The following is a 46,101-nucleotide window of genomic DNA, read 5'->3' as shown; positions in this document are numbered from 1 at the left end:
TCTATGGCGGCATGGGCCCAGCGGCAGATCGGATAGGGTTTCACATATTGATGTTCCATCTGCCAAAACGTGCCGAGGTCCTGCCAATAGGGTGCGGCGCGGTCCTCCTCGATGGTGATGGCAGGGGCGCCGGTAAAGCCGCGCTCGGCCAGAATTGCCGCCGACATTCCCACCAGCGCGCCCCAGCCCGAGCCGTCATGCAGCATGGTTGGGTTGGCGATCTCGCGCATCATCTGGCTGCGGGGGCCGTGATATTCGGCAATGCCAAGGCCTTGGCGCAACTGGTCGGATGAATGGCCCCGCAAGCGGGCCGCCATCGCCGCGACGCCCAGTGCGTTCCACGCCCCCGAGGTGTGATAGTCACTGACGGTGGCGTGCAACGTGATACCCGCGCGGCCCGCGATTTCGTAGCCGGTGATGACGGCCGCCAAGGCATCGGGTCCGGACAGGTCAGGGCAGTGCTCGGCCAATGCGCACAGCGCGGGTATTGCCACGACACCGATATGCCCCTTGGTCGGGTTGTAGCCGTCGTGCCCGTCGAGATTGTCGGTCTGCGTCGCCGCCGCATAGGCCGCCCCCGCCAAGCTGACCTGGCGCCCGTCGAACAGCATCCGCGCCGAGAAGCGCGGATCGGTCGAGGCGTAGAGCAGCGCCGCGGTGTCCCGCGCGATCACCCCGGCCTCCATCGGTCCCGAGGCGATGAGAATGCCCATCGTGTCCAGCATCATCAGCGCGGCCGCGTCGAGGGCGCTGGCGGGCATGTCCTCGGGCCTGCGGTTCAGGGCAAAGTCGGCGACGCGGGGGAAGGTGTCGGTCATGCGGTCCTCGCTTTCCGCGCTCACCCGCGCAGGCGGGCGCCTTGGGGGTCAAATGGCGGCTCTTCCAGGACCCTCGCCTTGTGGGGCTTTCCGAGAATGAAAACCTCGACCTCGTCACCCGGCTGGGCGACCTGCGGGTTGCGGAAGCCCAGCGCCAGCGACTTGCCGACCGAATAGCCATAGGTGCCCGAGGTCACCCGACCGACCGGCGTGCCGTCGGGGGTAAAGATCGGCTCGCCTCCGCTGGCATCCGCGTCGTGGATGGCCTCGACCTCGAAGATCGACAGCACCTCGCGCGGGGCATTGTCGCGGACGGACAGGTAGGCGTCCTTGTGCAGGAAATCCTTGTCGAGCTTGATGAGCCCCGTCAGCCCGACCTCTTGCGGCCAGTATTCCTGACTGTATTCGCGGCCCCACGATCCATAGCCTTTCTCGATCCGCAGCGAGCCCAGCGCGCGGCTGCCCACGGGTCCTCCGTTGAACTTCCGCGCGGCTTCCAACAGCCCGGCATAGAGCCGGGTCTGGTCCTCTTCGGCGCAGTGCAGCTCCCACCCCAGATCGCCGGTGAAGCTGACGCGGATGGCCAGGCAGGTGACGCCGGCAACCTCGATCGTGGCCGAGCGCATGAAGCGGAACGCCGCGTTCGACAGGTCGGCGTTGGTCAGCCGTTGCAAGGCCTCGCGCGATTTCGGGCCAGCGACGTTGAAGCCTGCGATGCGGTTGGTGGCGACTTCGAAGGTGGTGCCCTCGGGCAGGTCCACCATGTTGAAGAACCGCTGGTGATAGCGTTCGGCCATGCCCGAGCCGATCATCATGTATTCGTCCTCGGCGGTCTTGGTGATGGTGAAATCCCCCGCCACGCCACCGCGCACCGAGATCAGCGGGGTCAGGCACGAACGTCCCACCTCGGTCGGCACCCGGTTGGCCACCAGCCGGTCGAGCCAGTCATGCGCGCCCGGCCCCTTGATGACGTAATTGGCAAAGTTCGAGATGTCGATCACGCCCACGTTTTCACGCAGCATCCGGGCCTCCTGGTCCACCGGTTCGAACCAGTTTTGGCGGGTGAAGCCGGTGGTCTCGACCGTTCCGGGCCGGTCGGCGAACCACAGCGGGTGTTCCCAGCCGCAATTCAGGCCGAAGACCGCGCCCATCTGCTTCTGCATCTCATAGGCAGGGCGCACACGAGCGGGGCGGCCGGCACTGCGTTCTTCGTTCGGGAAGTGGATGGCAAAGCGGTGGGAATATTGGTCGGCGACCCGCGCCTTGGTGAATTTCTTGTCGGCCCAGTCGCCGAACCGCGCCAGATCCCAGGCGAACATGTCGTATTGCGGCTCGCCCTCGATCATCCATTGCGCGGCCAACAGCCCCAGCCCGCCCGATTGCGAGAATCCGGGGATAATACCGGTGCAGCAGAAATAGTTGCGCAGCTCGGGAACCGGCCCCCAGATGGCGTTGGAATCCGGCGACCAGATCATCGGGCCGTTGATCACCCGTTTCACGCCTGCGGTCGCGGCCACCGGCACACGCTCGGTCGCGCGGATCACGTTCTCCATGATCCGGTCCAAATCGTCGGGAAACAGGTCATGGGCGAAATCCAGCGGCGTGCCGTCCTCGGCCCAGAAACGCATGTCTTTCTCATAGGCGCCGATCAGCAACCCGTTGCCTTCCTGCCGGAAGTAATATTCGCCGTCGCGGTCGGCGATCGAGGGCAGCCGGCGGCCGAGAGCTGCCACCTCGTCAATCGCTTCGGTCACGAAATACTGGTGTTCGGTCGGTTGCAGCGGCAGCTCCAGCCCGGCCAGCGACGCCACCTCGCGCCCCCACAACCCGGCTGCGTTGACCACCCATTGCGTGTGGATGTCGCCCTTTTCCGTGCGCACAATCCACGAGCCGTCAGGCTGCTGTTCAGTCCCTATTACAGGGCAAAACCGCTGAATCTCGGCCCCCAGCGCGCGCGCTCCGGCGGCATAGGCATGGGTTACGCCCGAGGGGTCCACGTTGCCGCCGTCGGGTTCGTACATGATGCAACGGATGTCGTCGAACTGCGCTAGTGGGTGCAGCTCCATCGCCTGTTCGCGGCTGATTTCATAGAAGTTCAGGCCGTAAAACCGCGCCTTGGCCTCTTGCAAACGCAGTTGGTGCTCGCGCGCTTCGGTCTGGGCCAGATACAGCGATCCCGGCTGGAACACGCCGCAGCCCTGCCCGGTTTCCTTTTCCAGCTGCTTGTACAGGTTCATCGTGTAGTGCTGGATGCGGGTGACGTTGTTGTTGTCGTGCAGCCCGTGGATGTTGGCCGCCGCGTGCCACGTTGAACCGCTGGTCAGCTCGTCCCGTTCCAGCAGGATCACGTCGGTCCAGCCCAGCTTGGCAAGATGGTAGAGGATCGAACAACCGACAAGGCCCCCTCCGATCACGACGGCCTGTGCATGGGTTCTCATTGGGCTTCTCTCCTGACTGGCGGGGGCGCGTCACCCCTCTGCTTCAGAAGTCAGCCACAGTGTGCGGACACCGTATGCTCTGTTCCCGACCCCAAATGTCGGGAACAGGGCAAGTTGGACGGAATCCCGGTTTGGGATCGTCTAGTAAGGCGCCTCGACGTCGTTCATCGAAACATAGACGGTTTTCATTTCCGAATAGTGGTTGATCGCCAGCTTCGAGTTCTCGCGCCCGACGCCCGACATTTTCGACCCACCGAACGGCGCCTCGACCGGGGCCAGGTTGTAGGTGTTGATATAGCAGGTGCCTGCCTCGAAACCGGCCACCACGCGATGAGCGCGGGTCAGGTCGTTGGTGAACACGCCGGCGGCCAGGCCGAACTCGGTGGCGTTGGCGCGGGCCATCACCTCGTCTTCGGTTTCGAAATCCAGCACCGACATGACGGGGCCGAAGATTTCCTCGCGGGCGATGGTCATGTCGTCGGTCACGTCGGCAAAGACCGTTGGCTGAAGGTAGAAGCCCGGGCGATCCAGCCGCGCGCCGCCATGGACCAGCCGTGCGCCCTCGGCCTTGCCCTTCTCGATATAGCCCAGAACGATGTTCATCTGGTTCTCGCTGACCATCGGGCCGAAATTCACGGCCTCATCCATCGGGTCGCCGATCTTCACCTTGGCCAGACGTTCGGTCAGTCGGGTCAGAAAGGCCTCTTTGATGCCTTTCTGCACGAAGACCCGGGTGCCGTTGGAACAGACCTGGCCCGAGGAATAGAAATTGCCCAGGATCGCACCCGAGACGGCGTTTTCGATATCGGCGTCGTCGAACACGATCAGGGGCGACTTGCCGCCCAGTTCCATCGTGACGTGTTTCATGCCCTCGGCGGCGGCGGCATAGACCTTGCGGCCCGTGGGCACCGATCCGGTCAGCGACACCTTGGCCACGCGCGGGTCGGTGACCAGCGCGGCGCCCACATCGCCATAGCCCTGAACCACGTTGTAGATGCCCTTGGGCGCGCCGGCCTCGATCAGGATCTCGGCCACTTTCAGCGCTGACAGGGGCGTTGTTTCCGAGGGTTTGAACACCATCGCATTGCCACATGCCAGCGCCGGGGCACCCTTCCAGCAGGCGATCTGGGTGGGGTAGTTCCACGCGCCGATGCCGACGCAGACGCCCAGCGCCTCGCGGATGGTATAGACGAAATCACCGCTGCCCAGCGGGATATGCTCGCCGGTCAGCGACCCGGCCAGTCCGCCGAAATATTCCAGCGCGTCCGCGCCCGAGGTCGCATCGGCCACCAGCGTTTCCTGCAACGGCTTGCCGGTGTCATGGGTTTCGAGGATCGACAACTCGCGGTTGCGCTCGCGCATGATTTCGGCGGCGCGGCGCAGGATGCGGCCGCGCTCGGTCCCGGTCATCGCCGCCCAGGTCTTTTGAGCGCGTTTTGCACTGTTTAGAGCCTGTTCAATGATCTGCGGCGTCGCCGAATGCAGGCGGGCGATGACCTCGCCCGTAGCCGGATAGATCACGTCGATCGGGGTGCCTGCGGTGTCTTCGACATATTCGCCATCGATGAAATGGCTGGCCGAGGGCTGAAATTTCATGGCGGATCCTTTTGTTGCGGGGCCGCCGGTCAGGCCAGCGGCAAATGGGTTCCAACCGCAGTTAAGGGTTGTTGATTGGTCAGTCAATAAAACACTGGCATCGGCCAGTTTCCGCCGCTGAATCCGCAAGAAAACTTGAAAAATTTGGTTAATGTTCCATTTATGTTCCACATGATCGGAGGATTGCACGATGCAACGGTCCCGGCAGATTACGGCCCGGATGGAGCCCACAAACGACTATCACCTACTGCCGGTCACGGATCGGCAGATGCGCTATGCCCGCGCGATCGCCCATCAGGCCGCGCTGGAGATTCCCGTCGAAGCGCAGCGTGACCGAAGGTCAATGTCCGATTGGATTTCAGCACACAAACCAAGGGACACGTCGCCCTTTGCAAACTATCCCACCGGCAAGCAGGTGGCATTTGCCGAACGTATTTCGCGCAGCAAGCGCCGCCCGATCCCGGATGAGTGCTTTCGCGACAAACGTGCCATGTCACAGTGGATCGACCGCAACAAGTAAGCGTCAGTGGTTTCGCCGGGCGCGATGGGTGCTGCCGTACAGGCCCACGGCGGCGGCCACGAACAGGCCCAGCAGGATATATCCGGTGATGGCCTCGGCCACGGCCAGGGCCCGGCAGACGCCGATGGGCCGCAGGTCGCCGAACCCGACCGTAGTGAAGGTGACATACGAGAAATACAGCACATCGCTGGGGCGGCGCGCGCCCTCGACACACAGGTCGTGATACCCATATGACCCATAGACGGCTGCAAACAGGAACGGCACCGCCTGAATGAACGAGATCCCCATCAGCAGCAGCTGCCGCTTGGGGTTGCGGACCCGAGTCATGTAGTACCAGGTCTGCCACACCAGCAAAAACGCCAGCCCGATCGTCGTGGCGGTCCCGATCGTGGTGCCCGCGGTCGCCTCGTTCAGATGCGACAGCAGATACCAGGCCATCGTGCTGACAAGAATCAGCCCCAGCGCGGCCAGCAATGTGGGCTTCCAGTCCTCGAAGGTGGTTGGGTCGGCGGGCATCTGTCATCCTCGGCGGTTCGGCTTCGGCCATCCTTCACCGAAGCGTCCGCCATCACAAGCGCTTTCGCGACTCGCTATTGACCGCCCAGATGCTCTTCGCCTCGCGCCCGCGCCAGCGCGATTTGTTTCTGCCGTTCGCGGAACCGCGCCTTGTCGGCCTCGGACGTCTCGTGGATGCATTGGTGGCAAGACACGCCATGCTCGTATTCAGGGCGCTCCATGTCCTGGGGCAGGATCGGGCGGCGGCAGCCATGACACAGCTGGTGCGGCCCCTCGACCAGCCCGTGCCCCACCGACACGCGGTTGTCGAACACGAAGCATTCACCCTTCCAGGTGCTGTCTTCGGGCGGTACCTCCTCGAGATAGCGCAGGATGCCGCCCTTCAGGTGGTAGACATCCTCGACCCCCTGCCCAAGCAGATAGTTGGTGGATTTCTCGCAGCGAATGCCGCCGGTGCAGAACATGGCGACGCGCTTGTTGTGGAACCTGTGCTTGTTCTGCTCCCACCAAGCGGGAAAATCGCGGAAACTGTCCGTTTTAGGGTCGATTGCGCCTTCGAATGTGCCGATCGACACCTCATAGTCGTTGCGCGTGTCGATAACCACCACATCATCCGAACGGATCAGATCGTTCCAGTCCTGCGGCTCGACATAATGGCCAGTGCGGGCGCGCGGATCGACATCCGGCTGGCCCATGGTCACGATCTCTTTCTTCAGGCGCACCTTCATCTTGCCAAACGGCGGCTGGCTGGCGGTGGCCTCTTTCCATTCCAGGTTGGCACAGCCCGGCAGCGCCCGGATATGCGCCAGCACCGCGTCGATCCCGGCGCGGGGGCCGGCGATGGTGCCGTTGATGCCTTCATGCGCCAGAAGCAGCGTGCCCTTGACCGACTGCGCGCGGCACAGCTCCAACAGCGGCGCGCGCAGGGCGTCCGGGTCGGCAAAACGGGTGAAGTGATACAGTGCGGCGATCGTGTACATGGCCGCGATCTAATGCGCGGCCCCCCGCAACGCAAGAGACCGCATTGACGACCACCGCCCGCCCCCCTACCGATAGCACACGCAAAGGAGGCTGCCATGACCCATGCCCTGATCGTGATCGATGTCCAGAACGATTTCTGCCCCGGCGGCGCACTGGCGGTTCCCAACGGGGATGAGATCGTTGCCCCGATCAATGCCATGATGCCAGATTTCGACGCGGTGATCCTGACGCAAGACTGGCACCCGGCAGGTCATTCCTCGTTCGCGTCATCCCATCTGGGGAAGGCACCTTATGATCTGGTCGAAATGCCCTATGGCCCACAGGTCCTGTGGCCCGACCATTGCGTGCAGGGCACACCCGGCGCCGAATTCCACCCCGACCTGCGCACCGATGCCGACCTGATCCTGCGAAAGGGCTTCCGGAGCGCGATCGACAGCTATTCGGCCTTCTTCGAAAACGACCGGACCACGCCCACCGGGCTGGAAGGCTATCTGCGCACGCGTGGGATAGACCGGTTGACGCTGGTGGGCCTGGCGACCGATTTCTGCGTGCATTATTCGGCGGTGGATGCGGCCCGGCTGGGCTTTGACGTGACCGTCAGAACCGACGCCTGCCGGGCGATCGACCTAGACGGGTCGCTGGCTACGGCCGAGCAAGCCATGCAAACGGCAGGTGTGGCGCTGCTCTGATCAGGGCGTCGCCCCGGTGGCCGCCAGATATTTCAGCACGACGAAAAGGATGACTGCCAGCCCCAGCGCGAACCCGACCCGGCCCACGATCGAGCGGCGGGCGGTCTTCTTCGCGTCGGCACCGGCCCGGGCCGGCTTTGGTCTCTCTTGGACCGGCCTGCGGGGCAGCGGCTGCGCACGACGTACATGTTGCAGAAACGCCAGGATGTCGAACGTGCCGCAATACTGGCCCTGAACGCCCCGGTTCCGAATGTTGTCGAACAACCGGCGCAGGATGAGCGCGCGCGCCTCGGCATCTTCTGCCGGGTACAGATCGCGCTCGAGCCCGGTCCGTCTGGATTCCAGACTGAAACCGGCATCCACGAAAATCCTGCGGATTCTGGGCGAGGCCCGGCGCAGCGCATCCGCCGTGCGGATATCGCGAAACACGGCATAGACATGCCGCCCCGCCACCTGGGCACCGGCCTCAGGGTTTTCCGTCTCGGATTCTTCAGCAATCGTTACAATATCAAAATCGTACGTCAGACTCATTCACCACTTACAAACTTCTGGTCCCATCCCACCCCCCTCACTAGATCGCGAAAGGATCGGACTTTATGCCCGGATTGTGACCTGTCCTTGGCATTGTTAACAGATCCGGGACTCTTGCCAATCACCGCACCGATTGATCTAACAACGGAAATGGCAGGAGCTCCCCATGGTCGACATCGCGACCCGTGTCTACAATCACAAATGGAAGATCGACCCGATCGTGCGGTCATTGATCGACACGGATTTCTACAAACTGCTGATGTGCCAGTCAGTGTTTCGCAACAAGCCCCAAACGACGGTCGTGTTTTCCCTGATCAACCGGTCGAATCACGTTCCGCTGGCCAAGCTGATCGACGAGGGCGAGCTGCGCGAACAGCTCGATCATATCCGCTCGCTCAGCCTCAGCCGGGGTGAAAGCACTTGGCTGCGGGGCAACACCTTCTACGGCAAGCGCCAGATGTTCCGCCCCGATTTCATGGAATGGTTCGAGAATCTGCGCCTGCCGCCCTATCACCTCGAACGCCGCGGCGATCAGTACGAGCTGACCTTCGAGGGCAAATGGCACGAGGTCATGCTGTGGGAGATTCCGGCCCTGGCGGTGCTGATGGAGCTCCGCTCACGCGCGGTTCTGAACGACATGCGCCGGTTCGAGCTTCAGGTTCTCTATGCCCGCGCCATGACCCTCGTCTGGGAAAAGATCGAGAAACTGCGCGCGATCGAAGGCCTCAGCATCGCCGATTTCGGCACCCGACGGCGGCATTCCTTCCTGTGGCAGGACTGGTGCGTGCAGGCGATGATCGAGGGGCTGGGCCCGGCCTTCACGGGAACGTCGAACTGCCTGATCGCCATGCGGCGCGAGGTCGAGGCGATCGGCACCAATGCGCATGAACTGCCGATGGTCTATTCGGCGCTGGCCGAAACCGACGAAGAACTGGCCCGCGCGCCCTATGACGTGCTGAGCGACTGGCATGACGAACATGACGGCAACCTGCGGATCATCCTGCCCGACACCTATGGCACCAAGGGGTTTCTGGACCGCGCACCCGACTGGCTGGCCGGCTGGACCGGCATCCGCATTGACAGCGGCGATCCGGCCAAGGGCGCCGAGATCGCCATCGAGTGGTGGAAATCGCGCGGCGAGGATCCCAGCCAGAAGCGGATCATATTCTCGGACGGGCTCGATGTGGACAAGATCCGCGAATTGCACGGCCACTTCGCGGGCCGGGTGAAGGTCTCGTTCGGGTGGGGCACGTTGCTGACCAACGATTTCCGCGGTCTGGTGCCGGGGGATGCGCTGGCGCCGTTCTCGCTGGTGTGCAAGGCGGTCTCGGCCAATGGGCGGCCGACGGTGAAACTGTCGGACAACCCCGAAAAGGCGATGGGGCCGAAAGACGAGATCGAGCGCTACAAGCGCGTCTTTGGCGTAGGGGAACAAGAAGCGATCGAAGTGATCGTCTAGCCCGGCTCAGCCGTGATGGGCGGCCACGGTTTTCAACTGGGAAAAACCGTACAGCGCCTCGAACCCCTTTTCGCGGCCATGGCCCGATTTTCCGACCCCGCCGAACGGCAGCTCGACCCCGCCGCCCGCGCCGTAATTGTTGATGAACACCTGCCCCGCGCGCAGCCGTTTGGCCAGCCGCATCTGCCGCGCGCCGTCCCGCGTCCAGACCCCGGCCACCAGCCCATAGTCGGTGCCGTTGGCGATTTGAATGGCCTGTTCCTCGGTGTCGAAGGGGATCAAAACCTGGACGGGGCCAAAGATTTCCTTCTGCGCCAGCGGATGATCGGGCGGCACGTCCCCAAACAGCGTCGGGCGCACATAGGCCCCGCCCGGCGGCGCGTGATCCACGATTCGGCCCTGTGCTGCGATCTCAAGATCGCCCCCCTGCGCCAGAAAGCCGGTCACGATCTGCTTCTGCCGGTCCGAAATCAGCGGCCCAACGCGCAGATCCTCGGTCGCGGGGCCGACGGTCAGGTCGGCATAGGCGGCGGCCATGCGCGCCTTGACCTCGGCATAGACGCCGCGCTGAACCAGAACACGCGACCCGGCCGAGCAGGTCTGACCCGCGTTCTGGATGCCCGCATTCACCAGAAACGGCAACGCGGCCTCCAGATCGGCATCATCAAACACCAGTTGCGGAGATTTTCCCCCCAGTTCCAGGATCACCGGTACCACGTTGCGCCCGGCCGCCTGCTGCACCAGCGCGCCCGTCGCCACGGACCCGGTGAACGAGATATGATGCACACCCGGATGCGCCGACAGGGCCGCGCCCGCCTCGGCCCCGATGCCGGGAACCACGTTCAGCGCGCCGGCGGGTAGCCCCGCCTCGGTTGCCAGATGGGCAAAGGCCAGCGCGGTAAGACAGGCCTCTTCCGCCGGTTTCAGAACGCAGGCATTGCCCATGGCCAGCGCCGCCCCGACCGAGCGGCCGATGATTTGCATCGGGTAGTTCCAAGGCACGATATGGCCGGTCACCCCGTGCGGCTCACGCAGGGTATAGACGGTGTAGCCGTCGAGATAGGGGATGGTCTCGCCCATCACCTTGTCCGCCGCACCGCCGTAGAACTCGCAATAGCGCGCCAGCGCCAGAGCGTCGGCGCGCGCCTGGGTCAGCGGTTTTCCAACATCCAACGCTTCGAGCAGCGCAAGCTCCTCGATCCTGTCCTGCACCAACTGTCCAAGACGGGTCAGGATGCGGCCCCGCTCCAGCGCGGTCATCCGGCCCCAGTCGCCGTCCAGCGCGGCCTGCGCGGACTGCACGGCGGCATCGATCTGCGGCGCCCCACCGCGCGCAATTCGGCCGAGCGGCGTGCCGTCGGACGGGTTGGTCAGATCAAGCGTGTCGTCGCTCGCGACCCAATCGCCGCCGATCAGGCACAAGGTGGAATCAAACCAGATGGGATTTTGCATATCTGCCTCCAAAACAGGCTCTAACAAAGAGGTTTCATGCTGCGCCTTGCCCGAAATCGGGCAATTTCGGCACGGCTTGGATCAGGGTTTGCGTATAGGGGTGCTGCGGGTCCGAGAACACGCGCTCGGTCTCACCTTGCTCGACGATCCGACCCGACTGCATCACCATCACCCGGTCGGTAATGGTGCGCACCACGCTCAGGTCATGGCTGATGAACAGGTAGGTCAGGTCATAGGTCGCACACAGCTCGGCCAGCAGGTCGAGGATCCGTGCCCGGACCGAGACATCCAGCGCCGAGACGGCCTCGTCGAACAAGATCAGCTCGGGCCGGATAATCAGCGCGCGGGCGATGGCGATGCGCTGGCGCTGCCCGCCCGAGAATTCGTGGATGTATTTCCACGCATCGTCGGGCGACAGGCCCACGGCGGTCAGCATCTCGGCGATGCGATCCTGCCGTTCCGACCCGGTGGGCGGGGTTTCCAGCAGGTGAAAAGGTTCGGTGATCAGGCGGGCAACCCGGTGCCGGGGGTTGAAGCTGCCGAACGGGTCCTGGAACACCACCTGCATCTTGCGGCGCACGGCCAGGTTGGGTTTGTGCCCGGTGAACACCGGCTGGCCGTCCAGCAGAATTTGCCCGCCCTGCACCTCCTCGAGCCCTAAAATGGCCCGTGTTAGAGTCGATTTTCCGCAACCGGACCCGCCCACAAGCCCAAGGCGTTCGCCCCTATTCAGCGTGAAACTCACATTGTCCACGGCGCGATGATGGCCGGGCTTTTCGAACAGCCGCGCACGCGGCAGGCGATAGTCGCGCACCACCTCCGAGACCGAAAGCAGAGGCGCCGGGGCCGCCGGGGCGGGCAGTTCGACTTGGTGGTTCGAGGCCTCGAACAGCATCCGCGTGTAGGGATGCTGCATGTTGGTCAGCAGCTGACCCGTAGGCCCGGCCTCGACCACTTCGCCGTTGCGCATCACCACGATCCGGTCGGCCATGTCCGCCACCACCGCCAGATCATGGGTGATCATCAACAGGCCCATGCCGTATTCCGTGACCAGACCCTTGAGCAGATCGAGGATCTGCGCCTGCGTGGTCACGTCCAGCGCCGTCGTCGGCTCGTCCGCGATCAGCAGCCGGGGGCGCAGCGCGATGGCCATGGCGATCACCACCCGCTGCCGCTGCCCGCCCGACAACTCGTGCGGGTAGCGGTCCAGCGGGAACCTCTCGGGCGGCAGGCCGACGCGGGTCAAAACCTCGCGGGCACGGGCCTCGGCCTGATCGGGCGGCATCGCCTTGTGGATCAGGATGGTCTCCATCACCTGCGCCCCGATGGTCTGGACCGGGTTGAGCGCCGTCATCGGCTCCTGGAACACCATGCCGATCGCCGCCCCGCGCAGGGCGCACATCTCGGCCTCGGGCAGGCCCAGCAGGTCCTGCCCGTCCAGTCGCAGCGCCCCCGATGTCCGCGCCCCGTTGGGCAAAAGCTGCATCACCGCCAGCGCCGTCATAGACTTGCCCGAGCCGCTCTCGCCGGTGACGGCCACTATCTGTCCGGGATCGACGGACAGGCTTACGTCCTTGAGGATGCCAACGGCGTGGATCGACAGCGACAGGTTATGGATTTCCAGCAAGCTCATGCGCGCGCCACCCGGATGCGGGGGTCGAGCCAGTCGCGCAGCCCGTCACCCATCAGGTTCAGCCCCAGCACCGTGACGATGATCGCCAGCCCCGGAATCAGAGCCAGATGCGGGGCAAAACTGACCATTGTCTGCGCGTCGGCCAGCATCCGGCCCCAGCTGGGCGTGGGAGGCTGCGCGCCCAGACCGACATAGGACAGACCCGCCTCGGCCAGAATACCCAGAGAGAACTGGATGGTGCCCTGCACGATCAACAGGTTGGCGACGTTGGGCAGGATGTGCTCGGCCGAGATCCGCGCCGCGCCCTTGCCCGCGACACGGGCCGCCAGGATAAACTCGCGCTCCCACAGGGACAGGGCCGCGCCGCGGGTGATGCGGGCAAAGACGGGGATGTTGAAGATGCCGATCGCGATGATCGCGTTGATCGCGCCCGCGCCGAAGACGGCGGTGATCAGGATGGCGATGACCAGCGAGGGAAAGGCAAAGACCAGATCGTTGCCGCGCATGATCAGCTCGTCCAGCCAAGACCCCTTGCGCGCCGCCGCCGTCAGGCCCAGCGGCACGCCCAGCGCCATGCCGATGCCCACCGCCACCAGCGCCACCGCGATAGAGGTGCGCGCGCCCACCATGATCATCGAGAACAGATCGCGCCCGAAATGATCGGTGCCGAACCAGTGCTGCGCGTTGGGTTGTTGCAGCTTGTCAGGAATGTTCAGTGCGGCGTGGTCATAGGGCGTCCAGACAAAGGACACGAGCGCTGCGAGAACCACCAGAGACGACAGGCATGCGCCGAGGATCAGGTTGCGGCTCATGGGCGGCTCCTCAGCCGGGGATCGACGGCGGCATAGGCCAGATCGACCAGGAAATTGACGGTGATGACCGCGAAGACAAGCAGCATGACCACCGACTCGACCACGATCAGGTCGCGCGACGAGATCGCCTGAAACACCAGCCGCCCGAGACCGGGCAGGTAGAAGACCTGTTCGATGATGATCGCCCCGGCCAGCAGGAAGGAAAACTGCAGCCCGATGATCGTCAGCACCGGGATCAGCGCGTTGCGCACCCCGTGCCGCCACAGCGCCTGACGGCGGCTGAGGCCCTTGGCGCGGGCAGTGCGCATGAAATCCTCACCTAGTATGTCCAGCAGGGCCGAGCGCATCACCCGCGCCAGGATCGCCGCCTGCGGCAGTGCCAGCGCGATGGCCGGCAGGGTCAGCGAATGCAGGCCGGTCCAGATGCCGTTTTCCCACCCGGCAAAGCCGCCCGCGTTAAACAGGCGCAGATTGATCGCAAAGATCAGCACCAGCATCATCGCGAACCAGAAATTCGGCACCGCGATGCCCAGCTGGGTGGCGCCCATCACCGCGATGTCCCCGGGCCGGCCGCGCCGCGAGGCCGCATAGATGCCCGCCGGAAAGGCGATGGCCGTCGACAGCGTGAGCGCATAGAGCGCCAGCGGCAGAGACACCCACATCCGGTCCGCGATCATGGTCGAAACCGGTGTGCGGTAGGTGTAGGAGGTGCCGAAATCGCCGGTCAGCATCCCGCCGACCCAAGTGAAATAGCGCTCGATCTTGGGCACATCCAGGCCAAGCTCGGCGCGCAAGGCCGCCAGCGTGTCGGGCTGCGCGTTCACCCCCAGCATGAAGGATGCCGGATCGCCGGGTGCCACCTCGATCACCGCGAAGATAACCACCGAGGCGACCGCAAGGCTGAGAACCAGCGAAATCAGGCGTTTGAGCGCATAGCGAAGCATCAGTGCCACGTTAGGCGCGGTTTTGCCCTGGGTCCAGCGCCTAAGATGCTAGCAGATAGGCATAAACCGCCCAGCCCACGATCGCGGCATAGCCCAGCGGATAGATCCACTTGATAACGTAATTGTCGAGTTTGCGGGCGAGGTCGTCGCGCCCCGAAATTTTGATCTTTCGCAGCACCACGTTGAAGACAATGATCGCGCCCGTGACCAAAAACATCCACTGCAGGATGAAGTCGACGAAGGTGAGATACCCCAGTTTGGGCAGGTCGGCCGAGATCGCCCAGTTGAAGGCGATGAAAACCAGCAGGTTGGCCCCGGACATCTCGATCCGCTTGCGGTATTCATCCAGAAAGAACAAAGCCCAGCTGACGGTGATCAGAACCAGCATCGGCAGGAAGACCCGGATGATGTAATAGGTCAGGTGCCGCTTGCCCTCGAAGACCAGATCCACCTGGTCGCTGATCCGCCCCGATACGCCGATGACGTGGTTTTTCTCCATCCTGTCGTTGTCCAGGATCCACTCTTCTTCTCCCAACTGATCCCCCAGCCCCGAAAATTCGCGTAGCGGCACGAAGGACACGAATTCAGACGGCAGGATCGATTCCACCTTGAAGTGGAACTCCTGGGTGTCGAACGGGTATTTCAGAAAGTTGAAATGGGGTGCCTGCAACGTCAGGGACGATTTCTCGACATAGATGACCCGGCCGTCGCTATGGACCGCGGCCACGGATTCGTGGATCCAGCGGTTGGACTGCTGGTTCTGGACGACGAAGACGGGAATGACGGTTCCGATGGAGGTCGCGTAATCGGCAAGCTTCTTGGGATCGACCACCAGAACCTCTCGCCCTCTTTCTTCCGGATCGAAGGCCAGTGCCGGATCTTTCCATTCGCCACGAATGACCACCACGGCGCCATAGTTTTCGGCCTTCTGATCGACGCCGGTGATCTGGTCGATCTTGATTCCGATGCCCACCTGCAAGGGTTCGTCGGGGATTTCCACCTTTGTCGCAAAGCCTTCGGACAACAGATCCTGAGCGCTGGCCGGACCGGGCGAATGGAACAACCCGGCGAGCAGCAGGGCGAAGTTGAAGATCAAAAGACGCGAAAGGCGCAGAAAATACATGCGGACCAGCACTTTGGGGTGAATGCGGAGGCCCGGGCACCCGAGCCTCCTGCCTTTGCGGTCACTCGGACCAGGAAATCGCGGCAAGGTCGGTCGCCGCCGTCGGCGCGTTGACCCACAGACCCTTGACGCCGGCCTTGGCCACGCTCAGCGCCGCCAGCTGGAACAGGTAACCGTTCACGTAATCCTCGGCGATGATGCGCTGCGCCTGTTGCAGCAACTCGGTCCGCTTGGCCTCGTCGGTCGTGGCGTTGAGCGTTTCCATCAGCTTCTGGAACTCGGGATTGTCATACTGGAAATAGTAGTCCGGCCGGGCATAGATGCCGATATCCATCGGCTCGGTATGGCTGACGATGGTCAGGCCGTAATCCTTGCCCTTGAACGCGCTTTCCAGCCACTGCGCCCATTCGACGTTGATGATCTCGGCCTTGATGCCGACTTCGGCCAGCTGCGCGGCGATGATCTCGCCCCCGCGCCGAGCATAGGAAGGCGGCGGCAGGTGCAGGGTGGTCTCGAACCCGTCCGGGAACCCTGCCTCGGCCAGCAGGGCCTTGGACTGTTCTGGGTCATAAGCCGAGTTGCCGGTCAGGTCGACATAGGCCGGGTGGTGCGGCGCGAAATGGGTGCCGATCGGGGTGCCGTAGCCGAACATCGCGCCGTCGATGATGGCCTGCCGGTCGATGGCATGGGCCAGTGCCTTGCGCACGCGGACATCGTCGAACGGCGGCCGCTTGTTGTTGGTGGACAGGATCGTTTCGCCCTCGGTCGAGCCGACCAGCACCTGGAACCGCGGATCGGCCTCGAATTGCGGCAGGTTTTCGGGGGCCGGGAAGCCGGTGAACACGTCCACGTCCTCGGCCATCACGGCGGCAAAGGCGGCGGTCGGGTCCGAGATGAACTTGAAGGTCGCCTTTTCCAGCGCCGGCTGCTCGCCCCAGTAATCGGGGTTGCGCTGCAAGACGACGCGATCGCCCTGCACCCATTCGGCAAAGGTGTAGGGGCCGGTGCCGATCGGGTTGGTCTTGATGTTCTCGATGCTTTCCGGCGCCACGATCACCGCGTCGCCCCAGGCCAGGTTGAACAGGAAATTGCCGTTCGGTTCCGTCAGGGTGATCTTGACGGTCAGAGGGTCCACGGCCTCGACGGACTCGATCCCGGCGAACAGGGCCTTCTGCGCATTGGCGCTGTCCTCGGCGGTGGCGCGGTCGAGGCTGAACTTCACGTCCTCGGCATCCATCGTGGTGCCGTCGTGGAAGGTCACGCCGTCATGCAGCTTGAAGGTGTAGGTCTTGCCATCCTCGGAGATGTCCCAGCTTTCGGCCAGCGACGGCACGATCGAGCCATCCCCCATGAAGCGGGTCAGACCCTGGAACACGTTCGCATAGACCACCGAGTCGATGGCCTGCGCGGCGGCGCTGGTCGGGTCCAGATGCGGCGGCTCCAGCTGCATGGCGATGGTGATGTCCGACTGCGCCCAGCCCTGGGTCGCAAACAGGCTGGCGCCCACCGCCAAGGCGGACGCAAAGGCGCGATACCTTGATTTCGTCATGAAAATTCCCTCCCCTAAGCTTACGTCGCAGCCCGGTATTTCGCGGCCGCCTGCAATCACTGTTCCCCCAAACCTCAGGTCAATCAAGGAATTGTTGGCGCAACCGGTCTTTGAAAACGGAGACGCTCTCTGCTATGCCGCGCTGCAACATGACTTGTCCACAGGACCCAAGATGAGCGCGACAGCCCGCAAGAAAGCCCCGAACGCCGAGGATATCCGAGCAAGAAAGGGCGGCGAGCCACTGGTCAGCCTGACCGCTTACACGACACCGATGGCACGGCTGATGGATGCCCATTGCGATTTCGTCCTGGTGGGCGACAGCGTCGGCATGGTGCTGCATGGGCTGACCTCGACCCTTGGCGTGACGATGGAGATGATGATCCTGCACGGCCAGGCCGTCGCCCGCGGGCTGGAGAAGGCGATGATGGTCATCGACATGCCTTTTGCCAGCTACGAGGAAGGTCCCGCGCAGGCCTTCCGCAACGCGGCCCGGTTGATGGCCGAAACCGGGGCGGGCGCGGTCAAGCTGGAAGGCGGGGTCGAGATGGCCGAAACGATCCGCTTTCTGGTCAAGCGCGGCATCCCGGTGATGGCGCATATCGGGCTGACGCCGCAATCGATCAACACGCTGGGCGGCTACAAGGTGCAGGGCCGCGACGAACAGGCCGAGGCGGTGCTGGCCGACGCCCGCGCCGTGGCCGAGGCCGGGGCGTTTTCCGTCGTGCTCGAGAAGGTTCCGCAGGGACTTGCCGACCGGATCACCGCCGAGGTGCCCATTCCCACCATTGGCATCGGCGCCTCGGCGGGCTGTGACGGTCAGATCCTGGTGGTCGATGACATGCTGGGCTTCTTCACCGCATTCAAGCCGAAATTCGTCAAACGCTATGCTGATCTGGGCCCGCTGGCCGAGGCCGCCATCGCCGAATACGCCGCCGAGGTGCGTGCCCGCACCTTCCCGGCTGCCGAGCATGTGTTTGCCGATCAGGCTTCTGCCAAGGGGGGCAAGGCATGACCGCGCCCATCCTGCGCACCCTGCCGGACCTGCGCGCCATGACCCAGGCCTGGCGCCGGGCAGGCCAGACCATCGGCGTGGTGCCCACCATGGGCGCGCTGCATCAGGGGCACCTGTCGCTGGCACAGGCGGCGCGGGCCGATTGCGACCGGGTGATCGTGACGATCTTCGTCAACCCCAAACAGTTCAACAATCCCGAGGATCTGGCCAAGTACCCCCGCACCGAGCAGGACGACGCGGCCAAGCTGGCGCCGCTGGGGGTCGACGCGATCTATGTCCCCGACCCGGACCAGATCTATCCCGACGGATTCGCCACCACTGTGTCCGTCGCCGGCCTCACCGACGTGATGGAGGGCGAATTCCGCCCCGGACATTTCGACGGCGTGGCGACCGTCGTGGCGAAACTGTTCCTGCAGACGCAGGCGGACCGAGCCTATTTCGGCGAAAAGGACTATCAGCAGTTGATGGTCGTGCGCCGCATGGCCCGCGATCTGGACATCCCGATCGAAGTGATCGGTTGCCCCACCGTGCGCGAGCCCTCGGGGCTGGCGATGTCCTCACGCAACCTGCGTCTGTCGGACCAGGGGCTGGTGACCGGGGCGCGGATGCATGCGGTGATGCAGGACATGGCCGGGCAACTGGCGCAGGGCGCCGCGTTCGCGGATCTGGTGGGGCCGGCCCGCGACGCGCTGCTGGCGGCAGGCTTTTCCGAAGTGGAGTATATCGACCTGCGCTGCGCCGAAACGCTTACGCCGCTAACCGCCGCCACCCGCCCCGCGCGCCTGTTCGCCACCGCTTGGCTGGAGGGCGTGCGCCTAATCGACAATATCGACGTGCCGGTGGCCTGAAACTGGGGTCTGGAACGGCCCTGACCAATCGCCTAATGTCCCCTGAAAATGACGACAGGGGGAGCACGGGCATGACCTATATTCTGGCAATCGATCAGGGCACCACGTCCTCGCGCGCGATCCTGTTCGACGCGCAGATGCAGCGCGTGGGCACCGCACAGCAGGAATTCACCCAGTATTTCCCGCAGGAAGGCTGGGTCGAGCACGACCCCGAGGAAATCTGGGACAGCGTCCTGAACGTCTGCCGGCAGGTGATGGACGAGGTCGGTGCCTCGGCCGACCAAATCGCCGGGATCGGCATCACCAACCAGCGCGAAACCACCGTGGTCTGGGACAAGACGACCGGCAAGGCCATCCACAACGCCATCGTCTGGCAGGACCGCCGCACCGCCGAGATCTGCCGGCGGTTCCGCGACGCGGGCTGCGAGGATGACGTGACCGCCCAAACCGGCCTGCTGCTCGACCCGTATTTCTCGGGCACCAAGGTCAAGTGGATACTGGACACCGTACCCGGCGCGCGCGACCGGGCCGAGGCGGGCGAGCTGCTGTTCGGCACCATCGACAGTTTCCTGATCTGGCGCCTGACCGAGGGCCGCGTCCACGCCACCGACGCCACCAACGCCGCGCGCACCCTGTTGTTCGACATCCACAAGGGCAACTGGAGCGCCGAGATCTGCGATCTGCCGGACGTGCCGCTGTCGATGCTGCCCGAGGTGCGCGACTGCGCGGCCGATTTCGGCCAGACCAGCCTGTTCGGCGGGGCGATCCCGATTCTGGGCGTGGCCGGTGACCAGCAGGCCGCCACGATCGGGCAGGCCTGTTTCCAGCCGGGCATGATGAAATCCACTTATGGCACGGGCTGTTTTGCGCTGCTGAACACCGGCACGCAGACGGTGGAGTCGAAAAACCGCCTGCTGACCACCATCGCCTATCAGCTGGACGGTCAGCGGACCTATGCGCTGGAAGGCTCGATCTTCATCGCGGGCGCGGCGGTGCAGTGGCTGCGCGACGCGCTGCAGATCATCGACTCGGCCCCGCAAAGCGGCGAACTGGCCGCGCAGTCCGACCCCAACCAGCATGTCGTGCTGGTGCCCGCCTTCACCGGGCTGGGTGCGCCCTATTGGAAGCCCGACTGCCGCGGCGCCATGTTCGGTCTGACCCGCAACTCGGGTCGGGCCGAGATCGCACGGGCCACGCTGGAAAGCATCGCCTTCCAGACCCGCGACCTGTGGCACGCGATGCAGGGCGATTGGGGCGCCGACGCGGACGTGATCCTGCGGGTCGATGGCGGGATGAGCGCGTCCGACTGGGCGATGCAGGGTCTGTCGGACATCCTGGGCGCGCCGGTCGACCGGCCGGTGATGCAGGAAACCACGGCGCTGGGCGCGGCCTGGTTGGCGGGGATGAAGGCCGGGGTCTATCCCGATCAGGCCGGATTTGCCGACACCTGGGCGCTGGACCAACGGTTCGAACCGATCCTGCCCGAGGCTGACCGCGAAGCGGCCTATGCGCGCTGGAAACGGGCGGTGCAGGCCACCATGGCGTTCTGATCCACTCTGACCCGCGGCGCAGCCCGGGTCAGCCGTGATCCTTCAGCAGACGCTGTTTCTGGCGCGACCAGTCGCGCTTGGCCTGAGTTTCGCGCTTGTCGTGGATCTTCTTGCCCTTGGCGATGCCGATCTTCAGTTTGGCCCGGCCCTTGTGGTTGAAATACAGAACCAGCGGCACCAGCGTCATGCCCTTGCGCTGGGTGGCGGCCCACAGGTTCGACAGTTCCTTGCGGGAGACCAGCAACTTGCGCCGGCGGCGCTCGTCGTGCTTGAACGCCTTGGCCTGCTCGTAGGGCGCGATGTAGCTGTTGATCAACCACAGTTCGCCATCCTCGACAGCGGCATAGCTGTCGGCGATGTTCGCCCCGCCCGCGCGCAGAGACTTGACCTCGGACCCTTCCAGCACGATGCCGCACTCGATATCCTCTTCGATCGCGTAATCGAAGCGGGCCCGCCGGTTTTCGGCGATCACCTTGTAATTGGGGTCTGTCTTCTGCTTTTGCTTGGCCATGACGCCGTGATGTATGCGGCTTCGTCAGCCCTTGCAAGATGGGCGCGTCAGGATTTGGCCGAGATGATCAGGTCGGGGCCAAAGATCGTGTCAGCGTGGTTGTGCAGGTAGATCTTCAGCCACGGGGTGAACCGTTCTGGATGACGGCGCACTTCGGCCAGCAGATCGTGATAGTCGATCCAGCGGATCTCCATCACCTCGTCGGGATTGGGCTCGATCTTCAGCGGCCCGCGCACATGCGCCAAGAACACGTCCACGACCTCGTTCTCGACCATCCCGTTGCCGACATCCGCATGATATTCCAGCCGGTGCCGGTATTCAGGATACAGCCCGGTGATGCCCAACTCCTCACGCAGACGGCGCACGGCGCAGTCCGAGGAGTTTTCGTCCCAGTCAGGATGGGTGCAACAGGTATTCGCCCACAGGCCGGGCGTGTGATATTTGCCCAGCGCGCGACGCTGCATCAGAATCTCGGTGCCCCGCACGACGAAGACCGAGACCGCCTTGTGCTTGAGCCCCTTTTCGTGGGCTTCCAGCTTGTCCACGGGTGTCAGCTCGCCATGAACCCAAGCCGGGATCATGATTCCCATCTGTCCTCTCCTGATGTGACTGCGTCGCTCTGGCGGCATCGGCGACTGGGCGCGATGCGCTGGCGGGTCGGGCGCAGCGTTGTTGGTCTGCGACGAATCTGGCGATGATCGACGTTTCAATCAAGCGCACGAAAGGCCGCAGGGCTGCGGCCTTTTGTACTTGTTCCGGTTTTTTGGCAAGTGCGGCTTATTCGGCCGAAACGCTTTGCAGATAGGCAAAGACGTCTTCGCCACCCTTTTTCAACTTGAAGGTCATCTTCGACTTGGCCGAGGTTTCACCCAGGTAGTCTTTCAGGAACGCCTTGGGGTCCTGAACATAGCCGACGAAGCTTTCCTCGTCCCAGACCAGGCCTTTTTCACCGGCCGCAACCAGGCTGGCGCCGTATTTGAAGCCTTCCTCGGTGCCGGCGGTACGGCCCGCGATACCATACAGGTTCGGCCCGGTCTTGCCGCCCTTGACGATCGTCTCGCCCTCGGGTGTTGCGATCATGTGGCAGGACTTGCACTTGTTGAAGGTCTTGGCGCCGGCTTCGGCGTCGCCTTCGGCCAGGGCCGGCACGGCCAGCAGGCCGACGATGGCAGTCGCGATGATACGTTTCATTGGCGTTGCTCCGATATGAATTGGCTGCCCTTTAACCAGTATCAAACCCGCGCGAAGTCAATGCGCAATTTGACGCGCGGCGGTGACCTGACGCATTCGAAAGGGCTATTTTCAAGGCGTGTTTTGCAGGTCCGACCAGCACGGCAGAAGGTCGCCCGGCGCCGGTTTCGCATGGTAGACCGCGCGCGCTATGGCGCGGGTCAGGCACAGGGCAGCGGCGTGGCCCAGCAATGCCAGATCAACATCGGCTGAAGGGGTCCGCCCCGTGCTGACGCCGAACACCAAGTCACCGTCGCCCGGCGTGTGGGCGGGCAGGATGGCGCGGGCGATCCCGTCATGGGCGGCCACAGCCATGCGCTGGCACTGCGGTTTGGTCAGGGCCGCATCAGTGGCGACGATGGCGATGGTCGTGTTGGCCTTGTCGGGCGGGGGATGGCCCATTGCCCGGGCCTTGCGGCTGGGCGCGGGAACCCCCAGACCGGTGGCCCTGTCCGGCCCCAATCCGCCGAACTCGGCCCCGATCTCGAACGGGGCGGCCCAAAAATACCGGTCGCTCGGGGTAGTGACGCTGCCCAACGGGTTGGCCGCAACCAGCGCACCCACGGTCACGCCGCCCGGCAAAATCGCCGAGGCCGAGCCCAGCCCGCCCTTGCACATGGCCGTCAGCGCGCCGGTTCCGGCCCCGGCGCTGCCCAGATCGAACGTCTCCGCCGCGGCGTCAAATGCGGCCCGGCCCAAGGCGCGGTACGGGTTTTCACCCCACGCCTTGTCGCCACCGTTCAGAAGGTCGAACAGAATCGCACCGGGTACGATCGGCACCACGGCCGACCCTACCTGAAACCCACGACCTTGGGCATGCAGCCCGTCCATCACGCCCGAACAGGCATCCAGCCCGAAGGCCGAGCCACCCGAAAGCACGATCGCATCCACGCGATCGACGGTTTTGTCGGCCGCCAGCAGATCGGTCTCGCGCGTGCCGGGGGCGCCCCCCATCACATGCACCGAGGCCCGCAAGGGCTGATCCCCGGTCAGGACCGTGACACCTGATTTCAGGACCGCGTCCTGAGCGTTGCCCACCAGCAGGCCGGGTATGTCGGTGATCAGGTTTCTGGGTCCGGGGGTCATTTGGGTTTGTCCTTTACTGCGGGAAAGCGCGCCGGTGCGCGCTGCCTCCGGCGGGGATATTTTGGGCCAGATGAAGGGGCATCAGATGCAGCGGCCGCCGTCCACCTCCAGCGCGGCGCCGGTGATCATGCTGGCCTCGTCCGAGCACAGGAAACAGGCGGCGTTGCCCATGTCCTGCGGGGTCGAGAACCGGCCCAACGGGATGGTCGACAAGAACCTGGCGCGGATTTCGGGCGTGTCCTCGCCCATGAAGGATTTCAAAAGCGGCGTTTCCCCCGCCACCGGGCAGATCGCGTTCACGCGCACACCTGACGGGGCCAGCTCGACCGCCATGGTCTTGGTCGCGGTGATCATCCAGCCCTTGGAGGCGTTGTACCAGTTCAGGTTCGGGCGCGGCGACAATCCGGCGGTCGAGGCGACGTTCAGGATCGCCCCCGACCCTCGCGATTTCATATGCGGCACCAGCGACCGCGCGGTCAGAAAGACCGACTTCATGTTCACGCGATAGACGCGGTCGAAATCTTCTTCGCTGACCTCCTCCAGCGGCGTCGGCAGGTGGGTCACACCGGCATTGTTCACAAGGATGTCCAGATGGCCGTAGAGTCCCAGCGCCGCATCCGCCATCGCCTGGACCGAGTCGCCGTCGGAGACATCCACCTGGCGGTGATCGGCCAGTGGACCCAGCGTTGCCGCCATGTTGCGCGCGGCATCCCCGTTGATGTCGGCGATCATCACCCGTGCGCCCTCGGTCAGGAACTTCTGTACGATCCCGGCCCCGAACCCGGATGCGCCGCCGGTCACGATTGCGGTTTTTCCCTCCAGCCTCATGGCCTTGCCTCCCTGCCGCCTGTCGCGGTCAGACTAGCAACGGCAGGGAAAGATGCCAGATCAATCTTCCGCCACCTTGCCGCGCAGCGCCTTGACCTCGGACCGGGCCTTCTTTGCCGCCAGCCGGCGCTTGACCGAGCCATAGTTGGGTTTCGTCGCGATCCGTCGCTTGGGTTTGACCAGCGCCTTGCCGATCAACTCGGCCAGACGGGCGCGGGCGATCTCGCGGTTGCGGGCCTGGCTGCGGGTCTCGTCGCATTGGATGATGATCGCGCCATCCTTGGTCCAGCGCCGCCCGGCCAGCCGTTTCAGCCGCGCCTTGACCGGGTCGGGCAGCGAGGGCGAGCGCGCGGCCTCGAACCTCAGCTCGACCGCAGTCGAGACCTTGTTCACGTTCTGCCCACCGGGACCCGAGGCGCGGATGAAGCTCTCGGTCATTTCCCAATCGTACAGGGTGATATCATCGGTGATGCGCAGCATGGGCGTGACCTTACAGGCGTCACCCGAAAACAGAAAGGGCCGCCCCGGCGGGACGGCCCTTCGAAAGTTCAGGAGGTCGGGTCGGTTAGATCAATCGACCAGCCGGAGCGCGCGCTCCGCCAAGGGCTGCCCTAGCAGGCGGTCCCCCCGGTTGTTCCGACACCTCTCTCCAATCTCTTTCTCGACACTGGATCACCTCCTTTTCTATCTGTTGCGTTTGAAAAGGATGGTGACACAACTTGTGCCATTCTCAAAGCGTTTTTTTACGCGGGCTGTGCGGTCAGGCGCGCGACGATCACCTTGAAGGGGATCAGCGCGACCAGGGCCAGCGACAGCTTCACCAGCCAGTCGGCAAAGGCCAGCGTCACCCACAGGGGCGCCTCGGGGCCCGACAGCATGAAGGGCACGGGCTCCCACGCCCAGTTGATGGCCGCATCCGCTTCGGCACCGAAGAAGGTCACCGAGGCCGAGAAGGCGATGGTGAAGAAGATCGCGGTATCCAGCGCCGATCCGACCAGTGTGGACACCAACGGCGCGCGCCACCAGCGGCCTTCGCGCATGGCGTTGAACACGGTGACGTCGGTCAGCTGCGCGATCAGGAACGCGGTTCCCGAAGCCACGGCGATGCGCAACGGCACGGCGGCGTAGGTAAACCCGTCGCCCTGCAGCATGATCTGGCTGCCGATCAGCGAGCAGATCACGCCGGTGACGAAGCCGACAAACACGACCTTGCGGGCCGGACCCGCGCCATAGACGCGGTTCATGATGTCGGTGACCAGAAAGGCCAGCGGATAGGTGAAGGCACCCCAGGTCAGCAGCCCGTCAAAGATCAGGAACTGGACCAGGATGTTCGAGGCCACGACGATGGCGGCCATGGCAAGAATGCCGGGGATAAAGCTGCGTTGCATGTTCTGATGCCCGTTTTGACAAGGTAGCGGCGACTTGGCCCCGGGGGTTTCCCAAGGCAAGCCGCGCTTCTAGACCCGGGATCGGCCCATGTCAATCCGGCAGCAGATATTCGACCAGTTCGGTGCGCTGCAGGGCCAGAAAATTGTCGTCCGAGATCATCGTGGCCCGCAACCGCCCCTGCCCGTCGCGCCAGACGGACAGCCCCTCGAGGTTGTCGTGGGTTCCGGTTTCCGTCTGAAACAGGGTTTCTTCGGCCGTGGGTGTATCACCGTCGACCTGCCACCGACGCAGCCGCGACCGGAACCCGATCAGAGCCACCGCGCGTTCCAGCACGTAGAACCGCCCGTCCGGGCCGAAATCGGCGGCCACCGGCAGAAAGCGGCCCCGTTGCGGCAGGACGAAGGGGGTGGACCAGGCGCGCCCGTTCCAGCGATAGACCGGGATGTCGCCATTTGCCGTTCGGCTTTTCTCGGGCAGCGTGTACAGGCGGCCCTGCGCGTCGATGGCCAGACCTTCGAACGAACCGTTCCGCTCCAGCTCGTCGAACTCGGCGGGTCGCGGCAGAACGCGGCCGCGGGCCTTTGGCGTTGCGTAGTGGGCCACGCGATGCACACCTTCGAACGAGATGTAGAAGCTATCGTCGGGCGCCAGCGCCAGCCCCTCGGAATCGCCGACACCGCCGCGCAGCGCCCGCCCGCGGCTGGACTTCAGCGGTTCATGATACACGATGCGCACCCCGGCGATCCGATCGCCATCCCGGTCGAGGCGGGCCGATACCAGCATGGCCCGGTCGCTCAGCACCCAGGCCTGCTGCCCATCCTCCGAGACATGGATGGCAGAGAAACCGCCGAACCAGTCATGGCTGGCGCGCCATGCAAAGCTGCCCAGATATTCGGCCGATTTGACTTCGACCGCCCAGGCGGAACCGGCCAGAAACAGGCTGGCGATCAGTTGGACTGCAAGACGGCGGCGCATTGCTGGGGCAGATCCGCCAGAACATATTCACGCCGTTTCTTCGGTGGTGGCGCGTTGGGGTCGGGCGGCGGCGGGTTCAAGATGTTGCGCACCCACTGTTCGGCCTCAGCGCAGCCGTCGCCCTTGGGAGGCGGATCCTGATTGACGCAACCGCGCGAACCGCGCGGGCAGTTCAGCCGAACGTGGAAGTGATAATGATGCCCCCACCAGGGTCGAATCTTGCGCAGATAGGCACGGTTGCCGGTCTCGTCCTTGCACATCTGCACCTTGGCACCCGGAAACACGAAAATGCGGGCCACGCGTTTGTCCTTGGCCGCTTCGCGCAGGATGGCGTGGTGCTGGTTCGTCCAGTTGCCATTCACATAGGCGCCGTTCGCGCGGCGCAAGGAGATTGACGAGATATTCTCGCGCGCCTTGCGCGACAGGCGCATGTTGTCACCGGGCAGCATCCAAATGTCGATGTCGAGGCCCAGCTGGTGGCTGCGGTGGCCCGAGGTCATCGGCCCGCCCCGCGGCTGGCTGATATCCCCGATATACAGCCCGTTCCATCCCGGTTGCTTTGCCGCAAAACGGCTGAGGTCCTGCACGAAGTCGATGGATTGCGGATGGCCCCAGTTGCGGTTGCGCGACAGACGCATCGCCTGCCAGGTGGGTCCGGTCTCGGGCAGTTGCACAGATCCGGCCGCGCATCCGCGCGAATAACTGCCGAAAGCGGCCGGTTTTTGTTGCGAACTGTACTTCTGAGCCCCGAACAACTGCTTGGCCAGCGGTTGGGCCCCAGCCGCTCCGGCCAGCGCAATTCCTGCCAAAAATACCAAAAAACGTAATGAAATCATCTGCTCTGATCCCCTTCCGGTTTGACCCAGCGCATTAGGAACAATCCCAGAATAAACAACCCGACGATCGGAGACACCCCCAACCGCGCACTGCCGGTCGCGGTTGTTGCAATTCCGATCATCAATGGCGCCGCAAAAGCGGTGGCGCGGCCCGACAGACCATAAAGACCAAAGCTCTCGACCGGGGCGGCCGGGTCGGTGTGGCGCACCATCAACGACCGGCTGGCCGATTGCAGAATGCCACCCATCCCGCCGATCAGGATGCCGCAGCCAAAGAACACAATGTCCGGCAGGCCCGACCCTTGGGGCAGGGCGATGCCGAAGATCTGCGACCGGTCCATCGACACGATGGTGGTGCAAACCAGGATCAAGACCCAGATCGCAGTCAGGATCACCGGCTTGGGGCCGAATTTCCGGTCCAGCTTGCCGCCGATCCAGGCGAAGACCGCCGAAGCCAGCACGCTGATGATGCCGAAGACGCCGATCTTGATCAGGTCCCACTCCAGCACCAGCCGCGCATAGACGCCGCCGAAACTGTACAGCCCGTTCAGCGCATCCCGGTAGAACATCGATGACCCCAGATAGCTGGCCAGGCTGACCCGGTACCGCAGAGCGGCCACGGATTTTCCCAGCAGGCGCAGCGCTTCGGATACGCTGCCCTTTTTGTCGGCTGCCGGATCGTCGCGAACCCACAGGAAATACGGGACCATGAACAGGATGAACCACCCAGCGGTGAACGGCCCCACAAAGCGCGTGCCCTCGCGCGCGCCGGCGTCCAGCCCGAACAGCGGCTCCATCCCGATCAGCGTCTTGCCGTTGGGCTGCTCGACGAACAGCGCCAGCATGATCGCCAGGGAAATCAGCCCGCCGAAATAGCCGAAGGCAAAGCCCGAGCCCGAGATCTCGCCCACCTCGTTGTCATCACCCAGATCGGGCAATTGCGAGTTGATGAAGATCAGCGCGTATTCCGCCCCCACGAAGCCCAGACCGAAGGCCGACAGCATCAGCCACATGTTCGACCCGTCCGGCAGCGTGAACCACAGCGCCGCAGACCCCACGGCATACATCACGGAAAAGGCAAAGATCCATGGGATGCGCCGCCCCGAGACATCGGCCATGGCCCCCAACAGCGGCGCGCCGAAAGCGATAATCAGCCCGGTGATCGTCAGGCAGTTGGCCCAGACCGTCTGCGCCTGCGCGGCGGCTGCTTCGGCATCCATCCCTGCGGTTGCATAGTATTCAGCCGCAACGCCGGCGAAATAAGGGCCAAAGACAAAGGTCACCAACAGGGTGTGATACGGCTGGCTGGCCCAGTCGAAAAACCACCAGCCCCAGATGCGCCTGCGCTTGGAAATCTCTGCCATCTCTGCCCCTTGCCTGCTTTTGATTTCATAAGACGGGCCTTCGGGCCATTTCGCAAGCGTTCTGTGACTGCGGGCTTGCCTATTGCCGCCCGGGCACTTAGGTCTCAGCCCGTACGGAAAACGAGGTGCCCATGCTGTCGCTGATCCAAATCCTGCTGCTGATCCTGGACATCGTCTGGTTCATCATCCTGGCCCATGTGATCATGAGCTGGCTGATCAACTTCCAGGTCCTGAACCTGCATCAACAGCTGGTCGCCCAGATCTGGTACGGCCTGAACCGCCTGCTCGAGCCGATCTATGGCCCGATCCGCCGCATTCTGCCCAACATGGGCGGTCTGGACTTGACGCCGCTGGTGGTGCTGATCGGGGTCTATGCGCTGCGGATCATCCTCATCAACAACGCGGTCTATTTCTACTGACCTCTTGTTCCCCGATTCCGACTGTGTGATTGTCCGTTCAAGAGCAGTCAAATCTTGAAACAGGGCACCCCCGCACATGTTCGACGCCGCGCCTCTGCTGCGAGATGTCTTTGGATTCGATGAGTTCCGCCCCGGGCAGGAAGAGATCGTCGATGCCGTGACCGCCGGCGAGAACGTGCTGGCAATCATGCCCACCGGGGGCGGCAAATCCCTGTGTTATCAGCTACCTGCCCTGCTGCGCGACGGGGTCACCGTGGTGATCTCGCCGCTGATTGCGCTGATGCGCGACCAGGTGCGAGGGCTGCAAGAGGCCGGGGTCGAGGCTGGTGCGTTGACCTCAGGCAACACGCCCGAGGAAACCGACGCCGTGTGGGAGGCGCTCGAGGCCGGGCGGCTGAAGCTGCTCTACATGGCGCCCGAGCGGCTGGCGGCGGGCTCGGCGCTGGGGATGCTGCGGCGGATCAATGTCAGCCTGATCGCCGTGGACGAGGCCCATTGCGTCAGCCAGTGGGGTCATGATTTCCGCCCCGACTACCTGCGGATCGGAGAGCTGCGCCGCGCGCTGGACGTGCCGCTGGCCGCCTTCACCGCCACGGCGGACGCGGAAACGCAATACGAAATCGTCGAGAAACTGTTCGACGGCAAGCCCCCGCGCAAGTTCCTGCGTGGCTTCGACCGCCCGAACATCCACCTGGCCTTTGCCGCCAAGGACAGCCCGCGCAAGCAGATCCTGGATTTCGCCGACGCACGCCGGGGCCAGTCGGGCATCGTCTATTGCGGCACCCGCAACAAGACCGAAGTGCTGGCGCAGGCCCTGCGCGAACAAGGCCACAGCGCCTGCCACTATCACGGCGGGATGGAGGCCGAGGACCGCCGCATCGTCGAAACCCGCTTCGCGCGCGAGGACGGGCTGATCGTGGTGGCCACCGTGGCTTTCGGCATGGGCATCGACAAGCCCGACATCCGCTGGGTCGCCCATGCGGACCTCCCGAAATCGATCGAGGCCTATTACCAGGAAATCGGCCGCGCCGGCCGCGACGGCGGGCCGGCCGAGACCCTGACCCTGTTCGGCCCCGACGACATCCGCCTGCGCCGCAGCCAGATCGACGAGGGTCTGGCCCCACCTGAACGCCGCGCCGCCGACCATGCCCGTCTGAACGCGCTGCTGGGTCTGGCCGAGGCGCTGCACTGCCGCCGCCAGACTCTGCTGGGTTATTTCGGGGAACAGGCCGAGCCCTGCGGCAAATGCGACCTGTGCGACAGCCCGCCCGAGCTGTTCGACGGCACCACGCCCGTGCGCATGGCCCTTTCGGCAATCCTGCGCACCGAGGAATGGTTTGGTTCGGGCCACCTGATCGACATCCTCTTGGGCAACGACACCGACAAGATCCGCGCGCGGCGGCATGACGAATTGCCCACCTACGGCATCGGCAAGGTCTGGTCGCGCCCGCAATGGCAGGCGATCTTCCGACAGATGATGGGCCACGACCTGGTGCGCCCCGACCCCGAACGCCACGGCGCGCTGCGCATGACCGAGGCCGCCAAGCCGATCCTGAAGGGCGAGGCGCAGATCACCCTGCGCAAGGATACGCTGCGCAAGGCCACCCGGCGGCCCGCGGTCAAGATGATGGTTTCAGAGGAGGACGCGCCCCTGCTTTCGGCGCTCAAGGCCAAGCGCCGCGCGCTGGCCGAGGCCGCCCGCGTGCCCGCCTATGTCATCTTTCCCGACCGCACGCTGATCGAGATGGCGGAAAAACGCCCCATGACGCTGGACGAGATGGCCCGGATCGGCGGTGTTGGCGCGAAAAAGCTTGACCGCTATGGCGATACCTTCCTTGAGGTGATCGCGGGCGAGGTGCAGGCGCTGCATCCGGCGCGCCGCAAGCTGGCAGGGCGCGAACAGGGCGATATCTACGACCGACTGCTCGAGGTGCAGGCGCAGCTGGCCCGAGGCCCGGACGGGATCGACAAACCACTGAGCTGCTCTGCCGCGCAACTGGCCAAGGTGGCGCAGATGCGCCCTGGCGACGAACGCGCGCTGGAGCAGATTCTGGGCGACCGCCGCGCCGAACGTTTCGCCGCCGCATTTCTGGACGTGCTGCGCGCGGCGGGCTAGGTATCGACGGGCAGGCACGAACAAGGGGGCAGACATGCTGGTGGTGATCTCTCCGGCCAAGCGGCTGGACTGGGCAGAGCGGGACGTTGCACCGACCCAGCCCGATTTTCAGGACGACGCGATCCGGCTGGCGAAGACCGCGCGCAACCTGACGCTGGGGGATCTGAAAAAGCTGATGAGCCTCAGCGACGATCTGGCCCGGCTGAACCGCGACCGGTTCCGCGCCTTTGCCGACGCGCCGCCGTCCGAGGCCACCCGCCCAGCCGCACTGGCCTTTGCCGGCGACACCTATCAGGGGCTCGAGGCCGCCTCGCTGGACGCCGAGGAACTGGCCTGGGCGCAGGATCATCTGCGTATCCTGTCGGGGCTTTACGGCCTGCTGCGCCCGCTGGACGCCATTCAGCCCTATCGGCTGGAAATGGGCAGCCGGCTGAAGACCCGGCGCGGCAAGAACCTGTATGACTACTGGCGCGACCAGCTGAGCAAGGCGCTGAACGCGCAGGCCGAGGCACTGGGCACCGATACGCTGGTGAACTGCGCCAGCCAGGAATATTTCGGCGCGGTCGATCCCAAGGCCCTGAAGCTGCGGGCCATCACCCCGGTCTTCATGGAGGACAAGGGCGGCGTGCCCAAGATCGTCAGCTTTTTCGCCAAGAAGGCCCGCGGCTCAATGGCGCGGTACATCATTCAACACCGACTGACCGATCCGGAGAGCCTGCAGGATTTCGACACCGGCGGCTATGTGTATCGGTCTGATTTGTCGGAACCGGACAAACCGGTATTCGTGCGCCCCTATCAGGCCTGATACAGCAACGAGGCGTCATACGCCACCAGCTCGACCGTGTTGCCCTCGGGGTCCGTGGTAAACACGCCGCGCCAACCGATCCAGCCGAACCGTTCGACGCGATAGGGCTGGCCGATTTGATCATACCAGCGCATGACGGCCTCCTGTTCCGCAAGCGGAAGAGACAAGGCGATATGGTGCAGCGACGATTGCGCCCCAGTCATGGGTTTGTCGGCAGCAGTGGGGTGTAAACCCGACCGCGGCGCTGCCCCATGGTGAAACAGCGCCAGAACCTGTGTGTGCCCGTCGAACCCTTCCGCAATCCGAAAGAATGCGATCGCCCTATCATGACCGCCATGCAGGCGGGTCAGCCCGATGACGTTTTCCTAGAAGTCAACCATCGCCGCCATGTTGGCGCCGCGTATTGCAATTTCGCCCAAGGCGCGGGGGCGAAAACCTCGTTCCTGTGACATGGCGTCCGCCTAAACCGCACCGGCTGGCTCGACAATGACGGGTTGAGCACCCGTCGGGCAATGCGCCTGGATCATTTCGCAGATCAGCTTCTTCTGCAGGGGCTTTGTCAGGAAATGATCCAGACCCGCCGCAAGGATATTTTCTCTGTCGCCCATCATCGCATGGGCCGTCAGGGCCACGATCGGGACGTGCCGGCCCGTTCCGATCTCTTTGCGCCGTATTTCCTCGGTCGTCTGCTTGCCGTCCATCTTCGGCATCGAAATATCCATGAAAATCAGGTCGGGTTCGAATTCGTCATAGGCCGCGATCGCCTCGAGCCCGTTGGCCGCCAGCCGTAGCTCGATGTTCAGGCCCTTGGTCATTTTCGTCAGGATCAGCTGGTTTGTCCGGTTGTCCTCGGCGGCCAGAACCCGCATCAGACGTCGTTTCCCGCTCGCCATGCGCACCGGGGCAGCGGCAGAGTCCGCCGCTCTGGGTCGCGGCAATACCCCACCCCCCAAATCCATCAGGCGCGAGAACAGTTCAGCCCGCGGGATCGGCTTCTTCAGAACGCCCTGGATCAGGTGGTGGTTGGGGTCGGCATGAATGATGCTCGGATTCGCCGAAATCAGCACGATCGGCACCTTGTCCCAGCCCCGGCTGCGCAACGTCGCCGCCAGTTCCAACCCATCCATGTCGGGCAGATCATGGTTGCACAGCACAAGATCCACCGACCCTTGCATCGCCGACAAGGCTTGGGTGCCGGTGGCGCAGTCCGTCACCTCGGCCCCGAGCCGTCGCAGCTGCTTGCCCAGAATCGCCCGGTTGACGGCAAGATCCTCGACCAGGACGACATGTTTCAGCCGGTCCGCAAGATCCGGCGGCGGAACGGGCTGCGCGCCCTCGACGGTGGGCAGCGTCAGGCGGAACCCGAAACAGGACCCTTTGCCAGGATCGCTTTCAACCCAGATGGCGCCGCCCATCATCGTGATCAGCCGCTTGCTGATGGCCAGCCCAAGCCCGGTGCCGTCGAACTCGCGGGATTTGGCGTCCTCGATCTGGTTGAACTCGCCGAAGATGTGGTTGATCTTGTCGGGCGGAATCCCGATGCCCGTATCCTCGATCGCGACGTGGATGTCGCAAGTCTCCCGTTCGGCATTCGGCACCCCGGTGACCCGGATCAGCACATGCCCCTGGGGCGTGAACTTGACCGCGTTTCCGACTAGGTTGGTCAGGACCTGCCGCACGCGGCCCGGATCGCCCACGAACAGCGTGGGTAGAAACAGATCGTAGTCGACCAGAAGGGTCAGACCCTTGTCGCGCACCGTGGGTTGCAGCAACGTCGCGACCTCGAGGATGCAACGTTCCAGGTCGAATTTCTCGGGATGCAGTTCAAGCTTGTCGGCCTCGATCTTGGAATAGTCCAGAACGTCGTTGATGATGACCAGCAACGCCTCGCCCGAGGCGCGGATCGTATCGACATAGAGCCGCTGTTCGTCGTTCATCAGGGTTTCCGACAACAGGTCGGTCATCCCGACGATGCCGTTCATCGGGGTTCGAATTTCGTGGCTCATGTTGGCCAGAAAGGCCGACTTGGCCCGGTTGGCTGCCTCGGCCTTGTCGCGCGCGGCCTGCAACTGCGTCTCGTGCTGGACCGAGGCGGTGATGTTCAGCGCCAGGCTGACCACGTCGCCCCCTTGCCCACGCTGGTCGATCAGCTTGATGTACTGCCCGTTCCACAGCTGGATCACCTCGGGCGGAGGGGCCATCCGGGCCCAGCGCCGCCGCATACGGGCTTTCCACGTCTCGGCCTCTTCGTCGGCGATGATGATGATCCCCTCGTCGGTCAGCAGATCGAGTATGCGTTGATACGAGACGCCTGGCGCGACCTCATCCAGCCCTTCAAATACGCTCAGATAGGCGGTATTGGCGCTGATCAGGCGATCATTGCCGTCAAAGAATGCGAACCCGTCCTGAATGGTCTGGATCGAATGCCACAGGCGGCGCTCGGCCACTTCGATCTTGGCATGTGCGATGGTCAGGTCGGATTTGACCCTTTCATTCTCGTCCCGAACGGTCGCAACCTCGGCCTGGGTTTCGCCGATCCGCTTGGTCAGCGCCAGGGCGTATTCACCCAGCTTTTGATTGGCCGACGACAATTCGGCCTGTTTCAATGCCAACATGCGTTCGGCCGCCAACCGCGCGCGCCGTTCCTGTGCCAGTTTTTCAGCAAGGCTCATTGTTATTTTCCCGGTCCGTTCGGACACAGGATTCCGGCAGAGCGTGAAAATCTGTTTAAAACGCCTCAGCCACGCCCCTCACGCAGCCAGCCGGCCAACAGAAAGCCCCCCGCCAGCAGCAGAACCAGCCAGGGCGGGAGCAGGCCCGCCTGAGTCACGTCGCGGGTTTCATACGCCTCGCGCGGGGTCAGCCCGATCCAGCCGCGTCCGGCCGCCGGGCGTCCCGAGCGCACGTTGCGGATGGCCGGCAGCCCGTCCTCGACACGGATCGCACCGCCGCGCATGGCCGCCATGACCGGCGCAAGAATCTCGGGGGTGGCGATTGTGCGCTCGAATTCCCGCGGCGCGGCCGGGCCCAGGCCGATCACGGCAGTCAGGTCCCCTTCCTGCAAGCGGTAGAGGCCGATCTCTAGGCCGAAATACTGCGCCTCGAACCGGCCGGGCGACATCTCGCGCAGCGGCACCTCGAGCGTTTCGCCATTGGGGCGGGTGACGGTGACGGGGCCGACCTCTTCGTTCAGGGTCTGGCGGATGATGCGCATCGACTGACCGTTGGCCTCGGCCCACAGCGCCTCTTCCTCGAGCTCGGGTTCCTTCATCATCCAGTGAGCCAGACGGCGCAGCAGTTCCAGTTGCGGGCCACCGCCCTCGTATCCGCGGCTCCACAGCCAGGCGTGATCCGAGGCCAGCAGCGCCACGCGCCCTTCACCCACCCGGTCCAGCACCAGCAGCGGCCGGTCGTCGACCCCGGTCATCAACACCTCGCCCGCGCGTTGTTGGACGTCGATTTGCCGCAGCCATGCGCCCCATTCACCGTCCTCGCCCAGATCGGAGGTCACAGGGTGCCGCTGACCCAGGTCGGTCACCGTGGGCACATAGCGATCCTCGATCACGCGGGCCGTCGGCTGTGCGGGCAGGATCGCGGACAGGGGTGAGCGGAAAATGCTGTCGGCGGTCGCGAAATCCGGCCCGGCCGCGATCAGCACCGCCCCGCCGTCATTGATATAGTTGGTCACGTTGTCCAGGTAGATCGCCGGCAGGATGCCGCGCCGCTTGTAGCGGTCAAAGATGATCAGGTCGAAATCGTTGATCTTCTCCAGAAACAGCTCACGCGTGGGGAATGCGATCAGCGACAGTTCGTCCACTGGAACCCCGTCCTGTTTCTCGGGCGGGCGAAGGATGGTGAAATGCACCAGGTCGACCGAGCTGTCGGATTTCAGCAGATTGCGCCAGGTGCGCCCGCCCGGATGCGGCGAGCCCGAGACCAGCAGAACGCGCAGCCGATCGCGCACCCCGTTCATCTGGATTAAGGCAGTGTTGTTGCGGTCGGTCAGTTCGCCGTCAGCCTGCGGAACGGTGAACTGGATGACGTTGCGCCCGCCATGGGGCAGGGTCACCGGCAGCTCGACATCCACGCCGATCGGGATGCTGAATTGCTGCGGCTCACCACCGTCCACGGCAATTTCCAACGGGGCCGAGACTGCACCGGCGGGCGCGGCGCCGCTGTCTTCGACCCGCAGGGTCAGCGTGATCGGCTCGCCGATGATGGCAAAGGCGGGGGCGTTGCGCACGATCAGGCGGCGGTCCCAATCCTGCGCGCGACCGGTCTGCAACAGGTGCATCGGCGCGGGCAGACCCGGGGCCTGATCGACGTCATGCACGATGCCGTCCGACAGGATCAGAATACCGGCGATGCGGGCGCGGGGTTCCTCGGCCAGCGCCGCATTCAGCGCCGCCATGACCTGAGTGCCTTCGTCCCCGTCGCCGTCGCCCACGGTGATGCGGCGCAGTTCGGTGTTGTCGCGAGCCTCGATCTCGGCAGCCAGGGCCTCGGCGGTCTGCGTGGTCTGTTCAGCGCGGTCAGATAGGGTTTGGCTGGCGCTTTCATCCTCGATCATCAGCACGATGTCGGTCAGCGGAGCGCGGTCCTCGATCTGGTAGACCGGGCCGGACAAGGCCGCCAAAAGTACCAGCGCCGCCAGACCGCGCAACGCCCAGCCCGACAGCCCGCGCCACAGCGCCAGGACCGTCGCGGCCAAAGCGATCGAACCAATGGCGACCAGAGCGGGCCACGGGATCAGCGGGTCAAAGATGACGGAACCGGTCATTGGCCCAACCTGTCAAGCAGAGCAGGCACGTGCACCTGATCGGATTTGTAATTCCCGGTCAGCACGTGCATGACCAGATTGACGCCGAACCGGTTGGCCAGCTCGCGCTGGCGTTCTCCGGCATAGCCGCGCCCGACCGGCAGCAACGCCTGCCCGTTCCGGTCGACTGCCCAGGCCCCGGCCCAGTCGTTGCCACCAATCACCACCGGAGTGACGTTATCGTTGAGGTTGCGGAAGGGCATGCCTTCGATCTGTTCAGCGTCTGGGGGCGCGGCCTCGACCCAGATCTCGGTTCCGGCATAGCGCCCTGGGAAATCCTGCAACAGATAGAAGGTTCGGGTCAGGACGTGATCGCGCGGAACAGGCTCTAACGCAGGGATATTCAGCGGAGTCGCCAGCTGCTGCAGCTTGCGCCCATTGGGACTGGCGGCGCCGAACCCGGCGATGTCGGCATCGCGCGTGTCGAACAGGATCATCCCTCCTGATCGCAGATAGGCGTTCAGTCTGGCATAAGCCTCAGCCGAGGGCTGGGGCTGATCCGGTGTGATCGGCCAGTAGAGCAGCGGGAAGAAGGCCAGTTCGTCACGTTCGAGGTCCACACCCATGGGCTCGGCCGGTTCGACGGATGTGCGATAGGTCAGGGTCTGCGACAGGCCGCGCAACCCGGCATGGGCGACATCATCGACCTGGGCATTGCCGGTCAGGACATGGGCCAGCACCAATTCCTTGGTCGCCCGCAGGGCGAATTCGGTCTCTTCCGGCGTCTGCGCCTTCGCCTGCGGTACGATCAGAACCGCGCCCAGCGCCACCGCCGCCGCCCGCGCCAGCCCCAGACGCCCCGACAGCGCCAGCGAGGCCACAACGTCAACCGCCAGCAGGATCAGGGCGAGGCTCAGCAGCAGACCCACGATCGGGGTCTCGGCACTGACCTCCTGCCCCTTGATGGGCACATCCGCAGGCCAGCTTATCGGGCGCAGCGTGCTGTCCTCGGTCAGCACGTTCAGGGCCAGCTTCTGCTTGCCGCTTTCATACAGACCCGGGCGCAGGTCGGGCCCCAATGCGCCGGACACCAGCGCGGGGCCATCGACACCGGCCAGATTGCCCGCGTCGGACAGGGTTCCGAACCCGTCCATCACCTGAATCGGCTCCCACGTGGTGCCTTGCAGCTGTTCGACCTGCCGCGTCTTGGCGGCCGAGGCCACGGCGAGCCGGTCGAGCATTTCGACAAACAGGCCCGACAGCGGCAGGGTCGACCATTCGGCATCGGCGGTGACATGGAACAGCACCACCTGACCCAGGCCCAGCGGCTTGCGCGTCACCAGCGGCGTGCCATCCGACAGCGCGGCGATCACCCGGTCGGCCAGGTTCGGGTCGGGCTGCGCCATCACCTGGGTGCTGACGGTCACATCGTCGGGGATGCGCAACCCGTAAAAGGGCGAGCCTTCCTGGAAAGGCGCCAACCCCTTGGCTTCGCCCCAGCTCATCGCGCCGCCGACCGAGCGGCCACCGCTGCGCAGCCGCACCGGCAGCAGGACGTCTTCGGCATCGCGGCCCAGATCACTGGCCGCCATGTGCGGACCGGCAAAGCGTAGCAGCAGCCCGCCCTGTTCGACCCATTCGACCAATCCGGCCTGTTCGGCGGGGGTCAGCTTGGCCACATCGGCCAGCACGATCACATCCGGGTTGGCAGGCAGAACCTCGGCCAGCCCGCCCTCGACGAAATCGGCAGTGGGGATCAGCACCTGCGTCAGGTAGTGCAGTGGCGAAAGCAGCTCCAGCCCCTCGCGGTTGACGGTTCCGGCGATCAGGGCGACCTCGCGCCGGCGCAGGCTGTCATCGGTCAACGACACCGCCCCGGCCGACCGCTGGCCCTGCAGCTCGAACCGAGTGATGCGGGCGCGCAGTTCGGACGGCAACGCCAGATCGGCCTGCGCCTGGGTCGTGCCGCTGTCGAAGCTGACCTCAACCGATTGCAGCAGGCGCATCACGCCCGCCGGGTCGCGCCCCTGTGCATTGATGGTGACGGTCTGCGCCGGTCCGGGTGTGGCGCGCACCGCGGTCAGCCGGATCGCCCCATCCTGATAGGTGGCGGGCAGCAGCGCCAGGGTCGGCGCCGCCGCGCGATAGACCGTGACCGCGCCCCGCGCCTGCAGCGCAGACAGTAGGGTTTCGCGGCCCGGATAGTCCAGCTTGTCCGTGAACCAGTGCGCGTCGAACCTGCCCTCGACCCCCGCCAAGTCGGCCAACGCCTGCTCGATCTGCGCCGCGTCCGGCTGCCACGGCTGCGGAACCAGCCCGGGCAGGCGGTTGCGCCAGGCCTCGGCGGTCTGGAAGACGGGCGGTTCCGGCTCGGTCAGGCGCAGGATCGAGACCGGGCGCCCGGCCCGTCCGGCTTCGGTCAGCTGCGCGTCGATCTGATCCAGTGTGGCGGGCCAGCGCGTGGCCCCGGCCCAGCTGGCATCCAGCACCAGCAGCAATGGCCCCGATCCGGTTTCGTCGCGCGACGGGTTCAGCACCGGGCCGGCCAGACCGACAATAATTGCCGCCGCCGCCAGCATGCGCAGCAGCAACAACCACCACGGGGTGCGGTCGGATACGCTCTCGTCGTCCTTCAGGCCCAGCAACAGGGTCACCGCCGGGAACAGCCGTCGGATCGGCGCGGGCGGCACGGCGCGCAGGATCAGCCAAAGGATCGGCAGGGTCAGCAGACCCAGCAAAACCCACGGCGCGGTAAAGCCGATGCCCGCCAGAACTGTCATCGCGCCCCTCCGTCCAGCGCACGATAAAGCCACAACAGGGCCGCCTGCGCGCTGTCTTGGGTGTGGTGCAGGCCCAGTTGCCAGCCAGTCACCCGGCACAGGCGGGTCAGGTCATCCTTGCGTCGCGCCAGCCGCGCCAGATAGCGATCGCGCAGGTCTCCGGCCTTGAGGGTCTCGTGCCGGACCGTGCCGCCGACGCTTTCGAAGATGGTGCGCCCGCGATAGGGGAAGCTCTCCTCGCCCGGGTCCAGAACCTGCAGCAACACGCCACGCACGCCGCGATCGGCGGCCTTGGTCAGGGCCAGTTCGACCTCGTCCAGCGGACCGAGGAAGTCAGAGATGAACACGGCGCGGGCATGGGGGATCATGGCGCGGTGTTCGGGCGGGGCGTAGTCGGCCTCGGTATCTTCGGACAGGGCCTGCGCCAGCCGGATGATCTGGGCATTGCCGCGCCGGGGCGGCAGTATGGTTCCGGTCAGACCCACACGCTCGCCCCCGCGCACTAGCAGGATCGCCGTGGCCAGCCCCAGCAGGCGGGCCCGGTCGGCCTTGGTGGGAAGGGATTTGTCGGACGCAAAGCGCATCGAGGCACCCTGATCGACCCACAGCATGATCGACTGCGCGATCTGCCATTCGCGTTCGCGCACATATTGCTGATCGCCGCGGGCCGAGCGGCGATGGTCGATCATCCGCCGGCTGTCGCCGATCTGGGCCGGTCGGTATTGCCAGAAATCATCGCCCAACCCCGAACGCCGCCGGCCGTGATCACCCAGCAGCACGGTTCCGGCCAGGTGTTCGGCCCGCGCCAACAGCGGCGGCAGCCGGGACGCCTCGGCCTCGGATCTTTCGCGAAGGGTGCGGACCGCGTTCACGCGGCCGCCTCGGCCCGGACAAGCCCGGCCGCGGTGGTTTCGATCAGGTCGGCCAGGCTGTCACCGCGCGCCCGCGCGGCGAAGTTCAGCGCCATCCGGTGGCTCAGCACCGGGCGCGCCATGTCCAGCACATCTTCGGCATTGGGGGCCAGCCGGCCCTGCAGCATCGCCCGCGCCCGCACCGTCATCATCAGCGCCTGCGCCGCGCGCGGACCGGGGCCCCAGGCGACGGTCTCGGACACGCGCTCGGACACGCCGGGTTCTTCGGGGCGGAACGCGCGCACCAGATCAAGGATCAGTTCGACCACCGACTCGCCCACCGGCATCCGGCGCAGCAGAACCTGCGCGGCCAGCAATTCTTCATTGGTGAAGATCTGGTGCGCTTCCTCCTCGGCCACGCCGGTGGTGGCCAGCAGGATGTCACGCTCGGTCTGGCGGTCGGGATAGTTCACGTCGATCTGCACCAGGAAACGGTCCAACTGGGCCTCGGGCAGCGGATAGGTGCCTTCCTGTTCGATGGGGTTCTGGGTGGCAAGCACATGGAACGGCACGCCCAGCGCGCGATCCTCGCCCGCGACGGTCACCCTGCGTTCCTGCATCGCCTGCAGCAGCGCCGACTGGGTGCGCGGGCTGGCGCGGTTGATCTCGTCCGCCATCAAGAGTTCACAGAAGATCGGGCCGGGAATGAATCGGAAATGGCGACTGCCATCCTCGGCGGTGTCCAGAACCTCGGACCCCAGAATGTCGGCCGGCATCAGGTCGGGGGTGAACTGGATGCGATTGCCATGCAGGCCCATGACGGTGGACAGGGTTTCCACCAGCCGCGTCTTGCCCAGGCCCGGCAGCCCGATCAGCAGGGCATGACCGCCACACAGCAGCGCGGTCAGCGTCAGGTCGACGACCCTCTCCTGCCCGATGAAGCGGCGGGTGATCGAGGATTTGGCCTGTTGCAGTTTCGCTTCCAGCGCTTCGATCTCGGACACGAGGTCGGCAGGTTCGGTCATGACTTTCCCTTCCGTGGACTTAGTATAGATGAAGTGTATCGCGCTGCGAGGAAATGGCAAAAACAATGAGCGGACAAAATCCTGTGAAACCGTCCCCTGAGGGTCTGGCGGCCTCGGTCAAGGCGGCCAAACCGCGGGGTCTGCCCCCTGTCGACAGCTGGAATCCTCCGTTCTGCGGCGATCTGGACATGCGCATCGCGCGCGATGGCACTTGGTATTATCTAGGGTCGCCCATCACCCGGTTCGAGCTTGTGAGGCTCTTTTCCTCGATTCTTAAGAAAGAAGCGGACGCCTATTTCCTGGTCACCCCGGTCGAGAAGGTCGGCATAACGGTCGAAGACGCGCCGTTTGTGGCGGTCGATTTCGACCGGACCGGCGCGGGCGAGAATCAGGTTCTGACTTTTACCACCCATGTCGGCGATACGGTGACGGCCGGGCCGGATCATCCGATCCGGGTGGTCATCGACCCCGAAACGAGTGAGCCGAGCCCCTACATTCTGGTGCGATCGAACCTTGAGGCGCGGATCGACCGCAAAAGCTTCTATCGGCTGGTGGACATCGCCACCCATCACGACGGGCAGTTCGGCGTCTGGTCGGGCGGGCAGTTCTTTGCCATCGCGCCATCGGACATGGTGGGTGACGGCTAGGCCGTCTGCCGCCCGGGCCGGTCCTGCGCCAGCACCACGGCCAGCGCCACCACCGCCGCGCCCAGCGCACGGGTCCAGTTCCACTCTTCTCCCAACACCAGCATGATGACCATCACATAGAACGGGGCCACGTTGATGTGGAACGAGGCAAGCGCCACGCCCAGCTTGCCGACCGAGGCGATGAACAGAACCTGGCTGAGCCCCAGCGATATCAGCGCGTAGATGACCAGCATCCCGGCCTGCTGCGTGTCGATGGCACCCTGGGGCCGGAGGTCGAACCCGGCCAGGCTGGCCAGTCCGATTAGCACCGAGGCCACGATCGCGCCACCGGCCAGCGTGATCGTGGTGCGGCCGGTCTGGCTGAGGTCGGGGAAATCGCGTGCCGTGGCCATGCTGCCCCAGCAGAACAATGTCGTGGACCCGACCGCACAGAGCGCACCCAGCCCAAGCTGCGCGGGCGCGATGGCGCTGGTGGCGATCAGCCCGCCGATGATCGAAGCGACCACGCCCAGCGCGAAATTCGCGCGCAGGCGACGGGTTCCCGCGGCCAGTTCCAGCAGGGTGGCCACCAGCGGCGCGCACGAGGCGATGATGGCGACCGTCACCGGGTCGGTCAGCTTCTGCGCCAGGATGATCAGGAACATGCCCAGCCCCAGGCCAAAACCGCCGACCCGCACCGCATGTCTCCATCGGGCGCGCAGCACGGCGCCGGGTCCGTCGATCCAGATCCAGATCGGCACCATCACTGCCACCGCCAGCATCAGCCGCGCTGCCCATAGGGCGACGGGCGGCCAGGACTGCAACAGGATCTCAGCCGCCGGGAAACCGGCCGCCCAGGTCAGCATCGACGCCACCGCCAGCCCGTTTCCGGACAGGGCGGATTGCCGCGCACCGGTCGCAGTGAAACTGGGCCCGCGAACGGGGTCCGGACTCATCGCCATCGGTTTCAACCCTTTTGTTGGTGCAGCGCCACGAAAATGATTCGCTGCGACACCCCGACCCTTCACAATCGGCCCGCGCCGGTCTGGCCGATTTTCGACATATTGTCGTTTTCAAACCCTTCCTCTGCACGCCGCACGCCACTAAGGTCGGCGCGCCATCAGCCCGAGAGGACAATGCCCCGATTTGCCGCCAATATCTCGCTGCTCTTTGCCGAGCTGCCCTATCTCGACCGGTTCAAGGCGGCGGCGGATGCAGGGTTCAAAGCGGTCGAGATCCTGTTTCCCTATGACTTGGCGGCCAAGGAAACCCGCCGCGCTTTGCTGGCAAACGGGCTGGACCTGGTACTGATCAACGCGCCGCCGCCCAACTATACCGGCGGCCAGCCCGGCTATGCGGCCGTTCCGGGGGGCGAGGCGCGGTTCCAGTCCGACATCCGCCGCGTCCTGCGCTATGCCGAGGCGTTGAGGCCCGGCCTGATCCATGTGATGGCGGGCTATGCCTCGGGGGCGGAAGCGCAGGACTGTTTCGTGCGCAACCTGCAATGGGCCGCGGATTTTGCGCCGCATCAGCAGTTCACGATCGAACCGCTGAACCCGGTCTCGCAGCCCGAGTATTTTCTGAACGACTATGATCTGGCCGCCGCGTGCCTAGACCGGATCGACCGCCAGAATGTGGGCCTGCAATTCGACAGCTTTCATGCCCGGATGATCCATGGCAATGCGCAGGCCGTCTGGGACAGATTCCGCGACAGGATCGTGCATATTCAGATCGGATCGGCCCCCGACAGGTCGGAACCCGGCCGGGACGAGACCGATTTCACCGCACTGTTCGCAGCAATCGACGACAGCGGTTATGACGGCTGGGTCAGCGCCGAATACACGCCCTCGACCCGGCGCACCGACGCCTCTCTGCATTGGATGCGATAGGCCTGTGCGCCTGCGCACTGGAAATCACATTTCGAATGTTGCATATGAAAAGGTAAATCAGCAGAGGAACAGCCGCATGATCCCAGCCCGTTTTGCCCCCGTCCTGTTCGGATTGATCCTGTCGGGGCTGATGTCCTGCATCGTGACCTGCATCGCAACGGTCAAAGAGATCGGGCTGGGTCCCGAGACCCTTGGCAGCTGGATGGGCGCCTGGAGCGTCAGCTGGCCGGTGGCCTTCGCAGTGGTTCTGTTCGTGGCTCCGCTGACCCGTCGGCTGGTCGCGCTGTTGGTCAGGCCCGAGGCCTGACCTGCCGCGAAGAGGGCCCGCCGGGCTTGATGAGCGGCACGGCGCTTGCCTAATGCGCCTCGGCCCAGTTGGCGCCCTTGCCCGCATCCACCGTCAGTTTCACGTCCAGCTTCACCGCCGGATCAGGCGCGTTCTCCATCACGTCGCGCGCAATCTCGATGGTCTGATCCACCGCGTCCTCTGCCACTTCGAACAGCAGTTCGTCATGCACCTGCAGCAGCATCTTGGTCGGCAGCCCGTCGATCGCCTGAGGCATCCGCACCATCGCCCGCCGGATCACGTCCGCCGCGGTGCCCTGAATCGGCGCGTTGATCGCCGCGCGGCGCGCGAACCCCGCATGCGGCCCCTTGGCGTTGATCTCAGGCGTGTGGATCTTGCGTCCGAACAGCGTCTGCACATAGCCATGCTCTTTGGCAAAGGCGATGGTGTCATCCATGTAACGCCGGATGCCCGGGAAGCGTTCGAAATAGCGGTCGATGAAGCCCTGCGCCTCGGCCCGCGGAATGCGCAGGTTGCGCGCAAGACCAAAGCCCGAAATGCCGTAGATCACGCCGAAATTGATCGCCTTGGCCTTGCGGCGGATTTCGGGCGTCATCTCGTCCAGCGGCACGTCGAACATTTCCGACGCGGTCATGGCGTGAATGTCCAGCCCATCGGCAAAGGCTTGTTTCAAGGCTGGAATATCGGCGATATGCGCGAGGATGCGCAGCTCGATCTGTGAATAGTCGAGCGACACCAGCACGTTGCCCGGCTCGGCGATGAAAGCCTCGCGGATGCGGCGGCCTTCTTCGGTGCGCACCGGGATGTTCTGCAGGTTCGGATCGGTCGAGGCCAGACGCCCCGTGTTCGCCCCGGTGATGGCATAAGACGTGTGCACCCGCCCCGTATCGGGATTGATATGGGTCTGCAGCGCGTCGGTATAAGTCGATTTCAGCTTGCTGAGTTGCCGCCAGTCCAGCACCCGGCGCGGCAGCTCATGCTCGGTCGCCAGATCTTCCAGCACGTCGGCGCCGGTCGAATACTTGCCGGTCTTGCCCTTCTTGCCGCCCTCTAGGCCCATCTTGTCGAACAGGATCTCGCCCAGCTGCGCAGGCGAGCCGACATTGAAATTCTCGCCCGCCAACTCGTGGATTTCAGCCTCTAACGCAGCCATTTTCTGGGCAAACGCGTTCGACATGCGGCTCAGCACGTCACGGTCGACCTTGATGCCATGCATCTCCATCTCGGCCAGAACCGGCACCAGGGGGCGCTCGAGCGTTTCATAGACGGTGGTCACCTGAACCCGGTGCAGCTGCGGCTTGAACAACTTCCACAGGCGCAGGGTGATGTCGGCGTCCTCGGCGGCATAGGCGGTGGCCTCGTCGATTGGCACCTTGTCGAAGGTGATCGCCGACTTGCCCGTACCCAACAGCGGCTTGATCGGGATCGGCGTGTGGCCCAGATAGCGTTCGGACAGCGCGTCCATGCCGTGTCCATGCTCACCCGCATGCATGGCATATGACATCAGCATCGTGTCGTCGATCGGGGCGACATCCACGCCATAGCGTGCAAAGATCTTGGCGTCATATTTCATGTTCTGCCCGATCTTCAGGATCGACGGATCCTCAAGCACCGGCTTGAGCATCTCCAGCGCCTCATCCAGCGGCATCTGCCCCTCGGCCAGCGCGTCCGAGCCGAACAGGTCGTCACTGGCACCGTCGCGGTGGGTCAGCGGGATATAGCAGGCCTCGCCCGGCTCGATGCACAGCGAAATGCCGACCAGATCGGCCACCATCTCGTTCAGGCCGGTTGTCTCGGTGTCCACCGCCACCCAGCCGCGTTCATGCGCCTGATC

At 64.6% G+C, this 46,101-nt stretch carries 43 protein-coding genes; 13 read left to right on the top strand and 30 right to left on the bottom strand.

All coding sequences use genetic code 11. From position 1 onward, the window contains the following. The 3 genes from AC2FMN_RS16635 to betB form a co-directional block, all read right to left on the bottom strand. Window positions 1–818, bottom strand: an 818-nt coding sequence (locus AC2FMN_RS16635) for an MmgE/PrpD family protein (protein WP_496689557.1), incomplete at its 3' end; no start/stop codon positions are given. Window positions 819–838: 20 nt separating this feature from the next. Next, window positions 839–3,256, bottom strand: a complete 2,418-nt coding sequence (locus AC2FMN_RS16630; RefSeq protein WP_496689555.1) for a GcvT family protein — start codon at window positions 3,254–3,256, stop codon at window positions 839–841. A 141-nt stretch (window positions 3,257–3,397) separates the two neighbouring features. After that, window positions 3,398–4,852, bottom strand: a complete 1,455-nt coding sequence (betB, locus tag AC2FMN_RS16625; RefSeq protein WP_496689553.1) for a betaine-aldehyde dehydrogenase — start codon at window positions 4,850–4,852, stop codon at window positions 3,398–3,400. A 190-nt stretch (window positions 4,853–5,042) separates the two neighbouring features. Here betB and AC2FMN_RS16620 point away from each other — a divergent pair, with 190 nt between their 5' ends. Next, entirely contained in the window at window positions 5,043–5,372 is a 330-nt protein-coding gene (locus AC2FMN_RS16620; protein ID WP_496689552.1) for a hypothetical protein, read from the top strand. Window positions 5,373–5,375: 3 nt separating this feature from the next. On the opposite strand, the gene AC2FMN_RS16615 is transcribed toward AC2FMN_RS16620, so the two are convergent. Both AC2FMN_RS16615 and trhO read right to left on the bottom strand, forming a co-directional pair. Then, a complete protein-coding gene (locus AC2FMN_RS16615; RefSeq protein WP_496680019.1) occupies window positions 5,376–5,888 on the bottom strand; it encodes a potassium channel family protein in 513 nt (170 codons plus the stop codon). Between the two features lie 74 nt (window positions 5,889–5,962). Beyond that, window positions 5,963–6,868: an oxygen-dependent tRNA uridine(34) hydroxylase TrhO gene (gene trhO / locus AC2FMN_RS16610; RefSeq protein WP_496680021.1), complete on the bottom strand. Its 906-nt coding sequence runs from the start codon at window positions 6,866–6,868 to the stop codon at window positions 5,963–5,965. 96 nt (window positions 6,869–6,964) lie between these two features. Between trhO and pncA the strand changes: the two genes are divergently transcribed. After that, a complete protein-coding gene (gene pncA, locus AC2FMN_RS16605; RefSeq protein ID WP_496689550.1) occupies window positions 6,965–7,558 on the top strand; it encodes a bifunctional nicotinamidase/pyrazinamidase in 594 nt (197 codons plus the stop codon). On the opposite strand, the gene AC2FMN_RS16600 is transcribed toward pncA, so the two are convergent. After that, entirely contained in the window at window positions 7,559–8,089 is a 531-nt protein-coding gene (locus AC2FMN_RS16600; RefSeq protein ID WP_496689549.1) for a hypothetical protein, read from the bottom strand. Window positions 8,090–8,255: 166 nt separating this feature from the next. Here AC2FMN_RS16600 and pncB point away from each other — a divergent pair, with 166 nt between their 5' ends. After that, window positions 8,256–9,548, top strand: a complete 1,293-nt coding sequence (pncB, locus tag AC2FMN_RS16595) for a nicotinate phosphoribosyltransferase (protein ID WP_496689547.1) — start codon at window positions 8,256–8,258, stop codon at window positions 9,546–9,548. A 6-nt stretch (window positions 9,549–9,554) separates the two neighbouring features. Here pncB and AC2FMN_RS16590 read toward each other — a convergent pair whose 3' ends face one another. From AC2FMN_RS16590 to AC2FMN_RS16565, 6 genes are all read right to left on the bottom strand, one after another. Next, a complete protein-coding gene (locus AC2FMN_RS16590; protein ID WP_496689545.1) occupies window positions 9,555–11,000 on the bottom strand; it encodes an aldehyde dehydrogenase family protein in 1,446 nt (481 codons plus the stop codon). Between the two features lie 34 nt (window positions 11,001–11,034). Continuing rightward, a complete protein-coding gene (locus tag AC2FMN_RS16585; RefSeq protein ID WP_496689543.1) occupies window positions 11,035–12,633 on the bottom strand; it encodes an ABC transporter ATP-binding protein in 1,599 nt (532 codons plus the stop codon). After that, a complete protein-coding gene (locus AC2FMN_RS16580) occupies window positions 12,630–13,445 on the bottom strand; it encodes an ABC transporter permease (protein WP_496680027.1) in 816 nt (271 codons plus the stop codon). The genes AC2FMN_RS16585 and AC2FMN_RS16580 overlap by 4 nt, the downstream gene beginning before the upstream one ends. Next, window positions 13,442–14,389, bottom strand: coding sequence for an ABC transporter permease (locus AC2FMN_RS16575; RefSeq protein WP_496689559.1), 948 nt, complete (start codon window positions 14,387–14,389; stop codon window positions 13,442–13,444). The genes AC2FMN_RS16580 and AC2FMN_RS16575 overlap by 4 nt, the downstream gene beginning before the upstream one ends. A gap of 40 nt (window positions 14,390–14,429) precedes the next feature. Then, window positions 14,430–15,512: a ligand-gated ion channel gene (locus AC2FMN_RS16570; RefSeq protein ID WP_496689541.1), complete on the bottom strand. Its 1,083-nt coding sequence runs from the start codon at window positions 15,510–15,512 to the stop codon at window positions 14,430–14,432. A 61-nt stretch (window positions 15,513–15,573) separates the two neighbouring features. Next, the gene (locus tag AC2FMN_RS16565; RefSeq protein ID WP_496689539.1) at window positions 15,574–17,061 is read right to left on the bottom strand and encodes an ABC transporter substrate-binding protein; all 1,488 of its coding nucleotides are present in this window, start codon (window positions 17,059–17,061) and stop codon (window positions 15,574–15,576) included. Window positions 17,062–17,233: 172 nt separating this feature from the next. On the opposite strand from AC2FMN_RS16565, the gene panB reads away from it, so the two are divergent. The 3 genes from panB to glpK all read left to right on the top strand — a co-directional run bounded on the left by panB (window position 17,234) and on the right by glpK (window position 20,471). Further along, window positions 17,234–18,073: a 3-methyl-2-oxobutanoate hydroxymethyltransferase gene (gene panB, locus AC2FMN_RS16560; RefSeq protein ID WP_496689537.1), complete on the top strand. Its 840-nt coding sequence runs from the start codon at window positions 17,234–17,236 to the stop codon at window positions 18,071–18,073. Beyond that, window positions 18,070–18,921 carry a pantoate--beta-alanine ligase gene (panC, locus tag AC2FMN_RS16555; protein WP_496689536.1) on the top strand — a complete coding sequence of 284 codons (852 nt, stop codon included), beginning with the start codon at window positions 18,070–18,072 and terminating at the stop codon, window positions 18,919–18,921. The genes panB and panC overlap by 4 nt, the downstream gene beginning before the upstream one ends. A gap of 71 nt (window positions 18,922–18,992) precedes the next feature. After that, a complete protein-coding gene (gene glpK / locus AC2FMN_RS16550; protein ID WP_496689534.1) occupies window positions 18,993–20,471 on the top strand; it encodes a glycerol kinase GlpK in 1,479 nt (492 codons plus the stop codon). Between the two features lie 28 nt (window positions 20,472–20,499). Here the strand turns inward: glpK and smpB are convergent, their stop codons facing one another. The 10 genes from smpB to AC2FMN_RS16500 form a co-directional block, all read right to left on the bottom strand. Next, the gene (smpB, locus tag AC2FMN_RS16545; RefSeq protein WP_496689532.1) at window positions 20,500–20,982 is read right to left on the bottom strand and encodes an SsrA-binding protein SmpB; all 483 of its coding nucleotides are present in this window, start codon (window positions 20,980–20,982) and stop codon (window positions 20,500–20,502) included. A 47-nt stretch (window positions 20,983–21,029) separates the two neighbouring features. Beyond that, entirely contained in the window at window positions 21,030–21,572 is a 543-nt protein-coding gene (gene idi, locus AC2FMN_RS16540; protein ID WP_093964071.1) for an isopentenyl-diphosphate Delta-isomerase, read from the bottom strand. 187 nt (window positions 21,573–21,759) lie between these two features. Beyond that, complete coding sequence (locus AC2FMN_RS16535; protein ID WP_496689530.1) at window positions 21,760–22,173, bottom strand: c-type cytochrome; 414 nt, start codon at window positions 22,171–22,173, stop codon at window positions 21,760–21,762. Between the two features lie 111 nt (window positions 22,174–22,284). Beyond that, window positions 22,285–23,298, bottom strand: a complete 1,014-nt coding sequence (locus AC2FMN_RS16530; RefSeq protein ID WP_496689528.1) for a P1 family peptidase — start codon at window positions 23,296–23,298, stop codon at window positions 22,285–22,287. A gap of 81 nt (window positions 23,299–23,379) precedes the next feature. Next, complete coding sequence (locus AC2FMN_RS16525) at window positions 23,380–24,126, bottom strand: SDR family oxidoreductase (protein WP_496689527.1); 747 nt, start codon at window positions 24,124–24,126, stop codon at window positions 23,380–23,382. Between the two features lie 60 nt (window positions 24,127–24,186). Continuing rightward, window positions 24,187–24,606: an alternative ribosome rescue aminoacyl-tRNA hydrolase ArfB gene (gene arfB, locus AC2FMN_RS16520; protein ID WP_496689525.1), complete on the bottom strand. Its 420-nt coding sequence runs from the start codon at window positions 24,604–24,606 to the stop codon at window positions 24,187–24,189. Between the two features lie 263 nt (window positions 24,607–24,869). Continuing rightward, window positions 24,870–25,514, bottom strand: coding sequence for a queuosine precursor transporter (locus AC2FMN_RS16515; protein ID WP_496689523.1), 645 nt, complete (start codon window positions 25,512–25,514; stop codon window positions 24,870–24,872). Between the two features lie 91 nt (window positions 25,515–25,605). Then, complete coding sequence (locus tag AC2FMN_RS16510) at window positions 25,606–26,490, bottom strand: esterase-like activity of phytase family protein (protein WP_496689521.1); 885 nt, start codon at window positions 26,488–26,490, stop codon at window positions 25,606–25,608. Beyond that, the gene (gene mepA, locus AC2FMN_RS16505; protein ID WP_496689519.1) at window positions 26,463–27,326 is read right to left on the bottom strand and encodes a penicillin-insensitive murein endopeptidase; all 864 of its coding nucleotides are present in this window, start codon (window positions 27,324–27,326) and stop codon (window positions 26,463–26,465) included. The genes AC2FMN_RS16510 and mepA overlap by 28 nt, the downstream gene beginning before the upstream one ends. After that, a complete protein-coding gene (locus AC2FMN_RS16500) occupies window positions 27,323–28,690 on the bottom strand; it encodes an MFS transporter (protein ID WP_496689517.1) in 1,368 nt (455 codons plus the stop codon). The genes mepA and AC2FMN_RS16500 overlap by 4 nt, the downstream gene beginning before the upstream one ends. Window positions 28,691–28,821: 131 nt before the next feature. Here AC2FMN_RS16500 and AC2FMN_RS16495 point away from each other — a divergent pair, with 131 nt between their 5' ends. The 3 genes from AC2FMN_RS16495 (at window position 28,822) to yaaA (ending at window position 32,030) form a co-directional block, all read left to right on the top strand. Then, a complete protein-coding gene (locus AC2FMN_RS16495; protein WP_005980077.1) occupies window positions 28,822–29,109 on the top strand; it encodes a YggT family protein in 288 nt (95 codons plus the stop codon). A gap of 76 nt (window positions 29,110–29,185) precedes the next feature. Further along, window positions 29,186–31,225 (top strand): DNA helicase RecQ, encoded by a 2,040-nt coding sequence (recQ, locus tag AC2FMN_RS16490; RefSeq protein ID WP_496689515.1) that lies wholly within the window; start codon window positions 29,186–29,188, stop codon window positions 31,223–31,225. A gap of 34 nt (window positions 31,226–31,259) precedes the next feature. Continuing rightward, window positions 31,260–32,030 carry a peroxide stress protein YaaA gene (gene yaaA, locus AC2FMN_RS16485; RefSeq protein WP_496689513.1) on the top strand — a complete coding sequence of 257 codons (771 nt, stop codon included), beginning with the start codon at window positions 31,260–31,262 and terminating at the stop codon, window positions 32,028–32,030. On the opposite strand, the gene AC2FMN_RS16480 is transcribed toward yaaA, so the two are convergent. Beyond that, entirely contained in the window at window positions 32,021–32,164 is a 144-nt protein-coding gene (locus AC2FMN_RS16480; protein ID WP_496689511.1) for a hypothetical protein, read from the bottom strand. The two genes, yaaA and AC2FMN_RS16480, sit on opposite strands and share 10 nt — an antisense overlap. Before the next feature lie 117 nt (window positions 32,165–32,281). Between AC2FMN_RS16480 and AC2FMN_RS16475 the strand changes: the two genes are divergently transcribed. Then, complete coding sequence (locus AC2FMN_RS16475; protein ID WP_496689509.1) at window positions 32,282–32,479, top strand: hypothetical protein; 198 nt, start codon at window positions 32,282–32,284, stop codon at window positions 32,477–32,479. A 12-nt stretch (window positions 32,480–32,491) separates the two neighbouring features. On the opposite strand, the gene AC2FMN_RS16470 is transcribed toward AC2FMN_RS16475, so the two are convergent. The 5 genes from AC2FMN_RS16470 to AC2FMN_RS16450 all read right to left on the bottom strand — a co-directional run bounded on the left by AC2FMN_RS16470 (window position 32,492) and on the right by AC2FMN_RS16450 (window position 41,445). Continuing rightward, on the bottom strand, window positions 32,492–34,702 hold the full coding sequence (locus AC2FMN_RS16470; protein WP_496689507.1) for a response regulator: 2,211 nt from the start codon (window positions 34,700–34,702) through the stop codon (window positions 32,492–32,494). A gap of 65 nt (window positions 34,703–34,767) precedes the next feature. After that, window positions 34,768–36,810 carry a hypothetical protein gene (locus AC2FMN_RS16465; protein ID WP_496689505.1) on the bottom strand — a complete coding sequence of 681 codons (2,043 nt, stop codon included), beginning with the start codon at window positions 36,808–36,810 and terminating at the stop codon, window positions 34,768–34,770. Continuing rightward, window positions 36,807–39,569: a DUF4159 domain-containing protein gene (locus AC2FMN_RS16460; protein ID WP_496689503.1), complete on the bottom strand. Its 2,763-nt coding sequence runs from the start codon at window positions 39,567–39,569 to the stop codon at window positions 36,807–36,809. Before AC2FMN_RS16460 ends, AC2FMN_RS16465 begins: the two co-directional genes overlap by 4 nt. Further along, window positions 39,566–40,441 carry a DUF58 domain-containing protein gene (locus AC2FMN_RS16455; RefSeq protein WP_496689501.1) on the bottom strand — a complete coding sequence of 292 codons (876 nt, stop codon included), beginning with the start codon at window positions 40,439–40,441 and terminating at the stop codon, window positions 39,566–39,568. Before AC2FMN_RS16455 ends, AC2FMN_RS16460 begins: the two co-directional genes overlap by 4 nt. Then, the gene (locus AC2FMN_RS16450; RefSeq protein ID WP_496689499.1) at window positions 40,438–41,445 is read right to left on the bottom strand and encodes an AAA family ATPase; all 1,008 of its coding nucleotides are present in this window, start codon (window positions 41,443–41,445) and stop codon (window positions 40,438–40,440) included. Before AC2FMN_RS16450 ends, AC2FMN_RS16455 begins: the two co-directional genes overlap by 4 nt. A 65-nt stretch (window positions 41,446–41,510) precedes the next feature. On the opposite strand from AC2FMN_RS16450, the gene AC2FMN_RS16445 reads away from it, so the two are divergent. Beyond that, complete coding sequence (locus AC2FMN_RS16445; RefSeq protein ID WP_496689497.1) at window positions 41,511–42,092, top strand: DUF1285 domain-containing protein; 582 nt, start codon at window positions 41,511–41,513, stop codon at window positions 42,090–42,092. On the opposite strand, the gene AC2FMN_RS16440 is transcribed toward AC2FMN_RS16445, so the two are convergent. Beyond that, entirely contained in the window at window positions 42,089–43,033 is a 945-nt protein-coding gene (locus AC2FMN_RS16440) for a DMT family transporter (protein WP_496689495.1), read from the bottom strand. The two genes, AC2FMN_RS16445 and AC2FMN_RS16440, sit on opposite strands and share 4 nt — an antisense overlap. A 174-nt stretch (window positions 43,034–43,207) precedes the next feature. Between AC2FMN_RS16440 and AC2FMN_RS16435 the strand changes: the two genes are divergently transcribed. Further along, window positions 43,208–43,960 carry a hydroxypyruvate isomerase family protein gene (locus AC2FMN_RS16435; RefSeq protein WP_496689493.1) on the top strand — a complete coding sequence of 251 codons (753 nt, stop codon included), beginning with the start codon at window positions 43,208–43,210 and terminating at the stop codon, window positions 43,958–43,960. Window positions 43,961–44,036: 76 nt separating this feature from the next. Next, complete coding sequence (locus AC2FMN_RS16430; RefSeq protein ID WP_490362085.1) at window positions 44,037–44,267, top strand: DUF2798 domain-containing protein; 231 nt, start codon at window positions 44,037–44,039, stop codon at window positions 44,265–44,267. Window positions 44,268–44,316: 49 nt separating this feature from the next. Here the strand turns inward: AC2FMN_RS16430 and polA are convergent. Next, on the bottom strand, window positions 44,317–46,101 hold a 1,785-nt coding region (gene polA / locus AC2FMN_RS16425), incomplete at its 5' end, for a DNA polymerase I (RefSeq protein WP_496689491.1).

It is taken from the genome of Ruegeria sp. BHSC037, from assembly GCF_059613045.1.
Note: the sequence above shows the minus strand (reverse complement) of the source record. Positions and strands in the feature narration are given on the sequence as shown.

Excerpts from the sequence above, each read along its gene's own strand:
- recQ (WP_496689515.1), top strand. The coding sequence starts at position 29,186 with ATGTTCGACGCCGCGCCTCTGCTGCGAGATGTCTTTGGATTCGATGAG.
- panC (WP_496689536.1), top strand. The coding sequence starts at position 18,070 with ATGACCGCGCCCATCCTGCGCACCCTGCCGGACCTGCGCGCCATGACC.
- AC2FMN_RS16620 (WP_496689552.1), top strand. The coding sequence starts at position 5,043 with ATGCAACGGTCCCGGCAGATTACGGCCCGGATGGAGCCCACAAACGAC.
- AC2FMN_RS16585 (WP_496689543.1), bottom strand. The coding sequence starts at position 12,633 with ATGAGCTTGCTGGAAATCCATAACCTGTCGCTGTCGATCCACGCCGTT.
- AC2FMN_RS16515 (WP_496689523.1), bottom strand. The coding sequence starts at position 25,514 with ATGCAACGCAGCTTTATCCCCGGCATTCTTGCCATGGCCGCCATCGTC.
- pncA (WP_496689550.1), top strand. The coding sequence starts at position 6,965 with ATGACCCATGCCCTGATCGTGATCGATGTCCAGAACGATTTCTGCCCC.
- AC2FMN_RS16600 (WP_496689549.1), bottom strand. The coding sequence starts at position 8,089 with ATGAGTCTGACGTACGATTTTGATATTGTAACGATTGCTGAAGAATCC.
- yaaA (WP_496689513.1), top strand. The coding sequence starts at position 31,260 with ATGCTGGTGGTGATCTCTCCGGCCAAGCGGCTGGACTGGGCAGAGCGG.
- AC2FMN_RS16530 (WP_496689528.1), bottom strand. The coding sequence starts at position 23,298 with ATGACCCCCGGACCCAGAAACCTGATCACCGACATACCCGGCCTGCTG.
- AC2FMN_RS16535 (WP_496689530.1), bottom strand. The coding sequence starts at position 22,173 with ATGAAACGTATCATCGCGACTGCCATCGTCGGCCTGCTGGCCGTGCCG.
- idi (WP_093964071.1), bottom strand. The coding sequence starts at position 21,572 with ATGGGAATCATGATCCCGGCTTGGGTTCATGGCGAGCTGACACCCGTG.
- arfB (WP_496689525.1), bottom strand. The coding sequence starts at position 24,606 with ATGCTGCGCATCACCGATGATATCACCCTGTACGATTGGGAAATGACC.
- AC2FMN_RS16580 (WP_496680027.1), bottom strand. The coding sequence starts at position 13,445 with ATGAGCCGCAACCTGATCCTCGGCGCATGCCTGTCGTCTCTGGTGGTT.
- AC2FMN_RS16465 (WP_496689505.1), bottom strand. The coding sequence starts at position 36,810 with ATGACCGGTTCCGTCATCTTTGACCCGCTGATCCCGTGGCCCGCTCTG.
- AC2FMN_RS16565 (WP_496689539.1), bottom strand. The coding sequence starts at position 17,061 with ATGACGAAATCAAGGTATCGCGCCTTTGCGTCCGCCTTGGCGGTGGGC.
- AC2FMN_RS16575 (WP_496689559.1), bottom strand. The coding sequence starts at position 14,389 with ATGCTTCGCTATGCGCTCAAACGCCTGATTTCGCTGGTTCTCAGCCTT.
- AC2FMN_RS16480 (WP_496689511.1), bottom strand. The coding sequence starts at position 32,164 with ATGCGCTGGTATGATCAAATCGGCCAGCCCTATCGCGTCGAACGGTTC.
- AC2FMN_RS16430 (WP_490362085.1), top strand. The coding sequence starts at position 44,037 with ATGATCCCAGCCCGTTTTGCCCCCGTCCTGTTCGGATTGATCCTGTCG.
- AC2FMN_RS16495 (WP_005980077.1), top strand. The coding sequence starts at position 28,822 with ATGCTGTCGCTGATCCAAATCCTGCTGCTGATCCTGGACATCGTCTGG.
- AC2FMN_RS16510 (WP_496689521.1), bottom strand. The coding sequence starts at position 26,490 with ATGCGCCGCCGTCTTGCAGTCCAACTGATCGCCAGCCTGTTTCTGGCC.
- AC2FMN_RS16590 (WP_496689545.1), bottom strand. The coding sequence starts at position 11,000 with ATGCAAAATCCCATCTGGTTTGATTCCACCTTGTGCCTGATCGGCGGC.
- smpB (WP_496689532.1), bottom strand. The coding sequence starts at position 20,982 with ATGGCCAAGCAAAAGCAGAAGACAGACCCCAATTACAAGGTGATCGCC.
- AC2FMN_RS16630 (WP_496689555.1), bottom strand. The coding sequence starts at position 3,256 with ATGAGAACCCATGCACAGGCCGTCGTGATCGGAGGGGGCCTTGTCGGT.
- AC2FMN_RS16460 (WP_496689503.1), bottom strand. The coding sequence starts at position 39,569 with ATGACAGTTCTGGCGGGCATCGGCTTTACCGCGCCGTGGGTTTTGCTG.
- betB (WP_496689553.1), bottom strand. The coding sequence starts at position 4,852 with ATGAAATTTCAGCCCTCGGCCAGCCATTTCATCGATGGCGAATATGTC.
- pncB (WP_496689547.1), top strand. The coding sequence starts at position 8,256 with ATGGTCGACATCGCGACCCGTGTCTACAATCACAAATGGAAGATCGAC.
- AC2FMN_RS16475 (WP_496689509.1), top strand. The coding sequence starts at position 32,282 with ATGGTGAAACAGCGCCAGAACCTGTGTGTGCCCGTCGAACCCTTCCGC.
- glpK (WP_496689534.1), top strand. The coding sequence starts at position 18,993 with ATGACCTATATTCTGGCAATCGATCAGGGCACCACGTCCTCGCGCGCG.
- AC2FMN_RS16500 (WP_496689517.1), bottom strand. The coding sequence starts at position 28,690 with ATGGCAGAGATTTCCAAGCGCAGGCGCATCTGGGGCTGGTGGTTTTTC.
- AC2FMN_RS16445 (WP_496689497.1), top strand. The coding sequence starts at position 41,511 with ATGAGCGGACAAAATCCTGTGAAACCGTCCCCTGAGGGTCTGGCGGCC.
- AC2FMN_RS16450 (WP_496689499.1), bottom strand. The coding sequence starts at position 41,445 with ATGACCGAACCTGCCGACCTCGTGTCCGAGATCGAAGCGCTGGAAGCG.
- AC2FMN_RS16435 (WP_496689493.1), top strand. The coding sequence starts at position 43,208 with ATGCCCCGATTTGCCGCCAATATCTCGCTGCTCTTTGCCGAGCTGCCC.
- mepA (WP_496689519.1), bottom strand. The coding sequence starts at position 27,326 with ATGATTTCATTACGTTTTTTGGTATTTTTGGCAGGAATTGCGCTGGCC.
- AC2FMN_RS16470 (WP_496689507.1), bottom strand. The coding sequence starts at position 34,702 with ATGAGCCTTGCTGAAAAACTGGCACAGGAACGGCGCGCGCGGTTGGCG.
- AC2FMN_RS16570 (WP_496689541.1), bottom strand. The coding sequence starts at position 15,512 with ATGTATTTTCTGCGCCTTTCGCGTCTTTTGATCTTCAACTTCGCCCTG.
- AC2FMN_RS16525 (WP_496689527.1), bottom strand. The coding sequence starts at position 24,126 with ATGAGGCTGGAGGGAAAAACCGCAATCGTGACCGGCGGCGCATCCGGG.
- AC2FMN_RS16615 (WP_496680019.1), bottom strand. The coding sequence starts at position 5,888 with ATGCCCGCCGACCCAACCACCTTCGAGGACTGGAAGCCCACATTGCTG.
- trhO (WP_496680021.1), bottom strand. The coding sequence starts at position 6,868 with ATGTACACGATCGCCGCACTGTATCACTTCACCCGTTTTGCCGACCCG.
- AC2FMN_RS16440 (WP_496689495.1), bottom strand. The coding sequence starts at position 43,033 with ATGGCGATGAGTCCGGACCCCGTTCGCGGGCCCAGTTTCACTGCGACC.
- panB (WP_496689537.1), top strand. The coding sequence starts at position 17,234 with ATGAGCGCGACAGCCCGCAAGAAAGCCCCGAACGCCGAGGATATCCGA.